The sequence below is a fragment of the Streptomyces aurantiaciflavus genome, assembly GCF_049808595.1.
Taxonomy (GTDB): domain Bacteria; phylum Actinomycetota; class Actinomycetes; order Streptomycetales; family Streptomycetaceae; genus Streptomyces.
In genome coordinates this window covers 1-57,671 of sequence record NZ_JBNCAQ010000041.1, presented here as the reverse complement: position 1 = coordinate 57,671, position 57,671 = coordinate 1, and the positions used below count along the sequence as shown (strand labels likewise).

Below are 57,671 nucleotides of genomic sequence, written 5' to 3'. Positions count from 1 at the left end.
CCGCTACGACCTGGCGCGCTTCGGCATGGAGGTCTTCCGCGGTTCGCCCCGCCAGGCGGACCTGATGATCGTCGCGGGCCGGGTCAGCCAGAAGATGGCGCCCGTGCTGCGGCAGGTCTACGACCAGATGCCGAACCCGAAGTGGGTGATCTCCATGGGCGTCTGCGCGTCCTCGGGCGGCATGTTCAACAACTACGCGATCGTCCAGGGCGTCGACCACATCGTCCCCGTCGACATCTACCTTCCCGGCTGCCCGCCGCGTCCGGAGATGCTGATGGACGCGATCCTCAAGCTCCACCACAAGATCCAGAACTCCAAGCTGGGCGTGAACGCCGAGGAGGCGGCCCGCGAGGCGGAGGAAGCGGCGCTCAAGGCCCTGCCCACGATCGAGATGAAGGGGCTGCTGCGGTGAGCGACGCGAACGGCACCAACGGCGTGAACGGCTCCAGGAACGGGGTGAACCCCGAGAAGGACCTCGCCGCCTCCAACCTCCCCGGCCAGCGCGGCCAGGGCGGCGAGGAGATCCGCGTCCAGCGCGGCATGTTCGGCGCCAACAACGGCGGCGACACCTCCGGCTACGGCGGCCTGGTCCGCTCGGTCCGGCTCCCGGGCCCGGCGAGCCGGCCCTACGGCGGATGGTTCGACGAGGTCGCCGACGAGCTCGAGGGCGCCCTGGAGGAACAAGGTCTCCTCCCCGAGAACGCGATCGAGAAGACGGTCGTCGACCGCGGTGAGCTCACCTTCCACATCGAACGCGAGCACCTGCTGCGCGTCGCCCGCACCCTGCGCGACGACCCGGCCCTGCGCTTCGAGCTGTGCACCGGCGTCAGCGCTGTCCACTATCCGAACGACAAGGGCCGCGAGCTGCACGCCATCTACCACCTGCGCTCGATCACCCACAACCGGTTGATCCGCCTCGAAGTCAGTGCCCCGGACAGCGACCCGCACGTCCCGTCCCTGGTCTCCGTCTATCCGACCAACGACTGGCACGAACGCGAGACCTACGACTTCTTCGGGATCGTCTTCGACGGTCACCCGGCCCTGACGCGGATCATGATGCCGGACGACTGGCAGGGCCATCCTCAGCGCAAGGACTACCCCCTCGGCGGCATCCCCGTCGAGTACAAGGGCGCCCAGATCCCGGCTCCGGACCAGCGGAGGTCGTACTCGTGAGCACGCAGTCAGCATCGGCACGCGAGACCACCGAGGGCACCGTCTACACGGTCACCGGTGGCGACTGGGACGAGGTCGTCCAGTCCGCGGCCCGCGCCGACGACGAGCGCATCGTCGTCAACATGGGCCCCCAGCATCCCTCCACCCACGGAGTGCTCCGCCTGATCCTGGAGATCGAGGGCGAGACGGTCACCGAGGCCCGTTGCGGCATCGGCTACCTCCACACCGGCATCGAGAAGAACCTCGAGTACCGCACGTGGACGCAGGGCACCACGTTCGTGACGCGCATGGACTACCTGACGTCCTTCTTCAACGAGACCGCCTACTGCCTCGCCGTCGAGAAGCTCCTCGGCATCGAGGACCAGATCACCGAGCGAGCCAAGATCATCCGGGTGCTCCTGATGGAGCTGAACCGGATGTCCTCCCACCTGGTGTGCATCGCCACCGGCGGCATGGAGCTCGGCGCCACCACGATCATGATCTACGGATTCCGTGATCGTGAAATGATTCTCGACATCTACGAGCTCATCACGGGCCTGCGGATGAACCACGCGTACATCCGCCCCGGCGGACTCGCCCAGGACCTGCCGCCCGGCGCGGTGGACCAGATCCGCGAGTTCGTGAAGAAGATGAAGAAGAACCTCCCGGAGTACGACAAGCTCGCCACCGGGAACCCCATCTTCAAGGCGCGCATGCAGAACGTCGGCTACCTCGACCTGGCCGGCTGCATGGCCCTCGGCGCCACCGGCCCGATCCTGCGCTCCACCGGCCTGCCGCACGACCTGCGCAAGACGCAGCCGTACTGCGACTACGAGACGTACGACTTCGACGTCCCCACCGCCGACTCCTGCGACTCCTACGGCCGCTTCCTGATCCGCCTCGAGGAGATGCGGCAGTCCCTGCGGATCGTCGAGCAGTGTCTGGACCGGCTGCAGCCCGGCCCGGTCATGGTCGCCGACCGGAAGATCGCCTGGCCCGCCCAGCTCGCCCTGGGCCCGGACGGCCTCGGCAACTCCCTCGACCACATCAAGAAGATCATGGGCACCTCCATGGAGGCCCTGATCCACCACTTCAAGCTGGTCACCGAGGGCTTCCGCGTCCCGCCGGGACAGGTGTACGCGGCGGTCGAGTCACCCAAGGGCGAACTCGGGGTGCACGCCGTTTCCGACGGAGGCACCCGCCCCTACCGGGTCCACTTCCGGGACCCGTCCTTCACCAACCTGCAGGCCATGGCGGCGATGTGCGAGGGCGGCCAGGTCGCCGACGTCATCGTCGCCGTCGCGTCCATCGACCCCGTGATGGGAGGCGTCGACCGGTGACCACCTCTTCTTCGGAGCGGGGCGTCAGCCTGGGCATGCCCGAGCTGCCCGCGCCCGGCTACCCGGACGACGTCCGAACCCGGCTCGAGCGGGACGCGCGCGAGATCATCGCCCGCTACCCCGACTCCCGGTCCGCGCTCCTGCCGCTGCTGCACCTCGTGCAGTCGGAGGAGGGCCACGTCACGCGCACCGGGATGCAGTTCTGCGCGGACGTCCTGGAGCTGACCACCGCCGAGGTCACCGCCGTCGCCACCTTCTACACCATGTACCGGCGCCGGCCGAGCGGTGATTACCAGGTGGGCGTCTGCACCAACACCCTGTGCGCGGTGATGGGCGGTGACGCCATCTTCGAGGCGCTCCAGGAGTACCTCGGCGTCGGCAACGGCGAGACCACCGACGACGGCAAGGTCACCCTGGAGCACATCGAGTGCAACGCGGCCTGCGACTACGCGCCGGTCGTGATGGTGAACTGGGAGTTCTTCGACAACCAGACCGTGCAGAGCGCGAAGCGCCTGGTGGACGACCTGCGTGACGGACGTACGGTCTCGCCCACGCGCGGGGCGCCGCTGTGCACCTTCAAGGAGACCGCCCGGATCCTGGCGGGCTTCCCCGACGAGCGCGAGGGCGCCGTCGAGGCGAGCGGCAGCGCGGGACCGGCGTCGCTGGTGGGCCTTCGCCTGGCAAGGGGAGAGACCGCACCCGCGCGCGTGGTCCACCCGCGCGACGGCGGACCGCACGACGAACCGCAGGACAGGGCCGCGCACCAGCCCCAGGACCGGGCCGTGCACGAACCGTCGCCGACCGAGCACCTCAGTTCGCATGACGCGCCGCAGGACACATCGGCCTCCGACCCGTCCCACCCAGCAGGGCCTACCGCCGAGGAGGGGGAGTGATGACCTTGGCACCCGAGCTGAAAGACACCAGCCCCGAGAAGCTGCTCGCACCCGTGCTGTCGGCCTTCTGGGACGAGGACAAGTCCTGGACGCTGGACGTGTACCGAAGGCACGAGGGATACGAGGGGCTTCGCAAGGCGCTCGCCATGTCGCCGGACGACGTGATCGCGTACGTCAAGGACTCCGGTCTGCGTGGGCGCGGCGGCGCGGGATTCCCGACGGGAATGAAATGGCAGTTCATTCCCCAGGGTGATGGAAAACCGCACTATCTAGTTGTCAACGCCGACGAGTCGGAGCCAGGAACCTGCAAGGACATCCCGCTCCTCTTCGCGAACCCGCACAGCCTCATCGAGGGCATTGTCATCGCGTGCTATGCCATCAGGTCGTCGCATGCCTTCATCTATCTGCGTGGTGAAGTCGTCCCCGTTCTGCGGCGGTTGCACGAGGCCGTGCGCGAGGCCTACGCGGCGGGCTACCTCGGCGAGAACATCCTGGGCAGCGGACTCGACCTCGAACTCACCGTGCACGCGGGCGCGGGCGCGTACATCTGCGGTGAGGAGACCGCGCTGCTGGACTCGCTCGAAGGCCGCCGTGGTCAACCGCGGCTCCGTCCCCCCTTCCCTGCTGTCGCGGGCCTCTACGCGTGCCCGACTGTGGTGAACAACGTCGAATCCATCGCGTCAGTTCCCGCGATTCTGCAGAACGGCAAAGAATGGTTCAGGTCGATGGGCAGCGAGAAGTCCCCGGGCTTCACGCTCTACTCGCTCAGCGGCCATGTCGCCAGTCCCGGCCAGTACGAGGCCCCACTCGGCATCACCCTCCGTCAGCTCCTCGAGATGAGCGGCGGCATGCGACCGGGCCACCGCCTCAAGTTCTGGACGCCGGGCGGCTCCTCGACACCGATGTTCACCGACGAGCACCTCGACGTCCCTCTTGATTACGAAGGAGTGGGGGCCGCGGGTTCCATGCTGGGCACCAAAGCTCTCCAGTGCTTCGACGAGACGACCTGCGTCGTGCGGGCCGTCACCCGCTGGACCGAGTTCTACGCCCACGAGTCCTGCGGCAAGTGCACGCCGTGCCGCGAAGGCACGTACTGGCTCGTGCAGTTGCTGCGCGACATCGAGGCCGGCAAGGGCGCCATGTCCGACCTCGACAAGCTCAACGACATCGCCGACAACATCAACGGCAAGTCCTTCTGCGCCCTCGGCGACGGTGCCGCCTCGCCGATCTTCTCCTCGCTCAAGTACTTCCGCGAGGAGTACGAGCAGCACATCACGGGCCGCGGCTGCCCCTTCGACCCGGCCAAGTCGACGGCCTGGGCCGACCGCACGGAGGTGAACGCATGACCGTGACCACCAGCGCTCCCACGGGTGGGGGGGAGGCGGCGGTCCCGCCGGAGGATCTCGTGACGCTGACCATCGACGGCGTGGAGATCAGCGTGCCCAAGGGCACCCTGGTCATCCGGGCCGCCGAGCAGCTCGGCATCGAGATCCCGCGCTTCTGCGACCACCCCCTCCTCGACCCGGCCGGCGCCTGCCGCCAGTGCATCGTCGAGGTCGAGGGCCAGCGCAAGCCCATGGCGTCCTGCACGATCACATGTACGGACGGCATGGTGGTGAAGACTCACCTCACCTCGCCGGTGGCCGAAAAGGCCCAGCACGGCGTGATGGAGCTGCTCCTCATCAACCACCCGCTGGACTGCCCGGTCTGCGACAAGGGCGGCGAGTGCCCCCTGCAGAACCAGGCCATGTCGCACGGCAACGCCGAGTCCCGCTTCGAGGGCCGCAAGCGCACCTACGAGAAGCCCGTCCCCATCTCCACGCAGGTGCTGCTCGACCGTGAGCGGTGCGTGCTGTGCGCCCGGTGCACCCGGTTCTCCAACCAGATCGCCGGCGACCCGATGATCGAGCTGATCGAGCGGGGCGCGCTGCAGCAGGTCGGCACCGGTGAGGGCGACCCCTTCGAGTCGTACTTCTCCGGCAACACCATCCAGATCTGCCCGGTCGGCGCGCTGACGTCGGCGGCGTACCGATTCCGGTCCCGGCCATTCGACCTGGTCTCCTCGCCCTCGGTGTGCGAGCACTGCTCCGGCGGCTGCGCCACACGCACCGACCACCGGCGCGGCAAGGTCATGCGGCGGCTCGCCGCCGACGACCCCGAGGTCAACGAGGAGTGGATCTGCGACAAGGGGCGGTTCGCGTTCCGGTACGCGCAGCAGCGGGACCGGCTCGAGACGCCGCTCGTCCGGAACGCCGAGGGCGCCCTCGTACCGGCTTCCTGGCCGGAGGCGTTGCAGATCGCGGCGCAGGGGCTGCTCGCCTCGCGCGGCAGGACCGGTGTCCTGACCGGCGGCCGGCTCACGATCGAGGACGCGTACGCGTACAGCAAGTTCGCGCGCGTGGCGCTCGACACCAACGACATCGACTTCCGCGCGCGCGTGCACAGCAGCGAGGAGGCCGACTTCCTGGCGGCGAGTGTGGCCGGACACGGCCGTGACCTCGACGGTACGGGCATCACGTACTCCTCGCTGGAGAAGGCGCCCGCCGTCCTGCTGGTCGGGTTCGAGTCCGAGGAGGAGGCACCCGGCGTCTTCCTGCGGCTGCGCAAGGCCTGGCGCAAGCACGGCCAGCAGGTGTTCTCGCTGGCCACGCACGCCACCCGCGGCCTCGAGAAGGCGGGCGGCACCCTGCTGCCGGCCGCTCCGGGAACCGAGACCGAATGGCTGGACGCGCTGGCCGCCGGCGCCGGCCTCGACGAGGCGGGCAGCAAGGCCGCCGAGGCGCTGCGCACCGAGGGCGCGGTCATCGTCGTGGGTGAGCGGCTGGCCGCCGTGACCGGCGGTCTCACCGCCGCCGTCCGGGCGGCGACCGCGACCAGGGCCGAGCTGGTGTGGATTCCGCGCCGGGCGGGGGAGCGGGGCGCGATCGAGGCCGGTGCGCTGCCGTCGCTGCTGCCGGGCGGGCGTCCGGCCACCGACCCGCGCGCGCGGGAGGAGGTCGCGGCCGCCTGGGGGCTCGCCCACCTCCCGCCCCGCTACGGCCGTGACACCGGGCAGATCATCGAGGCCGCCGTCGGCGGTGAGCTGCAGGCGCTGCTCGTAGCGGGTGTGGAGGTCGCCGACCTGCCCGACCCGGCACGCGCGCGTGAGGCGCTCGACGAGGTCGGCTTCGTGGTGTCGCTGGAGCTGCGGCCCGGCGAGGTCACCGAGCGCGCCGACGTCGTCCTGCCCGTCGCCGCGGTCGCCGAGAAGGCGGGCGCTTTCCTCAACTGGGAGGGCCGGGTGCGCTTCTTCGAGGCCGCGCTCAAGCCCGACCAGATGACCCGCCGCCTGGCGCCGGGCGACGCGCGCGTGCTGCAGATGCTGGCCGACGCCATGGACGTCCACCTGGGTCTGCCGGACCTGCGCACCGCGCGGGCGGAGCTGGACCGGCTCGGCGCCTGGGACGGGCCGCGGGCCACCGCACCGCTGGAGAGTGGGGGCGTTCTGCCGCGGCCCGCCGCCGGTGAGGCCGTGCTCGCCGGGCACCGGCTGCTGCTCGACCAGGGCCTCCTCCAGCAGGGCGACGAGGCGCTCGCCGGGACGCGGCACGCCGCACGCGCGCGCGTGTCGCCCGCGACGGCCGCCGAGGCGGGCGTCGCCGACGGTGACGCGCTCGCGGTGACCGGCCCCGCGGGGACGGTCGAACTCCCGCTGCAGATCACCGACATGCCCGACCGGGTGGTGTGGCTCCCGCTGAACTCCGTGGGCGGGGGCGTCGCCTCCGACACCGGGGCACGGCCCGGCTCCCTCGTCCGCATCGGCCCGGCGACGCTCACCGCCGAAGCTCCCCAGGAGGTGGAGGCATGAGCCCGTACCTCGCCGCTGAAGACCTCTCGATGTTCGGCCGCGACCCCTGGTGGCTGGTCGTCGTCAAGGCGGTGTTCTGCTTCGCCTTCCTGATGGTGACCGTGCTGTTCTCCATCGTGTGGGAGCGCAAGGTCGTCGCCTGGATGCAGCTGCGCATCGGCCCCAACCGGCACGGCCCGTGGGGCATGCTGCAGTCGCTCGCCGACGGCATCAAGCTGATGCTGAAGGAAGACGTCATCGTCAAGCGCGCGGACAAGGTGGTGTACGTCCTCGCACCGATCGTCGCGGCCATCCCGGCCTTCATGGCGATCGCGGTGATCCCCTTCGGCCCGGCCGGCAACGAGATCTCGATCTTCGGTCAGCGCACCACGATGCAGCTCACCGACCTGCCGATCGCGATGCTCTACATCCTCGCGGTCGCCTCGGTCGGCATCTACGGCATCGTCCTGGCGGGCTGGAGTTCCGGATCCACCTATCCGCTGCTGGGCGGTCTGCGCTCGTGCGCGCAGATGATCTCGTACGAGATCGCGATGGGCGCCGCGTTCGCCTCGGTGTTCCTCTACTCCGGATCGATGTCGACGTCGACGATCGTCGAGCAGCAGCAGGACCGCTGGTACATCATCCTGCTGCCGGTCTCCTTCGTCCTCTACATCGTCACGATGGTCGGCGAGACCAACCGCGCCCCCTTCGACATGCCGGAGTCCGAGGGCGACCTGGTCGGCGGCTTCAACACCGAGTACTCGTCGATCAAGTTCGCGATGTTCATGCTCGCCGAGTACGTGAACATGGTGACGGTGTCGGCCGTGTCGGTGACGCTGTTCCTCGGCGGCTGGCGGGCCCCGTGGCCGATCAGCGGCTTCTGGGAGGGCGCGAACCACGGCTGGTGGCCGATGCTCTGGTTCACCGTCAAGGTCCAGTTGCTGCTGTTCTTCTTCATCTGGCTGCGCGGCACGCTCCCCCGCGTCCGCTACGACCAGCTGATGAAGCTCGGCTGGAAGGTCCTCATCCCGGTCTCCGTGACATGGCTGATGCTCGTCGCGACCGTGCGGACCCTGCGCAACGAGAACTACGACTTCGCCGACATCGCCCTCTACGTCGGCGGCGCCGTCCTGGTCCTGCTGCTGCTCTCCTTCGTCGCGGACATGTTCCGCGACCGCGGCAAGCAGGCCGAGGCCCCCGCCGAGCCCGCCGGCTTCGACCCGATGGCGGGCGGGTTCCCCGTGCCGCCGCTGCCCGGGCAGGAGCTGCCGCCGGTGCCCAGGCGCCGTCAGCGCCGGGACCGGGAGCTGATTGTCAGTGGTGGGCCCGATACTCAGAGTGACGGATCTCTGGATGGAAAGGAGGCGTCCGATGGCTGAGGAGCCCAAGGAGACCAAGCCCGGTTTCCAGAACCCCGTGGCCGGCTTCGGCGTGACCTTCAAGGCCATGTTCAAGAAGCGGCTGACCGAGCAGTACCCGGAGCAGAAGAAGACCACGGCTCCGCGGTTCCACGGACGGCACCAGCTCAACCGCCATCCGGACGGCCTGGAGAAGTGCGTCGGCTGTGAGCTGTGCGCCTGGGCCTGCCCCGCCGACGCCATCTACGTCGAGGGCGCGGACAACACCGACGAGGAGCGCTACTCGCCGGGCGAGCGGTACGGCCGCGTGTACCAGATCAACTACGCCCGCTGCATCCTGTGCGGCCTGTGCATCGAGGCGTGCCCCACGCGCGCGTTGACGATGACCAACGAGTTCGAGCTCGCCGACTCCAGCCGCGCCAACCTGATCTACACCAAGGAGCAGCTGCTGGCCGGCCTGGAAGAGGGCATGGTCGACACGCCGCACGCCATCTACCCCGGCACGGACGAGCAGGACTACTACCGGGGGCTGGTGACGGAGGCCGCGCCCGGGACCGAGCAGCAGGTCGCCGTCTCCAAGGGCGAGGTCCCGCAGGAGGCCGCCTCCACCTTCGGTGAGGGCGAGCCCGCCTCCGAGGAGGTGATCGGCCGATGAGCGCGCAGCTCGCCGCTTACTCCACCTCGCAGCTCGCCGCCTACTCGACGTCCACCGGCGAGGCCTTCCAGTTCTGGGTCCTCGGCACCGTCGCGGTGATCGGCGCCCTGTGCACCGTCTTCATGAAGAAGGCCGTGCACAGCGCGCTCTGCCTCGCCGGCACCATGATCATCCTGGCGGTGTTCTACCTCGCCAACGGCGCCTACTTCCTGGGCATCGTGCAGATCGTCGTCTACACCGGCGCGATCATGATGCTGTTCCTGTTCGTGGTGATGCTCGTCGGCGTCACCGCGGCGGACTCCCTGAAGGAGACCATCAAGGGCCAGCGCTGGCTGGCCCTCCTGTGCGGCCTCGGCTTCGGCATCCTCCTGGTCGCGGGCATCGGCAACGCGTCCCTGACGGAGTTCACCGGCCTCGGCGAGGCCAACGCCGGCGGCAACGTGGAGGGTCTCGCGGCCCTCATCTTCACCAAGTACGTCTTCGCCTTCGAGATCACCGGCGCCCTGCTCATCACGGCCGCCGTCGGCGCCATGGTCCTCACCCACCGGGAGCGCACGGAGCGGGCCAAGACCCAGCGCGAGCTGGCCGAACAGCGCGTCCGCGAGGGCAGGCACGTACCGCCGCTGCCGGCGCCCGGTGTGTACGCGCGGCACAACGCCGTCGACATCGCGGGCCTGCTGCCCGACGGCACCCCGTCGGAGCTCACGGTCAGCAAGACGCTGCGCGAGCGCGGTCAGATCCGGGACGTGTCCACCGAGGCGCTCAACGACCTCAAGGCGCTGGAGCAGCGCGCGGAGGAGCGCCTGGAGCGGACCGCGATCGAGCCGCCGACGTTCAAGCGGACCGAGGAGGCGTCGAAGTGAACCCCGTCAACTACCTCTACCTCGCCGCCCTGTTGTTCACGATCGGCGCGACGGGCGTGCTGATCCGGCGCAACGCGATCGTCGTGTTCATGTGCATCGAGCTGATGCTCAACGCGTGCAACCTCGCGTTCGTCGCCTTCTCCCGGATGCACGGCAATCTCGACGGCCAGATCATCGCCTTCTTCACGATGGTCGTCGCCGCCGCGGAGGTCGTGGTCGGACTGGCGATCATCGTGTCGCTGTTCCGTTCCCGCCACTCGGCCTCGGTCGACGACGCCAGCCTGATGAAGCTGTAAGGGGTCGGAAGAATCGTGGAGAACCTGATTGCGCTGCTGATCGCGGCGCCCCTGCTCGGAGCGGCCGTCCTGCTGGTCGGCGGTCGCCGGCTCGACGCCGTCGGCCACTGGATCGGCACGGTCCTCGCGGCCGTCTCCTTCGTGCTCGGCCTCGTCCTCTTCGCCGACCTGCTCGGCAAGGACGCCGACGACCGGACACTGACGCAGCACCTGTTCAGCTGGATCCCCGTCGAGGGCTTCCAGGCGGACGTCGCCTTCCGCGTCGACCAGCTGTCGATGACGTTCGTGCTGCTGATCACGGGCGTCGGCTCGCTGATCCACCTGTACTCGGTCGGGTACATGGAGCACGACGAGCGGCGCCGCCGCTTCTTCGGCTACCTGAACCTGTTCCTCGCGGCGATGCTGCTGCTCGTCCTCGCCGACAACTACCTGCTGCTGTACGTCGGCTGGGAGGGCGTCGGTCTCGCCTCCTACCTGCTCATCGGCTTCTGGCAGCACAAGCCCAGCGCCGCGACCGCCGCGAAGAAGGCCTTCCTGGTCAACCGCGTCGGCGACATGGGCCTGTCGATCGCCATCATGCTGATGTTCACCACCTTCGGCACCTTCGCCTTCGGCCCGCTGCTCGGCACGCAGGAGAAGGCGGGGCTCGCCGGTGACGCGACCGAGGGCCAGCTCACCGCGATCGCCCTGATGCTGCTGCTCGCGGCCTGCGGCAAGTCCGCCCAGGTCCCGCTGCAGTCCTGGCTCGGGGACGCGATGGAGGGCCCGACCCCGGTCTCGGCCCTCATCCACGCGGCGACGATGGTGACCGCCGGCGTCTACCTCATCGTCCGCTCGGGCGCGATCTTCAACGCGGCGCCCGACGCCCAGCTCGTCGTCACCATCGTCGGTGCCGTCACGCTCCTGTTCGGTGCGATCGTCGGTTGCGCGAAGGACGACATCAAGAAGGCGCTGGCAGGCTCGACCATGTCGCAGATCGGCTACATGGTGCTGGCCGCGGGCCTCGGCCCCATCGGCTACGCCTTCGCGATCATGCACCTGGTGACGCACGGCTTCTTCAAGGCCGGCCTGTTCCTCGGCGCCGGCTCGGTCATGCACGGCATGAACGACGAGGTCGACATGCGCAAGTACGGCGGCCTGCGCAAGTACATGCCGATCACCTTCGTCACCTTCGGCCTCGGCTACCTCGCCATCATCGGCTTCCCGGGTCTGTCCGGCTTCTTCTCCAAGGACAAGATCATCGAGGCGGCCTTCGCCAAGGGCGGCACCGAGGGCTGGATCCTGGGCGGCTGCGCGCTGCTGGGCGCGGCCATCACCGCGTACTACATGACGCGCGTGATGCTGATGACGTTCTTCGGCGAGGAGCGCTGGAGGAACCAGCCCACCCGCTCCCCGCAGGCGCCGAGCGCCGAGCCCGCCGCCGAGCACCGGGGCGAGCACGCCGAACCGCACCCACACGAGTCGCCCAAGGTCATGACGATCCCGATGATCGTCCTGGCGGTCGGGTCGGTCTTCGCCGGAGCCTTCTTCAGCATCGGCGAGCGCTTCGTGCACTGGCTGGAGCCCGTCACCGGGTTCCAACACGGGCACCCGCCGGTCAGCGCCCTCACGGTCACGCTGTCCACGGTGGCCGTCATGATCCTGGGCGTGGCGCTCGCCTATGCCCAGTACGGCCGCCGCCCCGTCCCCGTCGTCGCCCCGCGCGGGTCCCTGCTCACCCGGGCCGCCCGGCGCGACCTGCTTCAGGACGACTTCAACCACGTCGTCCTGGTCCGCGGCGGCGAGCACCTCACGCGGTCCCTGGTCTACGTCGACCACACCCTGGTCGACGGCGTCGTCAACGGCACGGCGGCCTCGGTCGGCGGCCTCTCCGGACGCATGCGCAAGCTCCAGAACGGCTTCGCGCGGTCGTACGCGGTCTCGATGTTCGGCGGTGCGGCGGTCCTCATCGCCGCGACCCTGCTGATGAGGGCGGTCTGATACCGATGTCCTTTCCTCTGCTGACAGCGACGGCGGCGCTCCCGGCGATCGGGGCGGTCGCCACGGCCGCCGTCCCGGCCGCGCGGCGCAACGCCGCCAAATCCCTGGCGTTGCTCTTCTCGCTCGCCACGCTCGTCCTGGCGATCGTCGTCCTGGTCCGCTTCGACCCGGACGGCGCCCGCTACCAGCTCACCGAGTCCCAGCCCTGGATCGCGGACTTCGGGGTCAGATACGAGCTGGGCGTGGACGGGATCGCGGTGGCTCTCATCGCGCTCACGGCGCTGCTGATCCCGTTCATCATCCTGGCGGGCTGGCACGACGCCGACCCGCTGGAGACCGGCAGCAAGCGCTGGCGGCCCACGCAGGGCTTCTTCGCCCTGATCCTGGCCGTCGAGGCGATGGTGATCCTCTCCTTCGAGGCCACCGACGTCTTCCTCTTCTACATCTTCTTCGAAGCCATGCTGATCCCGATGTACTTCCTGATCGGCGGCTTCGGGGACCGGGCGCACGCTCAGGGCGAGGAGGCGGCGTCGACGCAACGGTCGTACGCGGCCGTGAAGTTCCTGCTCTACAACCTGGTCGGCGGGCTGATCATGCTGGCCGCGGTGATCGGGCTGTACGTGGTCGCCGGGAACTTCTCGCTCACGGAGATCGCCGAAGCGCGGGCCAACGGCTCGCTCGACATGGCGACGAACACCGAACGCTGGCTGTTCCTCGGCTTCTTCTTCGCCTTCGCGGTGAAGGCGCCCCTGTGGCCGCTGCACACCTGGCTGCCCAACGCCATGCAGGAGTCCACCGCCCCGGTCGCCGTCCTCATCACGGCGGTCGTCGACAAGGTCGGCACCTTCGCGATGCTCCGCTTCTGCCTCCAGCTCTTCCCGGAGGCGTCGAAGTGGGCGACGCCCGCCATCCTCGTCCTCGCTCTGATCAGCATCATCTACGGGGCGCTGCTCGCCGTCGGCCAGCGGGACATCAAACGGCTGGTGGCGTACGCGTCGATCTCGCACTTCGGGTTCATCATCATGGGCATCTTCGCGATGACCAGCCAGGGCCAGTCGGGCGCGACGCTCTACATGGTCAACCACGGGATCTCGACGGCCGCGCTCATGCTGGTCGCCGGCTTCCTGATCTCGCGGCGCGGCTCGCGGCTCATCGCCGACTACGGCGGTGTGCAGAAGGTCGCCCCGGTGCTCGCCGGCACCTTCCTGATCGGCGGCCTGGCGACGCTGTCGCTGCCCGGACTCGCCCCCTTCGTCAGCGAGTTCCTCGTCCTGGTCGGCACGTTCGCGCGGTACCCGGCGATCGGCATCATCGCCACCTTCGGCATCGTCCTCGCCGCGCTCTACACCCTCGTCCTCTACCAGAGGACGATGACGGGCCCGGTGAAGCCCGAGGTCTCCGCGATGCCGGACCTGCGCGCGCGTGAGCTCGTGGTGGTCGCCCCGCTGATCGTGCTGCTGATCTTCCTGGGCGTCTACCCCAAGCCCGTCACGGACATCGTCAACCCGGCGGTCAAGCAGACGCTGTCCGACGTACACAAGAAGGACCCCCAGCCCGAGGTGGAGGCGGCCAAGTGAGCACAGCAGCCGTCCACAGCCTGTGGACAACCGCGGCCGACCCGATCTCGAAGATCGACGCGCCGAAGATCGAATACGCGCAATTGTCGCCGACCCTGATCGTCGTGGGTGCGGCGGTCGTCGGGGTGTTGGTCGAGGCACTAGTCCCGCGCAAGCACCGCTACTACACCCAACTGTTCGTGTCCGTCGTCGCGTTGGCCGCCGCGTTCGCCGCGGTCGTGGCGCTGGCGGCGGACGGATACGGCACCACCAAGGCACACATCGCGGCGATGGGCGCGATCGCCGTCGACGGACCGGCCCTGTTCCTGCAGGGCACGATCCTGCTGGCCGCCCTGGTCGGCCTGTTCACCTTCGCCGAACGGCGGCTCGACCCGGAGGCCCACGGCAACCGCGTCGACTCCTTCGCCGCGCAGGCCGCCTCCGTGCCCGGCAGCGACAGCGAGAAGGCCGCGGTCAAGGCCGGGTTCACGACCACCGAGGTCTTCCCGCTGCTGCTGTTCGCCGTCGCGGGCATGCTGGTGTTCCCGTCCGCCAACGACCTGCTGACCCTCTTCATCGCCCTGGAAGTCTTCTCGCTGCCGCTGTACCTGCTGTGCGCGCTGGCCCGCCGCAAGCGGCTCATGTCGCAGGAGGCCGCGGTCAAGTACTTCCTGCTCGGCGCCTTCGCCTCCGCGTTCACCCTGTTCGGCATCGCCCTGCTCTACGGCTACGCGGGCTCGGTGTCGTACGCGAGGATCGCGCAGGTCGTCGACGGCACGGTCACCAACGTGAGCCCGGCGCTCGCCGACACCATGGGCAACGACGCGCTGCTGCTCGTCGGCGCCGCGATGATCGTCATGGGGCTGCTGTTCAAGGTGGGCGCGGTGCCGTTCCACATGTGGACGCCGGACGTCTACCAGGGCGCGCCGACCCCGGTCACCGGCTTCATGGCCGCGGCGACCAAGGTGGCCGCCTTCGGCGCCCTGCTGCGGATCCTGTACGTCGTCCTGCCCGGCCTGCGCTGGGACTGGCGGCCGGTCATGTGGGGCGTCGCAATCGTCACCATGCTGGGCGGTGCGATCGTCGCGATCACGCAGACCGACATCAAGCGACTGCTGGCGTACTCGTCCATCGCGCACGCCGGATTCATCCTCGCGGGTGTCATCGCGACCACCCCTGACGGTGTCTCCTCCGTGCTCTTCTACCTGGGCGCGTACTCGTTCGTGACGATCGGCGCGTTCGCGGTGGTGACGCTGGTGCGGGACGCCGGCGGCGAGGCGACCCACCTGTCCAAGTGGGCGGGGCTGGGCCGGCGGTCACCGCTGGTGGCGGCCGTGTTCGCGGTGTTCCTGCTGGCCTTCGCCGGCATCCCGCTGACCTCCGGGTTCGCCGGGAAGTTCGCCGTGTTCAAGGCGGCGGCGGAGGGCGGAGCGGCGCCGCTGGTCGTGGTCGGTGTGATCTCGTCGGCGATCGCGGCGTTCTTCTACATCCGCGTCATCGTGCTGATGTTCTTCAGCGAGCCCAAGCCCGAGGGCCCGACCGTCGCGGTGCCGTCGCCGCTGACGACGACGGCGATCGGGGTCGGCGTGGCGGTGACGCTGGTGCTGGGTGTGGCGCCGCAGTACTTCCTGGACCTGGCGAGCCAGGCAGGGGTCTTCGTGCGCTGACCGCGGCGCTCGCCCGACCGACCTGCGGTGCCCCGTGTGGGCCCCGGTTCCTCCAGAGGAGCCGGGGCCCTCGTCGTCATGCGACCGGTCACCGTAAGTCACCGGAACGAGCCTGTGGATAACTCCGGCGCTGTCAGTCCCGGCCCCTATCGTGGAGGCAGTGGTCGAGGGACGACGTACGGGGGACGGGACGATGGGCGCGACGGGCGGGACCAGGGAGATGCCAGTGATCACCGAGATGCCGGGCACGGAGAGCGAGGCGCTGGCCACGCTGCACCGGGTCTTCGGATACGAGGCCTTCCGCGGCGAGCAGGAAGCGGTCATCGAGCACGTGGTGGCCGGTGGGGACGCGGTCGTCCTCATGCCGACCGGCGGCGGCAAGTCGCTGTGCTACCAGATCCCGGCCCTGGTCAGGCCCGGTACGGGCATCGTCGTCTCCCCGCTGATCGCACTGATGCAGGACCAGGTGGACGCGCTGCGGGCGCTGGGCGTGCGCGCCGGGTTCATGAACTCCACGCAGGACTTCGACGAGCGGCGTGTGGTCGAGGCCGAGTTCCTGGCAGGCGAGCTGGACCTGCTGTACCTGGCGCCGGAGCGGCTGCGCCTGGACTCCACACTGGACCTGCTCTCACGCGGCAAGATCGCGGTCTTCGCGATCGACGAGGCCCACTGCGTGTCCCAGTGGGGCCACGACTTCCGCCCCGACTACCTCACCTTGTCCCTCCTGGGCGAGCGCTGGCCCGACGTCCCGCGGATCGCGCTCACCGCGACAGCCACGCATGCGACGCACCAGGAGATCACCCAGCGGCTGAACATGCCGACGGCCCGCCACTTCGTGGCGAGCTTCGACCGGCCCAACATCCAGTACCGGATCGTGCCGAAGGCCGACCCCAAGAAGCAGCTGCTGAGTTTCCTGCGGGAGGAGCACCCGGGCGACGCGGGCATCGTGTACTGCCTCTCGCGCAACTCCGTGGAGAAGACGGCCGAGTTCCTCTCCCGCAACGGCATCGAGGCGGTGCCGTACCACGCGGGCCTGGACGCGGGGACACGCGCGGCGCACCAGGCGCGGTTCCTGCGGGAGGAGGGCCTGGTCGTGGTGGCGACCATCGCCTTCGGCATGGGCATCGACAAGCCGGACGTGCGGTTCGTCGCCCACCTCGATCTGCCCAAATCGATCGAGGGCTACTACCAGGAGACCGGCCGTGCCGGGCGTGACGGGCTGCCGTCGACGGCCTGGATGGCGTACGGCCTCAACGACGTCATACAGCAGCGCAAGCTGATCCAGTCGGGGGAGGGCGACGAGGCGTTCCGGAGGCGGGCCGCCGCGCACCTGGACTCCATGCTGGCGCTGTGCGAGACGGCCCGGTGCCGCCGCGGACAGCTCCTCGCCTACTTCGGCCAGGAACCCGATCCGGCGGGCTGCGGCAACTGCGACACCTGCCTCGCGCCACCGGAGACCTGGGACGGCACGGTCGCGGCGCAGAAGGTGCTGTCGACGGTGGTGCGGTTGCAGCGCGAGCGCGGGCAGAAGTTCGGCGCGGTGCAGATCGTCGACATCCTGCTGGGCAAGCGCACGGCCAAGGTGATCCAGTTCGATCACGACCAGCTGTCCGTGTTCGGCATCGGCGAAGAGCTCGCCGAGGGTGAATGGCGCGGTGTCGTACGGCAGTTGCTGGCGCAGGGGCTGCTCGCGGTGGAAGGCGACTACGGCACGCTGGTGCTGACGGAGGCCAGCGGGGCGGTGCTGCGGCGCGAGCGGGAGGTGCCGCTGCGCAAGGAGCCGAAGAGGTCGGTGACCGCCAAGGCGGGCTCGTCGTCCTCGTCCGGCCGTGGTGACCGCAAGGCGAAGCCCGCAGCTGCGGAGCTGCCCGAGGAACTGCTCCCCGCCTTCGAGGCCCTGCGGGCCTGGCGCGCCGAACAGGCCCGCGAGCAGGGCGTCCCGGCGTACGTCATCTTCCACGACGCGACGCTGCGGGAGATCGCCACGGTGTGGCCGACGTCGGTGCAGCAACTCGGCGGGGTCAGCGGGGTCGGCGAGAAGAAGCTGGCGACGTACGGGGAGGGTGTCATCGGGGTGCTGGCCGGACTGGGCGGGGCACCCGGCTCGGCTCCGGCGGCCGACGGGGAGCCGGGCACCGGAGGAGCCGGACCGGGCGCGGCCGACGACCACTGGCCCGAGATGGACGCGGAGCCGGAGCCGGACGACTGGATATAGCGGCCGATCGGGGCGAAGGGGTGCTCCCCGGCACCTGGGGGCGTTCCGCCCAGGCTCCGGGTGGTCCCCGGCGCCCAGAGGTGTCCTGCCCGGGCGCAGAGGGGCACCCCGGTACCCAGAGGCGCCCTGCCGGGCGGGTGCGGCGTCCTCACAAGGCTCGGGCCGCGTATGCCCTGACGTCCGCGTCGGAGTCCGAGGTGGCCGTGGCGAGGGCCGCTCGGGCGTCCTCGCTGTGGCGGTGTCGGGTCAGCGCCAGGACCGCGGCCTTGCGCACGTCGGCGTTCGGGTCCGCGAGGGCCTTGGCGAGTGCGGGCACGGCGACCTCGGGATCGGCGGCGGCCAGCGCGGTCGCGGCTCCCGACCGCACCTGCCAGGCCGCGTCGGACAGAGCGGCCACGGCGCGGTCGGCGAGCGGGGCCGGGCAGCCGCTGGTGCCCAGCGCCGCGTAGGCGGCGCCGCGGACCAAGGCGTCCGCGTCCTCGGTGAGCCGGACGAGGGTGCCGGTGAGCAGGTCGTGGGCCTCCAGCGGGAGGGACGCCGCGCTCACACCGGCCAGCGCCTTGGCCACCGTGACGCGGACCTCCCGGGAAGGGTCGTCGGCGGCACGCGCCAGCGGTTCGACCGCGTCCACCGAGACGAGCGCGCGCACGGCCTCGATGCGCACGGCGATGTCCGCATCGTCCAGCGAGCCGGCGAACAGCCCGGCGTCGCCCAGGCGCAGGGCGCGCAGTACGTCGAGGGCGGCAGCGCGGACCACGGCGTCGGCCTCGGCGAGCGCACCGGTGAGGGCGTCGCGCAGGGCGGGCTCGGCGGGGAGCGTCTCGACCAGCTCGCGCAGTGAGGCGGCCGCGGCGGCGCGTACCTCGCTGTCGGGGTCGCCGAGGACACCGGCCAGCGCCTGCCCGGTGCCGGGAGGCACCGTCTCGGTGAGGACGGAGACGGCCGTGCGGCGCACCGCGGGGTCGAGGTCGGTCAAGTAGGGCTCGAGCGCCGCGAGTTCGGGCTCCTCCTCGGCCAGCGCCAGCAGTTCGAGGAGCCGGGGCGAGGCCGCCCCCTGCGGGCCGCCGCGGTCCACGGACTCGGCGCCCCGGGCGGACGTCGGGCCCGCGGCCACCGGCGCCACGTCCCGCGAGCCGGCCGTGGCCACGTCCTCGGCGTGGACCTCGCCGAGATGCCGGGACGGGCCGCCGACCGGGGTGAACTCGTCGACCGGAACCAGATAGGGAGCCACGGGACGGGCCGTGAACTCCATCGCACCAGAGGGGGACTTGTGGAGATCGAGATGGTGGAACCAGGACGCGTCGTCGCGGTGCGGGTGGTCGAGGCGGTCGTGATAGAGACCCCAGCGGGACTCCGTGCGGGCCAGGGAGGCACGCGCGGCCATCTCCGCGCAGTCGCGGATGAAGGTGACCTCGGCGCAGCGCATCAGCTCGTGCGGGGTGCGGGCACCCATCGCGGCGATGTCCTCGTGCATCCGCTCGAACGCCTCCAGGGCGAGCGAGAGACGCGCGCCCGACTTCGGCGGCGCCACGTAGTCGTTGACGAAGCGGCGCAACTTGTACTCCACCTGGGTCTGCGGCGGGCCGTCCGGGTTGCGCAGCGGCCGGTAGACCAGCTCGTGCGCTTCGCGCAGCTGCTCGGCCGGCAGCTCCCCGTCGTAGGGCGCGTACTGGGCCGCGTCCGCGCCGGCCAGCTCACCGAAGACGAACGCGCCGATCATGTAGTTGTGCGGGACGCAGGCGAGGTCGCCGGCCGCGTACAGGCGGGGGACGGTCGTACGGGCGTGGTCGTCGACCCGTACCCCCGAGGCGGAGTGGCCGCCGCACAGGCCGATCTCGGAGATGTGCATCTCGACGTCATGGGTGCGGTAGTCGTGGCCGCGGCCGGAGTGGAAGGTGCCACGGGTGGGGCGCTCGGTGGAGTGCAGGATCGACTCCAGCGCCGAGATCGACTCCTCCGGGAGATGGCTCAGCTTCAGGTAGACCGGGCCGCGGTCGCTGGCCACCTCCGCGGCGAACTCGGCCATCATCTGGCCGGACCAGTAGTCGGAGTCGACGAAGCGTTCGCCGTGCCGGTTGACCTGGTAGCCGCCGAAGGGGTTGGCGACGTAGGCGCAGGCCGGGCCGTTGTAGTCTTTGATCAGCGGGTTGATCTGGAAGCACTCGATGCCGGTGAGCTCGGCGCCCGCGTGGTAGGCCATGGCGTAGCCGTCGCCCGCGTTCGTCGGGTTCTCGTACGTGCCGTAGAGGTAGCCGGAGGCGGGCAGGCCCAGGCGGCCGCAGGCGCCCGTCGCCAGGATCACCGCGCCCGCGCGGACGGTGACGAACCGCCCGGTGCGGGTGTTGAAGCCCGCCGCTCCCACGGCCCGCCGGTCCGCGCCCTCGCCGGCCGTCAGCACGCGTACCGGCATCACACGGTTCTCGATGCGGATCTTCTCCCGCATCTCGCGCCGCCGCAGCTGCCGGTAGAGGACCTTCTTGACGTCCTTGCCCTCCGGCATCGGCAGCACATAGGAGCCGGAGCGGTGCACCTGGCGGACCGCGTACTCGCCGTGCTCGTCCTTCTCGAACTTCACGCCGTAGGACTCCAGCCGCTGCACCATGGCGAAGCCGCGGGTCGCGGTCTGGCGGACGGTGGACTGGTCGACGATGCCGTCGTTGGCGCGGGTGATCTCGGCGACGTAGTCGTCGGGCTCGGCGCGGCCGGGGATGACCGCGTTGTTGACGCCGTCCATGCCCATCGCGAGGGCGCCGGAGTGGCGGACGTGGGCCTTCTCCAGGAGCAGGACGTTCGCGCCGTGCTCGGCGGCGGTCAGGGCGGCCATGGTGCCGGCGGTGCCGCCGCCGATGACCAGGACGTCGCAGGTCAGTTCCTCGGCGTCGGCGAGCGCGGGGATCTGCTGGATCTCCAGGGGGGTGTGCACGGGGGTGGTCACCGGGGGGCCTTTCAGGTACCGAGCGAGGTCAGGACGTCGCGGCGCAGGGCCACGCGGGCCGGGTCGTCGTGGGCGGCGCGGTCGCGCGGGCGGGGGACGTCCCGGACGGCGACGAGTCCGCCCGCGCCGAGCAGGGCCACACGGTCGCCGAGGAAGAGGGCCTCGTCGACGTCATGGGTGACGAAGACGACGGTCGCGCCCGTGCCCCGCAGGACCTCCACGAGCAGGTCCTGCATGCCGGCACGGGTCTGCGCGTCCAGCGCGCCGAACGGCTCGTCCATGAGGACGGCCCGCGGACGGCCGGCCAGGGCACGGGCCAGTTGGGCGCGCTGGCGCTGCCCGCCGGAGACGCGGTGCGGCAACTGCCGGGCCCGGTCGGCGAGGCCGACGCGGTCGAGCCAGGACTCGGCCTGCTTCCTGCGCTCCGCGCGCGCCACCCCCTGGATGGCGAGGGGCAGTTCGACGTTGGCGCGCAGGGTGCGCCAGGGCAGGAGTGCGTCGTCCTGGAAGACCAGCGCGCGGTCCGCCGCCGGGCCGGTGATCCGGTGGCCGTCCTGCTCCACGGCTCCGGCGAGGGCGGGCAGCAGACCGGCCAGCGTGCGCAGCAGTGTCGACTTGCCGCAGCCCGACGGGCCCACGACGGTGAGGATCTCGCCGGGGGCGATGTCGAGGCCGACGTCGGCCAGGGCCGGGGCGTTCGGGCGGCCGAGCGTGGCGGCACGGAAGGTGAGCCGGGTACCGCGGGCAGGCGTGGGCGTGTCCGCCTCCGACGCCGGCCGCGTGTCCGTGTCGACGAGGGTTCCGCGTGCCGTGCGGTGCTCGGACGTCTCAGACGAGGTGCTCATCGCGTGCCTCCTCGGCCTCGGATGCGGGTCCCTTGCGTACGGGGGCGGGCGCGGACGGCACCGGCGCGGTGGCCCGAGGAGCCCTCGGCCGGGCTCCGGGGACGTACGACGTCCGGGGGAGCCAGCGGGTCAGCCGGCGGCCGAGCAGTTCGACGGCGGTGGAGGTGAGCCAGCCGAGCACGCCGATGGTGACCATGCCGACGAACACGCCCGGGTAGTTGACGATCGTGTAGTCCTGCCAGGTGCGGTAGCCGACGCCGTACTGGCCGGAGATCATCTCGGCGGAGATCACGCAGATCCAGGACACGCCGATGCCGACCGACAGGCCGCCGAAGATGCCGGGCAGGGCTCCCGGCAGGACGACCGCGCCGAGGATCCGCCACCGGCCGGCGCCCATCGTGAGCACCGCCTCCTCCCAGACGGGGGAGAGGGCGCGGACCGCGTGCCGGGTGGAGACCAGGACAGGGAAGAAGGCAGCGGTGAAGGTGATGAAGACGATGCCCTGTTCGTTGGAGGGGAACAGGAGGATCGCCACGGGGACCAGGGCGATCGCAGGGATGGGGCGCAGCACCTCCAGCACCGGACCGAGCAGGTCCTCGGCGAGCCGCGAGCGTGCCACGAGTACGCCCGTGGCCACGCCCAGGACGGCGGCGAGCAGGAAGCCGGTCACGATGCGGGTGAGGCTGTCGGTGAGGTCGGTCCAGTAGTCGGGGCCGGAGAGCCGGTCGGCGAAGGCCCGGGCCACGTCGGTCACCGTCGGGAACTGCGAGAAGCGCAGCCACAGGTTCACGTCGAGGGCGGTCAGCAGCTGCCACAGGCCGAGGGCGGCGGCCAGCGAGCCGGCCCGCAGCGCGAGCCGGCCCACCCGCCGGGGGGAGCGGCTCACGAGGCCCGTCCCAGGGCGTCCGTGTACGTGATCACCTGGGCGCCGCCGTGACCGGCCACGTAGGACTGGGCGGTGGCGGGGGTGACGAAGGGCAGCAGCTGCGTGCCGTCGGCGACCCAGACGGCCTTGTCGGCGAACCAGAGGGTGCCGGTGGTGGCGTCGGGGACGTAGGCGGCGCGGATGCCGTCCTTGTGCCGGGCGACGTAGGTGAGGAGCTCGGCGGGGGAGGCGAAGCTCTTGGTCTCGGTCGCGCCCTTGGGCCACACCTCGCTCGCGGCGGCGGGCGGGGCGGCGGCGAGCTGCTTGGCGTAGGCGGCGCCGAGGGCCTTCTTGACGTACTGGTCGTCGACGAAGGAGTCCACGTCGATGTCGCCGGTGAGCTCGGCCGCCTTCAGGACCGACACGTCCTGCTCGAGGGCGGAGACGAGTTGCGGCTTGACGGCCGGGTCGAAGGTGGAGATGCCGTGGGCGCCGTTGTAGAGGTAGACGACCTCGGCGGGCAGGCCGGTGGCCTTCGCGACCTTCTCGGCGGCGTCCACCGGATGGGCGTTCAGGTAGTTCGTCGCCTCCGCCTGCGCCTTGAGGAACGCCTTGAGCACGGCAGGGCGCTGCTTGGCGAAGTCCTCGCGGGCGGTGACGCCGTGGAACGTCGGCAGGTCCAGCTGGGCGCCGTCGTACAGCGCCTTCGCCTTGCCCTGGTAGGCGAGCAGGCCGGGCCAGGCGACGAACTGGGAGAGCGCGTCCGCGCTGCCCGCCGTGAGGGCCGAGGCGCCCACCGCGGGCTGCTGGTTCAGCTTCTCGATGCCCTTCTCCGGGTCGATGCCGGCCCGCTGCAGGGCCCGCACCAGCGTGCCGTCGGCGGCGGAGCCCACGCTCGTGGAGACCTTCTTGCCCGTGAGGTCCTTCAGCGAGGCGAGCTTGGAGTCCGGCGCGACCACGACGGTGTTCAGGCCGCCCTTGAGGTTGTAGCCGGTGATGGAGACCAGGTGGGTGGGGCGGCCGAGCTGCTTGCCGCGGGCCGCGTTGATGAGCAGTGGGAAGTCACCCATCGAGCCGATGTCGATCTTCCCGGCGGTCATCTGCGCGGTGATCGGGGCGCCGGTGGCGAAGTCCTGCCAGTCGACCTTGTAGGTGTGGCCGTCGCCCAGGGCGTTGAGCTGCTTCTCGAAAGAGCCGAGGGAGCGCAGCAGGGTTCCGGCCGTGACCGTGTTGATCGTCTTGGACTGGTAGCCCACGGTGACGGTGACCGTGGAACCGCTGCCCGCCTCGGCGCTGCCGCCGCAGGCGGACAGGGGGAGCAGCAGAGTGGATGCGGCGAGTGCGACTGCCGTGCGTTTCATGGGAGTTCGGGCCTCTCAGCGGAGCAGATAGGGCATGTTGACCGTGACGGCTCCGGTGGGACAGCGGGCAGCGCACGGGCCGCAGTACCAGCACTCGTCGACGTGCATGTAGGCCTTGCCGTTGCTCTCGTCGATGGCGAGGGAGTCCAGCGGGCACATGTCCACACAGAGCGTGCAGCCGTCGATGCACTTCGACTCGTCGATGGTCACGGGCACATCGGCCCGCTGGGGCGCCAAGGGCATGGCTGTCTCCAGAGATTTCCTGCGCAGCAGTGAACCGAAGAGGGTCTGCCGAACGATGAAGAGGTGAGAGGAGGTGGTCAGACGGAGCGGTGCAGCAGGCCGCTCATGGAGATGCGGTCGCCGCGGAAGCGGATGAACTCCAGGTCGACCGGGCGGCCGTCGGCGAGGTGGGTGAGCCGTTCCAGCATCAGTACGGCGGCACCGCGCGGGGCCTCCAGTACGGCCGCGGAGTTGGCGTCCGCGTTCACCGCCTCCAGCGTGATCTCGGCGTGGCCGAGACGCTGGCGGGTGGTGGCCTCCAGGAGACGGAAGACATCGGTGTTCTCCAGGTCGGCGCCGAGCAGGGCGGTGCCGATGTCGAGCGGGATGTAGGTCAGGTCGAGGGAGAGGGGGAGGCCGTTGAGGCGGCGCAGACGTTCGATGTAGAGGACATCGGCGCCGGAGGCGACCTGGAGCCGGTCGGCGACCGGGGCGGGTGCGGGGACGGGGCCCATCGTGCGGACCTCGTTGGTGACGCGGCCGTGCTCGCGCAGAGTTTCCGCGAGGCCCATCAGACGGTCGAGACCGTGCGGGTACTTCTCGGCGACGACGACCGTGCCGACGCCGGGGAGGCGTTCGACGAGGCCTTCGGCGCGCAGCAGGTCGAGGGCCTGCCGCACGGTGTTGCGGGAGGCCGCGTACTCGGTGGCGAGGGTCGACTCGTGAGGGAGCGTGCCGGCCGGGAAACCGCCGCTCAGCAGCTGGCGGCGGAGCAGGTCGGCGAGCTGCCGCGCCTGGTCGGCACGCAGCCGGCGCCGCGCGCGGTGGGCGGCGACGGTGGTCGCGCCTTGGCCGGCGTGCTCTCGGATGCGGTCGTTGGGCGGCATGGCCGGAACCATACTCATCCGGTAGGGATAGTGGTGTTGCGGAAGTGTTGCGCCATTCTTCGCAGCGTCAGGTAACGCGTTGACCTGGTGTTTCCGTCGAGGCGCGGCAAGATCTGCCACCACCGCGCCACTGGTCACGCCAGCGCGGTGAGGCCCGGGGCGAAGGTGATCAGCAGAGGGAGCAGCGGTACCAGCGCCGCCACCGTGGTGGTCAGTGCGCGGTGTCTGCGGCCGAGTCGGGGAGGTGGGGCGAGGAGGCGGTCGACGCGTTCGCCGAGGAGGCGTCGGCTGGACGCGCAGGACAGGACGCCCCGGTGCTGGTTCAGCTCGATCAGGGCCAGCGCCGTCGTCAGGTGACCGCAGCGGCGGGACGCCGTGTCGTCGGCGGCGAGTTCGACCAGGCGGTGGGTCTGGTCGCAGAAGTGGGCGAACAGCGGGACGCGCGGGAAGCCGGCCGCCAGGGCCGTCGACAGGTGCAGCAGCCAGTCGTGGTGGGCGCGGGCGTGGTCGCGTTCATGGGTGAGGACGGCGTCGAGTTGATGGGAGGTGAGGCGGTGCAGGGCACCGGTGGTGACGATCAGTTGGGGCGGGTTGCCGGGCATCCACCAGGCGTCCGGGTACTCGTCCTCCAGGACGAGCAGCGGGCCCCGGGCGGAGGGCAGACCCTCGGGAAGGTCGGGGGCGCGTTCCCGCAGGTGCGCGCGGGCCGTGCTGCGGCGCCGACGCGCCTCGACCAGCTCGCGGGCCAGCATCGCGGTGGTCCAGGCCGCCCCGCAGGCCAGCAGCAGGGTGAGAGCGGTCGCCCACACGGGGGCCGTGGAGAGGTCGTACGCCTCGGTCACGGCCGGCGGGGCGGGGGCGAAGACCTGGGCGCGGACGGTGTGGAAGACGGCGGCGGCGCCGAGGACCAGGGCGGTGAGACAGCACAGCAGGACCGTGGCGACCAGGCACTGCCACACCCACAGCGCGACCACCGGCTCCCGCTCGGGCCACTCGGCCCGGGTCAGCGCACGCGGGACCGGCAGGGCGGCGGTCAGTGCGACGACGCTCAGCAGGAGCAGGCAGAGGGTCATGCCGAGGGCTCCGGATCCTGGTCGAAGAGGACGGGGGCGGAGAACGGGCCGGAGCGGACTGGCCGGCCGGGACGAGAGGTCGTGCTCCGGACGCGTGCGTACGGCGGGCCCGGCGCGAGGACCGTTCCCGCCGCCAGTATGACGGCGGGAACCGCCGGAGTCAGCCCGCGAGAACCCGCCCGCTCACCTCTCCCAGCCCCACGCGCAGCCCGTCCGGTCCCGGCGCCCAGGCCGACAGGGTCACCACGTCTCCGTCCTCCAGGTACGTGCGCTTGCCGTCGGGGAGTTCCAGGGGGTCGCGGCCGTTCCAGGTCAGTTCCAGCAGGGAGCCGCGCTGGCGTTCGGCCGGGCCGCTCACCGTGCCCGAGCCGTACAGGTCGCCGGTGCGCAGGGAGGCGCCGTTGACGGTCATGTGGGCGAGTTGCTGGGCGGCCGTCCAGTACATGGTGGAGAAGGGGGGTTCGGAGATGACGTGACCGTTGAGGGCGACGGAGATGCGCAGGTCGTAGCCGGTGGGGTCGGCGGTGGTGTCGTCCAGGTAGGGCAGCAGCGGGTGGGTGCGCTCCGGGGGTGAGACGCGTGCCGCCTCCAGCGCCTCGAGCGGGGTGACCCACGCCGAGACCGACGTGGCGAAGGACTTGGCGAGGAACGGGCCGAGGGGGACGTACTCCCAGGCCTGGATGTCGCGGGCCGACCAGTCGTTGAGGAGGCACAGGCCGAAGACGTGGTCACGGAAGCCGGCCAGCGGGACCGGGCGGCCCTGCTGCGACGGCACCCCGACGACGAAGCCGACCTCTGCCTCGATGTCCAGCCGTGCGGAGGGGCCGAAGACGGGGGCGGGATCGGCGGGCGCCTTGCGCTGGCCCGACGGGCGGACCACGTCCGTGCCGGAGACCACGACCGTGCCGGCGCGGCCGTGGTAACCGATCGGCAGGTGCTTCCAGTTGGGCAGCAGGGTGTCCGTGGCGTCCGGGCGGAAGATCGCGCCCGCGTTCCGGGCGTGGTGCTCGGAGGCGTAGAAGTCGACGTAGTCGGCGACCTCGAAGGGGAGGTGCAGGGTCACCGAGGAGAGGGGGTGCAGCAGCGGGGCGAGGGTCTCGTGGTGGGACGGGTCCGTGACCCACTCCGTCAGGGAGCTTCGTACCTCGGACCAGATCGTGCGGCCCGCCGCCAGCAGGGGGTTGAGGGTCGTGCGGGTGAGCAGGGCGGCGTGCGGTGAACCGAGCGCCCGGGCCGCCGCGCCCGCGTCCAGGACGTGGTCGCCGAGCCGGACGCCGACGGTCCGCTGCTCCGAGCCGGGAAGGGAGAAGACGCCGTACGGAAGGTTGTGCGGGCCGAAGGGGTCACCCTCGGGGAGGTCGAAGGGGGCCAAGGGGGGCATCGGGTGCTGCCTCTCTTTCGTGCTCGCCGTGCATACGCCGCCTGTGCGCCGCGCATGCGCCATATATGCACATTCGTTCGCCACGGCCGAGTGCTCGCCATGGGCGGGGGCTCCGCGGGTGCTCCGCCTGTGTGCCGAGCCGCCGCACACGTTACGGCTGACCTCGTACGAGAGACACCGCGGCGACACGGAAGGGACACGGGAGGTGACCGATGGAGTGGCCGACTCGCAGCGCTCCGCTTCCGCCTGTGTACGGGCAGTCGTCCACAGGAGGGACCGCAATCTTGACGGAGCGGTGCGAACAGGGAGACTCTGGGCAGGTGCTGGAAGGCCTCGGGGAGGGGGCGTTCCCACAGCACACCTGGGGGGCGGATGGCCAAAGGGGAGGCCGGCCTCGGGTCGGCGCGGCATGGTTCACGGCCGAAGCGGCTGGAAGAGACCATGCGCGGCAGACTCGGCCGGGAATGCGTGTACGTGCCGTCGTGCCGGTTCGGGCTTTTCGTGGCCTTGCGCCACTGGTGCCCGCCGGGCGGACGGGTGTTGATGTCGCCGGTCAACGACGACGTGATCTTCTTCGTGCTGCTGGCGGCCGGACTGCGGCCCGTACAGGCGCCGCTCAACCCGCTGGACGCGTCGATCGACGTCGACGCCGTGCCCGACGAGGTCTGGGGCTCGCTGTCGGCGGTGCTCACGACGAATCTCTACGGCAATCCGGATGACGCGCCGCGGCTGCGGGCGAAGTGCGACGCGCTGGGGATCCCGCTGTTCGAGGACGGGGCTCACGCCATCGGCAGCGAGGTGGGCGGACGACCGGTCGGCGCCTGGGGGGACGCCTCCGTGTTCAGCCTGTCCAAGCACGTCGGGGCCAAGGCCGGGGGCTTCCTGTCCTGTGCCGACCCGGGCCTGCGCGAGGCCCTGGAGAAGACCTGCGAGGACCTGCTGCTGCCCGGACGGCTCACGGCCGAACTCGCCTTCACGCTGCGGCCGTACGCGGAGGCGGCCGTGCGGGGACTGCGCCTGCGGCGTGCCGCGTGGGCCACGCTGCGGCTGCTCGGGCAGATGGAGCGCGAGGAGATCCGGATGCCCCTGCGGGCACAGGAGCTGACGCGGGCGGTCGATGAGGCACCGGACCTCACCGCGCACGACTCGTGGGTCCGCGTCGACATGCACGACTACCGGCTGCGTTCCGGACGGCTGCGTCTGGGCCGTATCGAGCGCAAACTCGACCGTCTCGACGAGGTGCTGGACGTCTGCCGGGCGGGCACGGAGCTGCTGCTGTCCACGCCGTGGGCGAGACCGGGCGCGCACGGTGCGCGGGGTGCGGCGCCGGACGGGGAACGGTCGCGACCCGGCTCCTCGCCCGGCTCGCCGGACGTCGCCCAGCCCCTCTTCCGCGTCCCCCTGTTCGTCGACGACCGGGATGCCGCGAGCGCGGCGCTCGCGCGGCGGGGGATCGTCGTCGGGTACCTCTACGACCCGCCGCTGGACGACTACGCGGGCGCGGCCTTCACGGACCCCTCGCCCGATCCCGCCGGGGCCCGCTGGTTCGCGCGGCATGCGCTGCCCGTGGATCCGCTGCGGGCGCGGCAGGTCGCCGAGGTGCTCCAGGAGTCCGGCGTGCGGCCGGCGCAGGCGCCGGGAGGTCTGGAGCCGACGCGTGGCTGAGACAGGGATCGGGACGCAGTCGGGGACACACACCGAGGCGCAGGCCGGGAGAGAGACCAAGGCGCACGCCGGGAGAGAGAACGAGGCGCAGGCCGGGAGAGAGACCAAGGCGCAGGCCGGGAGAGAGAACGAGGCGCACGCCGGGGGAGAGACCAAAGCGCAGGCCGGGGGAGAGAACGAGGCGCGGGTCGGCAGACGGACGGGGATTCAGGTGCACAAGCCCGCCGCCCCGCCCGCCGGCTCGGCCGGCCCCGTCGGAAAGGGCGCGGCCGAGCCGAAGCCGGACGGCGACGGCCACGGCTCCGACTCCCTGTTCAAGAACGCCTATTTCCTCATGCTCAGCACCGGCGTCTCCGCCGTGCTCGGCCTCGGTTTCTGGCTCGTGGCCGCCCGCTACTACGCGGAGGAGGCCGTCGGACAGGGCTCCGCCGCCATCGCCGCCATGCGGCTGCTCGCCAGCATCACGGCGACGACGATGATCGGCGCCGTCGTGCGCTTCGTCCCGCGCGCGGGACGGGCCACGGGCTCCCTGGTGTGGCGGGCGTACGCGGCGAGCTCGGTGGTCGTGGCCATCGCCGCGTTCGTCTTCCTGCTCACCCTCGACCTGTGGGGAGCGTCGTACGCGCCGCTCGGTACGCCGGCCGCCGGGGCGGCGTTCGTCGTCGCGTGCGTGGCGTGGGCGCTGCTCACGCTCCAGGACGGGGTACTCACCGGGCTGCGCAGATCGGGCTGGGTGCCGGTCGGCAACGCGGTGTTCTCGGTCGGCAAGCTGATCCTGCTGGTCGTCTTCGCCACCGCGCTGCCGGTGCTCGGCATCTTCGTGTCCTGGGCCGTCGCCATCGCCTTCTCGACGCTGCCGCTCGGCTGGCTGATCTTCCGCCGTCTCATCCCGCGCCAGGCCGCCGCCGACCGCGACCTGGAGCCGCCCAGGCTGCGCGAGATGGGCCGCTTCCTGGCCGGCGACTCGCTGGGGGCGCTGTTCAGCCTGGCGATGATCAACCTGCTGCCGGTGATGGTCGCGGTCCGCTTCAGCGCCGCCGAGAACGGCTACTTCTACGTGGCGTACACCGTCGGCGGCACGATGGAGTTCATGGCCATCAACATGGCCTCCTCGCTCACCGCGCACGCCTCGCACGACCCGCGCCGGCTCACCGACGGCGTCCGCGGGGCGCTGCGGCGCATGATCGTGCTGCTGGTGCCGGTGGTGCTGGTGCTGGTGGTGTTCGCGCCGCAGATCCTGCTGCCGTTCAGTCCGGACTACGCCGAGCACGGCACCACCGTGCTGCGCCTGCTGGCCGCCGGCGCGCTGCCCCGGGTCGTGGTGGAGCTGTACATCGGGGTGCTGCGCGTGCAGGGCCGCACCGGTGTGCTCGCCGCCCTCCAGGGCGCCATGTGCACGCTCGTCCTGGGCAGTGCCGCCCTGCTGTTCGGCCCGCTCGGCATCGCGGGCGCCGGCTGGGCGGTGCTGCTCAGCATGACGCTGATCGCCGCCGTCTCCGTCGTCGGCCTGCGCTCCGCGCTGCGCAGGAACGACGGCATGCCCGCCGACCGTTCCTCCACCGCCCCGGCCTACGGCACCCGCTGGGCGCGGCTGAACGCCACCGCCGGATACGGCACGAGCTGGGCGCGCCGGGGAGCGTACGAGCGCGAGGGCGTCGACGAGGACACGGTCACCCTGTTCATAGGGCGTCCCGGCTACGAACGCGAGGCGCTGCAGGCGGACACGCTCGCGCTGATAGCGCGGCCGCACCAGCCCGGCGCGGGCAAGGAGGCCGAGGGCCGGGACGGACCGGCCCGGCCTGCGACGATCGACCGGTCCGAGGCGACCGAGACCCGGGAGCGGTGGATCACGGGTGTCCTGTGGGGCCTGCTCGGCACGGCCACCGTGGCCTTCTGGACGGCGCTGCGCGATCTGCCGTGGCTCGACGGCCCGTCCGGCGCGCTGACCGGACGTCGGATGCTGGAAGCGCTGCCGCTCACGGCGCTCGTCGCGGGGGGCCTGCTGCTCGTGGTCTTCGTCGGCTCCGTCACGCTGCGTGCAGCGCGCGACGTGTGGCTGCCGGGGGCGGCGCTGGGTTCCGCGCTGCTCGCCCTGTACGCCGTACCGGTGGCCCTCGGCGGGGAACCACGGCCGGTCGGTGGGACGTTGTACGTGAGGACGGCCGGTGTCCTCGCGGAAGGGGTGGGGCTCGACGGGCCCGAGCCGTTGCTGCGGTGGGCACCGCCGGTGGTGCAGTTGCTGTGTCTCCTACCGCTGTGGCTGCTGCTCGCGCGCGCGGGTGGGCGGTTGACGTGGCCAGGGCGCTGGGGGGTGCTGTATCTCGTCGCGCTGGGCGGCTGGGTGTGGCGGCAGGAACTCGCGCCGCTGGCCCTGCCGCTGTTCGTCGTCCTCGTCCTCGTCGCCCTGTACCTGTCGTCCACCCGCGAAGCCCGCGATGGCCGCGACCGCCGCGACACCCGCGACGGTCGGGACATCCGCGACGGTCGGGACATCCGCGACGGTCGGGACATCCGCGACGGTCGGGACATCCGCGACGGTCGGGACATCCGCGACGGTCGGGACATCCGCGAGCGCCGGGACACCCGCGACGGTCGGGCGACCGAGCACCGCACACCGCGCGATACCAGGCCGCAGGACAGCCCCAGGGGCTGAGTCAAGCACCGGAGCGGGCTCCTGGCTCTCCGCCCTCCGGGCCCTTCGGCGAAGGGCTGTCCGTAATGCTGCCGCGCCCGTGCGCCGATCCGGCCGTCGCGACGCTGCTCAAGGCAGCGTGCTCGGCGGGTCCTGGCCAAGTCTGGGCGCCGGTCCGGGACGTGGCCATCCTTCGTCCGGAGACGTGGCGCTGAATCGGGGCTGCGGCATCCTCCGACCGGAGACGCCTGCCGAGGCCCTGGACGCCTGCCAGGGCCCGGAAGCCGCCCCGCCCAGCCGTCGGCTAGGCCCCGGAAGCCGCCCCGCCCAGCCGTCGGCTAGGCCCCGGAAGCCGCCCCGCCCAGCCGTCGGCTAGGCCCCGGAAGCCGCCCCGCCCAGCCGTCGGCCAAGCCTCGGACGCCGGCCAACCCCAGCCGTCAGCCTGACCTCGGACGCCGACCAGCCCCGGAAGCCGACCAGCCCCAGATCACGGCCACGCCCCAGCCGTCGGCCGCGGTAGCCGCCTCGCGGCTCGCGTCCCTCGCGGCTCGCGTCCCTCGCGGCTCGCGTCCCGCGTGGCTCGCGCCTCCCGCGCCCTCTCACCCCCTCGGCCCCCGCGCCCTCGCGCCCCACGCCCCGCGCGGCTCGCGCCCCCCGCGCCCTCGCACCCCCTCGCCCCCCGCGCCCTCGCGCCCCACGCCCCCACGCACCCCGCCCCCCATCACCGGGTCGGCACCGGCTGCTGGAAGTAGCCGTTCTTCCCCGCCTCTCGGTAGCCCTGGAGCCCCGGGCCGTCGTTGACGGTGAGATCGCACGCGGCCTTCGCGGAGGTCGGGCGGTTCCAGTGCACCAGCGCCTTCACCTCCGGGAGTTTCTTCACGGCGGCGGGGATCTGGGTGTACCAGTCGCGCTGGCGCAGCGGGTCGTCGGCGTCGGGCGCGGTGGCGAACTCCGCGAGCATCACCGGCTTGTCGTCGGTGACGTTCGCCCGCAGCCACTCGTAGCTGGGCCGTTGGCTGCGCAGGAAGTCCTTCCAGTCGGAAGTGTCGTGGCACTCGTAGTAGTTGTACTGGTCCATGGCGATCCAGTCGACGTACTCGTCCCCGGGGTAGAGCGCCTTCATGTCCTTCGCGCTGCCGAGGTAGCCGGAGACGGTCCACACCCACACGACGTTGTCGGCACCCAGTTCACGGAACCGGTCGTGAAGGTGGCGCCAGGCCGCGACGAACTCCTCCGGGGTGCCGGCGCCTTCCTTGATGCGGGCGTCGGTCTCCTGGTCGAAGGAGACGAAGACGCGTTTGCCGTAGGCCTTGATGCGGCGGATCTGCGGATCGAGGATCTCCTTGTCGAGCTTTCCCGAGGCGACGTTCTTCCAGCCGAGCTGGGTCTCCGTCCAGTTCTCGTGGTGCGGCTCGGTCCAGACGGTGGACTCCCAGGCCAGCATGAGCAGCCGGTCCTTGCCGAGCTCCTGCTCGTCGGGGGTGAGCAGTTGCCCGTCGAGCTCGGTGCCCGACATGTCGTGGTAGTTGTAGACGAGGTCGAGCTTGCGGCCGATCCGCTTCTCGAAGCCGAGCACGGCGTCCTTGAGCGAGCCGTTCTCCGCGTACGGCACATGGGCGCCCCACCAGGCGCCGCAGCGCGGAACCAGCGTGGCGGTGGGAGCGCAGGGGCCGGTGGGCAGCGAGCCTGACGCGGCGTTGCCGGGCAGGGCGTTCCCGGAGGACTCCGCGTCCTCGGAGCGTCCCGCCCAGATGCCGAGTCCGGCGATGAGCGCGGCCACCGCCACCAGCACGACGGCCGTGTAGGTGCGCCTCGCGCTCCCCATGTCCATCACTCCGCTGTCCATCACTCCGCGCGACTCGGACGGCTTGCGCGGACCGCGCAGCCGGTGCTGTCCCGTCATGTGCCGCTACCGCCGGAGGGCGCGCGCTCGGCGCGTTCGACCGCGCCACGCCGCGCGGCGGGCAGCGGCAGCCCCGGCAGGAACGCGGTGACCGTGCTGAAGCCGGCGAGCCAGAAGAGGAAGGCGGTCAGCGAGAAGCTCTCCACCAGGAACAGCGCGGTGGCGGTGAGCACGCCGAGGGAGAGGCTGACGGGAGCGGCGAGCGCGGCGGCCTCCAGCCTGGCGCCGGAGGCCAGTCCGCCCGGCTGTGGATACAGCGCCGCGCAGCCCGGGCCGAACAGGACGAAGAGCAGCACCGGGACCCAGCGCAGCGGAGAGGGAACGGGTACGGCGGTGGCGGCCAGCGCGAGCCAGCCCGAGACCGCGACGAGGACTCTCAGGTGCGTCGAGGTCAGCCCGGTGCCCCTGGCCTTCTCGGTGCCGTCGACGTCGCCGATGCCCTTGCCGTCCATGTCCTTGTGACCCATGTCCTCGGAGTGTGTGGTGTTCATGGCCCGACCTGACTGATCCGGTCGCCCTGACGGATCCGGCTGATCCGACTCACCTGGCTGGCCTTCGTCGTCACTTCGATCACCTTGTGGTCATGCGTCGCGGTTCATTCATCGGGTGGCCGGGCGGTACTCCAGGACAACGCCGTACGGATGGCTTTCGACGGTCCGGAAGAGCGGCGAAGCGGACAGCTTGGAACGCAGGGTCTCGAAGCCGCCGGCCGGCAACAGGCCCTCTCCGGCGGTGTAGATGTCCTGGGTGCGGGTGAGGACGACGTACGCCCTGGTGCCCGGCGGGATCCCGCCGGCGAGGTAGCCGGCCGGGTCCTTCAGCATCTTCTCGTTCTCGGGCAGCGCCTGCTCGGCGAAGAACCAGTGCTCGAGGCGGTCGTAGTGGTGCAGCGCCTGCGGGAAGGAACCGCTGGTGGCGAGGATCAGCGAGCCGTCGGGAGCCTTGTCGAGGGCCCGGGTGACCAGCGCGGTCTCCTCGGGCGGCGTGTAGTACATCTTCTCCTTGGCGTAGTACGACGGCAGGAAGCCGGCCAGCAGCGCCAGCAGGGCGACGGGCAGCACGAAGGCAGCGGTCCTGCGCCACAGCGCCCTCGCCCTGCTGCGGTGGGTCCCGGCGACGGCCGGCACGAGCGCGGCGGCGGCGAAGAAGGCCGCGCCGGGCAGTGCGAACAGGTAGACCCGGAAGAGCATCTCGCCGCCGTAGTCGTTGACGGCGAACAGCGGTACCGGGGCGGCCGACACCAGCAGCAGCGGCAGCGCGCTGCGGGTCAGCCGGCGCCGCAGCACGACGGCGGCCCCGGCGAGGGCGGCGATCGTCAGCACCATCAGGATGTTGGCGGTGCCCGCGAGTTCCGGGCCGGGCCCGGTGAGTTGGCCCGCGTAGCCCGCGCGGGAGTTCTGCGTCAGCTCGCCGATCGACTCCTTGAGGGTGGAGAGCGTCTCGGCGAACAGCGGGCGCCCCATGGTCAGGTCCCAGGTGAGCATCAGCAGCCCGGCGACGATCAGCAGCCCGTAGTTGCGGTAACGGCGGGTGAGGTTGAGCGCGAGCAGACAGACGCAGAGCATCACCGGGGTGAGCTGGTGCGTGGCGTTGATGGCGGCGATCAGCGGGGCGAGGATCACCACGCACACCGCGCGCTGCTTGTTCGTCGTGGGCGGCGGCACGGTGGCGGCCGCGTGGTCGAGGAAGGTGCGGTCGCGCAGCCGTCCGGCCGAGCCGGGCCGCACGAAGTGCCGCAGCACCACCGCGAGGACCGTCAGATGCAGCAGGTACGCGAGCGCCTGCGGGGCGAAGTAGTCCTGGCCCACCCAGTTGGCGAGCTGGAAGATCCAGACGGCGGTCCACACCACGCGCCAGTCGTCGCAGAAGGTGCGGTAGATCAGGACGAGCACCGGCATCACGAGCAGGCCGAAGACGATCGGCGCCCAGTTGGCGTACGCGGCGGCGCTCTCCACGCCGAAGGCGCGCACCAGGCCCGCGTTGAGCGTGAAGAAGCCCGGCCACTGGTCGTACGCGGACATGTTGCCCGACAGGGCCGCGCCCGGTCGCAGCTCACCGTTGGCGAGCAGTGTGTTGACGACGGCGTCGTGCTTGGAGGCCCAGGGGTAGCGCACCGCGTCGTACAGCACCGCCGGTGGCGCCTTGAGCGCGAACAGCAGCGCGGCGCAGTGCGCGGCAGGCCACCAGGGCGCGGTGCCCGCGCGCCGCAGACTGAGGACGAAGCCCGCGGTGAGGACCAGTAACGAGAGGTAGTAGGCGACCGGGAGGCGGTCCAGCAGGCCGTAGTCGCCCATCTCCCGGAAGCCGATGCGGGGCAGTGCGTACACCCACAGTCCGGCGGCGAGCAGCAGCGTCAGCAGGCCGGCGTCGGGTGGACGGCGTGCGATCCGCCAGGATCTGCGGTCACCGCCGGCGGTCCGGCCCGGGCGCCCCGGGCCGGCGTCGAGGCCGGGGGCGGGCGGCACGCTGCTCTCAGTGGCCGGTACGGGCACATGTGACTGCACGCTGAGGCTCCCTCCCCCAGGCCAAGTATAGGAATTACAGCTGCTTTTCACACCAAAACAGCCGGACTCGCCTCCGCGGTGACGGGCTGCCCGCGCACCCCGGCTCAGCCGGCGAAGACGGGGCCCCGCACGACGGCGCGGGCGCGGCGGTACCACCGCCAGCCGACCGTCCTCGCGCCGTCGCGGTACGGCGCGATCCGCGCACCCCGTCCCGCCAGCCAGTCCTCGACGTCGGCGACGGTGTGGCTCTGCCGCACGATGAGCCGGGCGATGCGGTACCGCTCGTCCCGGTCCGAGCTGAGGGCGTGCCGTACGGCGGTGGCCGTCTCGTAGCCGACGGCGGCCGCCATACGCCGTACCCGGCCGCTGTTGTAGCCGTGCGGGTAGGCGAGATGGCGGATGCCGTGCCCGAGCGCGTCCTCCAACACGGCCCGCGAGTCGCGCAGTTCGCGCTCCAGGAGCCGGGGCGGCAGGGTGTCGAGCTGGGCGTGGGTGACGGTGTGGCTGCCGACCTCCATGCCGTACTGCTCCAGCCCGGCCGCCTGATCCAGGGTCATCATCGGGGCGGGCGGCAGCAGGCTGCGCCCGCCCGGGGTGACGGCCCCGGTGGTGAGGTAGGCGGTGGCGGCCAGCCCCCGCCGGGCCAGCGCCTCGGCGGTCGGCCCCGGCAGGTCGGCGAAGCCGTCGTCGAAGGTCAGCAGCACCGGCCGGGCGGGCAGCGGCGCCCGCCCGGCGAGGTGATCGGCGAGCGCGCTGACCGTGACGGGCGTACGGCCGCTGTCGACGACGGCGTCGAGATGCGCGGCGAACACCTTCGGGGTGACGGTGAACTCCGCGATCCAGTCGGGCGGGTCCGCCATCACGGCGTGGTAGAGGAAGACGGGGATGCTCGCCCCGGCCATCGGATCTCCCGCCCCGCCTGTACCGCCTCTGCCGCCCTTCGCCCCCTTCATCGTGACCCCCCGGAGGCCAGGGCCGACCGCAGTGCTCGTCGGGCCCGCAGGTAGCCGAGCGGTCCGTATGCCATTCCCCTGCGCTGGAGCCGGGAGAGCCGGCGTGGCCAGGGATGGGCGCGGTCGTCGTGGTCGCCCGGTGCGGTGCCCGCGTCCGTTGCCCGGGTCGCGGTCAGGGCGCGGGCGTGGGCCAGGCCGCGGGGCAGGCGGGCGAGGAACGCGGGCAGAAGGGCGGGGCGGTTGACCAGGACGGCGGTCAGATAGGCGGTGAGGCCGGCGCCGTAGCCGTAGGCCTGGGTCTCCAGGTCGCGCCAGGTCTCCCGGTGGTGGTGCCAGACCAGGGCCCGCGGGGTGTAGTGCAGGCGGTGGCCCTGGGCGAGGACGCGGACGAACCCGTAGAGGTCGTCGCCGCCGCGTGCGAGCGTGCCCGCACCCGTCGCCGGGTCGAAGCCGCCGACCGCGCGCAGCACGCCGGTGCGGAAGGCCATGTTGGCGCCGGAGCCGAACCGGCCCGCCGTGAACGGGAACAGCGGCTCGTCGGCGGGCGGGTCGGCGGGGTCGTACGTGCGGGGCGCGAATCCCTTCGCGAAGCCGCCGTGACTCTCCAGCAGCACCTGGGCCGGTGTGCGCAGCCGGGCGGGCAGGATCAGGCCGGTGGCGCAGCCGAGGCCTGGGTCGGCGGCGAAGGGCGCGGTGAGTTCCGTCAGCCAGCGCGGGTCGGCGACCACGTCGTCGTCGGTGAAGGCGATCACCTCGCCGCGCGCGGCCTCGACGCCCTTGTTGTGGGCGACGGCGAGACCGGGCACCGGCTCGGTCACATAGCGCACGCGCTCGGCGTACTTGCGTTCGATCAACTCCCGGGTCGTGTCCGTCACCGGGGCGTTGTCGACGACGACGATCTCGAAGTCCGGATGGTCCTGGGCGAGCATCGAGTCGAGCGCGTGCGAGAGCCGGTCGGCCCGCTCCCGTGTCGCGATGACGACGCTGGCCCGGGGCACGGGGGGTGCCTCGACGGCCTCCGTCGGCTCCTCGGGGAACCGCTCCCGGGCCAGGGCGGCCAGCACCGTCTTCGGGTCGGCGCCCTCCGGGACCCGCCCGAGCAGCGTGCCGACCGGTCGGCCACCCCTCCTGACCAGGAGGAACACATCACCGTGGGTGACGGGCGGGCTGCCGGGGCCAGGTCTGAGGCTCGCCTCGCCGGCCCCCGCCCGGACGCCCTCCGTCCGGCCGCCCCCCGACCCCGAGCCCTCCGTCTCGGCGCCCCCCAGCTCCAGCTCGGCGACCTGAACCGGTCTGATGGCGAGGAACCGCCGGATCTCCTGCTCCGCACGTGGTGCGCGGGACATGAACCCTCCCCCTGTCATGAACCCTCCCCAGCCATGAGCCCTCCCCCGGGCATGACCCGTCGCGAGCCCGCGCGGTCTGTGGCTGCTCCTCGCGAGCTCTCACGACCTCTTACGACCGGCGCAGCCGGCCCGCGCTCTTCAGCATCCGTGCGGCCGCCGCCGCGAGCCTCGGCCGCCCGCGCACGAAGTGGTGCGCACGGCGCGCGGGCTCACGACTGAGCCAGTAGAGCGCGGCGCCCGCCCCCGGACGCGTCCACGCTCCCTCGTAGACGGCCAGTTCGCCCGTCTTCAGCGAGTCCTTGTACTCCGCCGCGCCCCGCCCCAGGTCGAGCAGGCCGATGCCCTCGGCGGCCGCCGCCTCGGCCATCCGCAGATGCAGCACCAGACCGGGCGAGTACTTCGAGAACTCCGTGTCGTACGCCGGGAACCAGCAGGCCAGGACGGTCGCCGAGCGCAGCCCGAAGTGCGCGGCGATCGGCCGCTCCCCGGCGTACAGGACGGACAGCGTGCCGGAGCACTCCGGGGCGCGCGTCTTTGCGAGCGTGTCCACGAGCCGGGTGATCCACTCCTGCGCGAACCGGTCGCGGCGGCCGGTCCTGCGGTACTGCGCCGACTTCCACGCCATGAGGGCGCGCAGCGCGGCCGGGTCGCGTTCGTCGAACACGAACCGCAGCTCGCCCACCTGGCGGCCGAGCCTGCGCTCCTTGGCGAGCGTCGTCTTCAGGAACTTCGGCGACTGCGCCCGCAGCACGGACTCGTAGGTCTCGTAGCCCTTCTCCACGTCGATGACGTAGGCCGCGTACTCGGCGGCCGCATGCGCGGTGAACAGCCCTTGTTCCGCCTCCAGGTTGTCGAAGGCGAAGCTCGACAGAGAACATGCCCGCATCAGTTCGCCCGCGTCGAGTCCGATACCCGGGCTCAGCACGGCTCCCTGGGCGTCCGAGACGCCGTACGCGAGGGCCTGGCCCTGGCCGAACCGGCCGCGCTCATGGGGCAGGAAGCCGACCGGCTCGCGCCCCTCGTACACCACCGCCACCCGCGCGCGGGGCCGTACGCGCCCCACGGCGTCGGCGAACTCCGGTTCCATGAACGGGTTGCGCGGGACTGTCGAGGCGGCGCGCAGCGCACGCCACCGCTCCCGTTCCCCCTCGCCGAGATCCTCCGGCCTCAGCACACGAATACGTCCACTGCTCAACCTGACCCCCCGATCAAGTCCCCCCTGGACCCTTGGACGGTACCGCTCCAGACAGTTCGGGCGGTAGGTAGCGGAGCATGTTGTTGCCAACTGGTGCAGAGGCCTTTAACCGGCCGGTACCCGGCGTTGCGCCAGAAAGCCGTTTCTCGCCCCCCGGTTTCTTTGCCCGCGGTTTTCCTTTCCGCGCGGGCCCCCGCTCCGTGCGGCGGTGTCGGGCGGGGGTGGCGAGGAGCCGGCGGGCACCGCCCGGGGCTGAACGGTCGGTGAGTTGGAAGCGGCCCGGATCCGTATTCTCTGATCATGGCCGCACCCCTCGCACCTGCCGCGCGCTGCGCGTACCCCCTCATCGCCACCGACCTGGACGGAACGCTGCTCCGCGGCGACGACACCTTCTCCGACCGGTCGCTCGACGCGCTCGCGCGGGTGGCGGCCGCCGGCGCCCGCCATCTGGTGGTGACGGGCCGCCCGGCACCCCGGGTACGGCCGCTGCTGGCGAACCTGCGCAGCAGGGGGCTCGCGGTGTGCGGACAGGGCGCGCAGTTGTACGACGCCGGCGCGAACCGTCTGCTGTGGTCGGTCACCCTGGACCGGGAACTGGCCGGGACCGCGCTCGAGAAGATCGAGGCGGAGGTCGGGCAGGTGTACGCGGCCGTCGACCAGGACGGCGTCGACGGGCTCACGCTCATCGAGCCGGGCTACCGGATGCCGCACCCGACCCTGCCGGCCCTGCGCGTCGGCGCGCGCGAGGACCTGTGGTGCGAGCCGATCAGCAAGGTGCTGCTGCGCCATCCCACGCTGTCCGACGACGAGTTGGCGGCGACGGCCCGCTCGGTGGTCGGCTCGCTCGCGACCGTGACCATGTCGGGGCCGGGCACGGTGGAGCTCCAGCCGTGCGGCATCACCAAGGCGACGGGGCTGGCCCTGGCCGCCGAACACCTCGGGCTGAGGCCGCAGGACACGATCGCCTTCGGTGACATGCCCAACGACATCCCGATGTTCGACTGGGCGGCGCACGGCGTCGCGATGGCCAACGCCCATCCCGAACTCAAGGCCGTGGCCGACGAGGTGACGACATCGAACGAGGACGACGGCGTGGCCGTCGTCCTCGAACGCCTCTTCCCCTGAGGGCCGCGGCCGCGCAGGAGTCGCACGCCGGTCACACGCCGGTCGTGCGCCAGTTGTGCGCCGGTCGTGCGGGAGTCCTGACGGAGTGGGGAGTGGTGGGAGCGGGGAGTGCGGGGGAGGGGATCAGTACGCGCCGAACACGTTGTCGATCGAGCCGTACCGCGCGGCCGCGTAGTTGCAGGCGGCGGTGATGTTGGCGACCGGGTCGTACGGGTCGTACGAGGTGCCGGGCACGTGGTACGCGGCGAAGGTCGGGTCGATGACCTGGAGCAGGCCCTTGGACGGGATGCCCTTGGCCGCGTTGGAGTCCCACAGGTTGATGGCGTTCGGGTTGCCCGAGGACTCGCGCATGATGTTGCGGTAGATGCCGTTGTAGGTGCCCGGAATGCCCCTCTCCGCCATGATCGCGAGCGACTCGCGGATCCAGCCGTCGAGGTTGTTGGGGTACCCGGCGAGTGTGGTCGCCGAGGTCTCGGTGGGGGCCGCGGAGGCGCTGGTCGCGCCGATGAACGGGAGGGCGAGCACGGCGGCGCCGGTGCAGGCGACGGAGATGGCGCGGGTGAAGCGGCGGCGGGGCTGAGCGGCAGCGGGCATGGGGAAGTTCCTCTCCGGCGCCTGCGAGGTGAGCTGTCGGGTTCGGGCGGGGAGGTGCCCGGCCGGCCGCCGTACGGATACGGCGACGCGGCTTCACCCCGAGCCGGTCCGGTACGTGTCTGACGTACCGTCCGGCGGCCTACCTGGGTCCCCCGCTCCTGCCGTGCGCGAGTGGTTCGTCGATGGGGTGCCGGGCGGCGGCAGGATGAGGCGTCTGCCCGACTGGGCGGGAACGTATGCGAGAGCACATGTCCGGAACAAGTGCCGGATTCACAGAAAGCCCCTATTGACCTTGATCTGCGGCGTATGGGGTGCTTGATCCTTTGCGTTCGCCAACCTTCAACTCGCTTGCCGGAAAAGCGGAATGACTTATTCCGGTGAAGGGTGCGGTTCTTTTGTGAAGTGAGCCAACTCACCCGCATTCACAAGAGGTGCGAATCGGACGTAAATCCCAAGTCCCTTTTAAAGGGGCGCGCGTGGAATGTGCCGTACGGAGGGGTGCGGGCGGGGCGTGCGGCAGCTCAGCGGACGGGGTGCATCGTGCGGCGCAGCCAGGGGGCGGCGGACAGGACGGCCAGGCCCGCGGCGAGCGCGATCGCGCCGTTGACGCCGAAGTAGGCCCGCGGGGAGACGTCGTCGTAGAGCTTCACCGTCTGCGCCTGGATGCCACCCGCGAGGGCCGGGGAGAGGAACCACAGGGACATGGTCTGGCTGGAGAAGGCCGCCGGGGCGAGCTTGGTGGTGGCCGACATGCCGGAGGTCTCCAGGAGGACGTGGCCGAGGCCGAGCAGCAGGTACGCGCCGACGATCCACCAGACGGACATGGGGTGGGCGCCGGAGGACTGCGCGGACGTCGGCAGGACCATGAGCAGGAACGACAGGCCGCCCAGGACGACGCCCAGGGCGATCTTGTTCGAGGCGTGCGGCTGGGCGCGGCCCATGCGCACCCACAGGGCCGCGACGAAGGGGGCGAGGCCGATCTCGAAGGCGGCCAGGGCGGAGGCGTACCAGCTCGCCGGGAAGGCGAAGCCGAGGATCGTCGTCTCGGCGTTCGCCGACGCCAGCAGCACCATCGTGGAGTACGCCTGGAACAGGACGAAGTTGAAGACCGTCGAGGCCAGGAAGAGCACGGCGTACGGGCGCAGCCGGCCGCGCTCCTCCTGGGTCACCCCGGGACTCGCGAACATCACCGCGAAGCAGGCGACCGGGGCGAGCACCGAGGCGAGGGTGAGCAGATCGACGAAGCGGGCCAGGGTCAGCCAGCCGGCCGCCGCGAGCAGCACGCCGACGGCGGTGGCGACGACGAGGCCGGTGACGATCCTGTGGAGCGCGAGGCGCATCGCGGCGGGCGCGAGGGCGCATTCCGCCGTGTGCTTTCGCCCGGACAGGTGACGGCGGCCGGTCGCATACTGGGCCAGGCCGAACGTCATACCGATCGCGGCCACCGAGAAACCCCAGTGCCAGCCCTGGTGGTCGCCGAGCCGGCCGGTGATCAGCGGGCCCGTGAAGGCGCCGATGTTGATCGCCGTGCAGGCGAGCGCGAAGCCGGCGTCTCGGCGGTCGTCGTCGGTGCGGTACAGCTTGCCGGCCATGGTGGCCGCGTTCGGCTTGAGCAGGCCGGTGCCCGCGCCGGCCAGGCCGAGGCCCACCCAGGTCGTGCCGGCCGTGGGCACCGCCATGGCGTAGTGGCCGCAGGCGATCAGGATGCCGCCCCACAGCACCGCGCGGTACGAGCCCAGGACGCGGTCGGCGAGCCAGCCGCCGGCGACGCAGAGCAGATGGACGAGGGCGCCGTAGGCCGCCGCGAGGGAGGCGGCGGTCCCCGCCGGCAGGCCCAGACCGCCGTGCGCCACCGTGTCGGCGAAGCAGAGCACCAGGACGGCCTGCGTGCCGAGGAACGAGAAACGCTCCCAGGCCTCCAGACCGCAGAGGGTGAGCAGGCCCCGGGGCTGGCCGAAGAAGGCGTGGTCCTCGCGGGGAGGGGGTCGGTCGTCGGGTTCGACGTCTACCTCTGCGCGGGACATGAATCACTACTTCCCGGTGAGTCGATAAATGTCCGTTCATCTCGGCTGGTCAGAAACATACCGGTCGTGATCCGAAGCCGCCCGGGCTGATCCGGGCAGCTCCCGGTCGAGCGATGTGAGGGCCGGGGGACGTGGGGGCTTATCGGTGATCGAAACGTGACCGGATACGCTGACGAGAGTGATGGCAGCGACCTATCGACAAACCGTGTAAAGCGCCAGTAGACACCAGCAGACAGGAGACTCCTCGTGACCGTCGTCGGGCCGTTCGGGCTGAGCGTGCGGGACCAGGCTCTGGAAGCCGATGTCCAGGCCGGATTGGCGGCTGTCGAGGAAGGCTTGCTCGAGGCCACCAAGAGTGAGGTTCCGTTCATCACGGGGGCCGCGCAGCATCTGGTGCGGGCCGGCGGGAAGCGGTTCCGGCCGCTGCTCGTGATGCTCGCGGCGCAGTTCGGTGATCCGTACGCGCCGGGCGTGGTGCCGTCGGCCGTGGTGGTGGAGCTCACCCACCTCGCCACGCTGTACCACGACGACGTGATGGACGAGGCGACGGTACGGCGGGGGGTGCCCAGCGCGAACACCCGCTGGGGGAACTCGGTCGCCGTCCTGACCGGCGACTTCCTGTTCGCCCGGGCCTCGCACATCCTCGCCGACCTCGGGCCCGAGGCGGTGCGGGTGCAGGCGGAGGCGTTCGAGCGGCTGGTCACCGGACAGATCCTGGAGACGGCCGGGCCGCAGGACGGGCGGGATCCGGTCGAGCACTACCTCGACGTGCTGGGCGGGAAGACCGGGTCGCTGGTGGCGGTGTCCTGCCGCTTCGGGGCGATGATGTCGGGCGCCGACGACACGGTCGTGGACGTGCTGACCCAGTACGGGGAGCGGCTCGGGGTCGCCTTCCAGCTCGCGGACGACGTGCTGGACATCGCGTCGGACTCGCACGAGTCGGGGAAGACGCCGGGGACGGATCTGCGCGAGGGCATTCCCACGCTGCCGGTGCTGCGGCTGCGGGAGCGGGCGGCACGGCTGGCCCTGCCGGAGGACGTCGCGCTGTGCGAGCTGCTGGACTCCGACCTGAGCGACGACGCTCGGCACGCGGAGGCGCTGGCCGCGCTGCGGGCGCACCCGGCGCTGGAGCAGGCTCGGGCGGACACCGTGCGGTATGCGAAGGAGGCGCGGGCTGCGTTGGCTCCCTTGCGGGAGTGTGATGCGAAGGTTGCGCTGATGGAGTTGTGCGATGCGGTGGTTCATCGGGCGGGGTGAGTTCGCCCACCCGCCCGCCCGACTCGGTTTCTCGAGGGGTGGCCCTCGAACAGCCCCGGGGGCTGCGCCCCGGACCCCGCCGGGGGGTTTGCCCACCCGCCCGCCCGACTCGGTTTCTCGAGGGGTGGCCCTCGAACAGCCCCGGGGCTCCGCCCCGGACCCCGCGGGGACTTCGTCCCCTGCACCCCTGCGGGGACTTCGTCCCCTGCACCCCTGTCGGACCCTGCGGGGGCTTCGGCCCGGACCCTGTGGGGGCTTCGCCCCGGTCCCTGTGGAGACTTCGTCCCCCGCACCCCGCCGACGCTCCGCCCCCTGCGACGCGGGACCGATCAGCGTGCGCGCAGGCGTCGGCCCGTCGTCCCCGTCTTCGGCCCCGCACGATGTGACAGTCCCGTGCCACCCGCCGGCAGGCGCACAGCCTCAACCCCCCAGCTGAGCCCTCTCCCTCCCCGGTCAGTCGCGCCCTGCGGGAACCTCGGCCAGTCCAACCAGCCCGACCAGTCCAACCAGCCCGACCCACCCCAACCAGCCGCGCCGGCCCGGCTCCCTACCCCACCCCCTACGGGTCACCCCCAGCCACCGCCACCCCGTGTCATACCGCAGGCGTACACGGAGTTGGGTCCCGGGGCTGACGAATGGGGTCGGTTGATTTGGTCAGATGGAAACCACGGAAAACACCACTCCTCACCGATTCGGGTGAGAATGGCGGCTTGAAGTAGGGACGTTCGCGAGATGACAGCCGCCGCCGACGACGGAGGTAAGGCACACATGGCACCGTACGCATCCGACGACAGCACGCACGCCGGGGAGGCCGACGACCTGCGCGTCGGGCGCCGCAAGGCCATGCGGTACGTCGTTCCGGTCACCGTTGCGGGAGTCGCGGCGGCGACGATCGGGCTCGTCCCGGCGATCGCCGACTCGGGCGACCCCGACCTGCCGAAGATCAGCGCACAGCAGCTCATCGAGAAGATAGCCGCGTCGGACGTACAGCAGCTCTCCGGCACCGTGAAGATCACCACCGACCTGGGCCTGCCCGACCTGGGCGGGCTGGAGAGCGGGCTGCTCTCCGGGGCCACGGGGGGTGAGGGCGACGGCTCTTCCGCCGACCCCTCCGCCAAGCTCACCGAACTCGCCTCCGGCACGCACACCCTGCGCGTGGCCGCCGACGGCCCGGACAAGCAGAAGCTGTCCCTGCTGGAGAACGCCGCCGAGTACAGCGTCATCCACAACGGCAAGGACGTATGGGGCTACGACAGCGCCTCCAACGAGGTGTACCACTCCACCGCCCCCGCGGGTGAGGACGCGAAGGGCTCCGAGACGCCCGTCCCCGCCACGCCCAAGGAGCTCACCGAAGAAGCCCTGAAGGCCGTGGACGACACCACCTCCGTCACCGTCGACGGCACCGTCCAGGTCGCCGGCCGGGACGCCTACAAGCTGCTGGTCGAGCCCAAGCAGTCGGGGTCGACCGTCGGTGCGATCAGCGTGGCCGTCGACGCCGAGACCGGGCTGCCGCTGAAGTTCACGCTGACCCCGGCGAGCGGCGGCGCCGCCGTCGTCGACGCCGGTTTCACCCAGGTCGGCTTCGCCAAGCCGGCCGCCTCCACCTTCGACTTCACCCCGCCCAAGGGCGCGAAGGTCACCGAGGGGGACGCCGGTGACGCGGCCGAGGCGCCCGAGCACTCCGGCAAGCTCCCCGAGGAGGACTTCGACCGGGACCTCGCCGGCCTCAAGGTCCTCGGTGAGGGCTGGACCTCCATCGCCACCTTCGACACCGGCGGCGAAGGCGTCCCCTCCTCCTCCGACATCCCCGACGCGGGCGCTCTCGGCGGCTTCCTGGACTCCTTCGGCGACAAGGTCAGCGGCAAGTTCGGCTCCGGCACCGTCTTCTCCACCCGCCTGATCAACGCCCTGGTCACGGACGACGGCAAGGTCTACGCCGGCGCCGTCACCAAGGACGCCCTGGTGAAGGCGGCGAACTCGGGGCAGTAAGTACCCTGACGTGAACCGACGATCGGGGGAGCCGATGGACGACGACGCGGCGGAGGCGGCGCCCGGGGCGGCGGGTGCGGGTGACGCGACCGACACCGTCATCCACACCCGCGCCCTCACCAAGCGCTACCGCGGCGGACAGCTCGCCGTCGACGGCCTCGACCTGGCCGTCCCGGCGGGCAGCGTCTTCGGCTTCCTCGGTCCGAACGGCTCCGGCAAGACCACCACGATCCGCATGCTGATGGGCCTCATCGAGCCCACCTCCGGCACGGCGCGGGTGCTGGGGCGGCCCATGCCGCACGCCTCCCGCGCCGTCCTGCCGCACGTCGGCGCCCTCATCGAGGGCCCCGCCCTCTACGGCTTCCTCTCCGGCCGCGACAACCTCCTGCGCTACGACGCCGCCGACCCGACCGCCGACCCGCGCACCCGGCGTGCCCGCGTCGCGGAGGCGCTGGAGCGGGTCGGGCTGACGGCCGCGGCCGGGAAGAAGGCGAAGGCGTACTCGCTAGGCATGAAGCAGCGCCTCGGCCTCGCCGCCGCCCTTCTCCAGCCCCGCCGCCTGCTCGTCCTCGACGAGCCGACCAACGGACTCGACCCGCAGGGCATGCGCGAAATCCGTGTCCTCGTGCGGGAACTGGCCGCCGACGGCACCACCGTCTTCCTCTCCTCCCACCTCCTCGACGAGATCGAGCAGGTGTGCACGCACGCGGCCGTGATGGCACGCGGCCGCCTCCTCACCCAGGGCCCGGTGGCCGACCTGGCCGCCCGGGCACGCGGCCGGCTCGTCGTGACCACGCCGGACCCGGCGGACGCGGCCCGTGTGCTGAAGGAGCAGGGCGTCGGCGACGTCGTCCTCTCCGAGGACCGGGTCACCGGCGAGCCCGGCGACCGCGAACTGGCCGACCTCAACGCCGCGTTGGTGACGGCAGGCGTCCGCGTACGCGGCTTCGGCATGGCACGGGCCTCCCTGGAGGACGCGTTCGTGGCACTCACGGGGGAGGGGTTCGATGTCGCAGGCTGACCTCGGGAAAGCGGAGAGCACCGCCGTCGCCAAGCCCTCTCCCCTGTGGACCCTCGGCCTCTTCCGCAGCGAGTTCGTCACCACCCTCCGGCGCTGGCGCACCCTCGCCCTGCTGGGTGTGCTGGCCGCCGTGCCGATCCTCGTCGGGATCGCCGTGAAGATCGAGACCGGCGACGGCTCCACGGCCGGTCCGAGGGGTGGCGGCGGCGAGGGGCCGGCGTTCATGGCGCAGATCACCAACAACGGCCTGTTCCTCGTGTTCACGGCGTTGGCGGCGACGCTCCCGTTCTTCCTGCCGATGGCCGTCGGCGTCATCGCGGGCGACGCGGTCGCCGGTGAGGCCAACGCCGGCACCCTGCGCTACCTCCTGGTCGCCCCCGCCGGCCGCACCCGCCTCCTGCTCGCCAAGTACGCGACGACCGTGGCCTTCTGCCTGCTCGCCACCCTCGTCGTCGCGGTCTCGGCGCTGGCGGTCGGCGCGCTGCTGTTCCCGCTCGGCGACCTCACCACCATTTCCGGCACCCGGATCAGCTTCGCCGACGGCCTGGTCAGAGCCCTGCTGATCGCCCTGGTCGTCGCCGCGTCCCTGCTCGGCGTGGCCGCGCTCGGGCTGTTCGTCTCCACGCTCACCAACAGCGGCATCGCGGCGATGGCGACGACCGTCGGCCTGCTCACCACCGTGCAGATCCTCGACCAGATCCCGCAACTGCACGCGATCCAGCCGTACCTGTTCTCCCACTACTGGCTGTCCTTCGCCGACCTGATGCGCGACCCGGTCTACTGGGAGGAACTGCGGAAGAACCTCGGCCTGCAGGCCCTCTACGTGGCCGTCTTCGGCTCTGCGGCCTGGGCGCGGTTCACGGCGAAGGACATCACCGCGTAGCCGGCAGGAGCAGGGGCAGGGGAAAGGGGCCGGGTCAATCGGTCTCGTAGGGGAAGCGCGCGAGGGGCGCCTCCTGGGCGAAGAACGTCTTCGCGCGCGCCAGCGCCTCCGTGTCCCTCAGCACGTCACCCGGCTTGCTGCCATTGCCGAGCAGCACCCCGCCGAACCGCATCCCCATGTACGCGGCCGAGTTGTGCAGCGCGCCGACCAGCGGGTCGGCGACCACCTCCTCGTCGTGCGCGAGCGCGGCCACGCCCCACAGGGTGCGCCCGGCGAGCGTCGCCTTGAAGTCGAGGCCGGGCGTGCGCAGCCACCCCGACCAGTGGTCCAGGTAGCGCTTGGTGTGGGCGGAGAGCGTGTACCAGTACAGCGGCGAGGCGATCACGATGTCCGTCGCCTCGAGCGTGGCGTCGAGCAACAGGGCCGCGTTGCCCTCGGTGGGGCGGACGTGGTCGCTGTCGTGGCGCAGGTCCTCGAAGTCGGGCAGTGGGTGATCGGCGAGGCTGATCCACTCCTGCTCGACGTGGGCGGGCAGTTGCTCGGCGGCCTCGCGGGCCAGCAGCTCGGTGTTGCCCTCACTGCGGCTGCTGCCCAGCACGAACAGGAAACGTCGGATGGTCATGGCTCGATCCCCCAGGAATATCGGCGTACGACGATAGAACGCACGTGCATTATATGTGTGTGCAACTACTCGCGCCAGGGGTCCGCCCAGAGGTTCGCCCAGGGGCCCGGGTCAGTGGTCCGCGTCAGAGGGCCGCGCCAGGGGGCACGAGGACCCCGGTCTCCGCCTCCGCGGCCGCCGCGACGGCCGGCAGAAGTGCTTCCCTTCCGTGCGCCGCCACCACCTGAAGTCCCGCCGGGCAGCCGTCCGCGCCGACCCCCGCCGGGATGCTGATCGCCGGGTGCCCGCTGAGGTTGAACGCCCAGGTGAGCGCCGTCGAGTAGCGCTCGCCGGGCCCTTCGTGGCCGTGCGGGGGATGAGGGGTCGTAGGCGTCAGCAGCAGGTCGGCCCGCGCGAAGAGATGAGCCAGCCGCCGGTCGTTGACACCCCGCAGGCGCGCATCGGGCGCGGCCCCCGGCGCGCGAAGCGCGAGCCAGGCGGGTGCGGGATCCTCCAGCCGCAACGGCGCCTCGTCCCGCAGCAGCCGTACGGCACCGGCGTCCACGAGACGCCCGACGGCGGCCCGGGCGAGCGCCAGGGGCTCCGGGTCGGGGTCGGCGAAGCCGAGGTCGGGGGAGAAGACGGCGGTGAGGGGACGGGGCGCATCGGCGAGTGATCCGGTCATGTCGGCGGCGACCGTCCCCGCCATCACCCGCCAGTACGCCTCCGCGTCCGCCGCGTACCGCGTGAGTACGCCCGGCGCCGCCAGTCCCGTACGGTCGGCCGACGGAAACCGGCCCCCCGTCACCTTCAGGCCGACGATCCCGCACCAGGCCGCCGGGATCCGCACCGAGCCCGCCCCGTCGCTGCCGGTCGCGAGCGGGACCAGGCCGGCCGCGACCGCCACCGCGGAACCGGCCGAGGAACCGCCCGGAGTGCGGTCGGCGCGCCAGGGGTTGACGGTGCGGCCATGGGCGCCGAGTCCCCAGGTCTGCCAGGGAGTTCCGCGGCCGGGCACGGCGGTCCTGCCCACCGGCACGCACCCGGCGTCGATCAACGGTCCCGCCGCCCGCAGCCCGCGCCGTCCCTTCACCCCGATCGGCACCCCGGCCAGCGGCAAGCACTCACCCGCGGCGACCCGCCCGTCGACCTCCGCCGCCCACGCCATGGCCTCCTCCTCCCACACCTCGACGAACGCGCACAACTCCCGGTCGGCCCGCCGAATCCGCTCCAGCGCCCCGCCGACGACCTCACCGGCCCGCAACCGCCCCTCCCGCACCGCGGCGGCGATCTCGACGGCAGCCGCCGGCGGCGACCCCGCCGACGCCGCCCCGGCCCACGCCCGACTCCGCGCGATGCCACTTCCCGGGGCCGACACTTCTGGCTCGGCTCCGGCCGGCCCACGACCGCGTGGAGCGGCTCCGCCGGTCCGCCCGGCACGGGCCCCGTCGGTGCCGTCGGCCGATCCCTCCCACTCCCGCGGGCTCAGCGCGCCCGCCGGGTCGGCGTATCCGTCAGGCGGGACAGGGGGCCCGTTTCACGGGGTGGGGTGCCGGAGAGGTCGCCGAGGCGCCAGGAGGGGACCCAGGGGACGCGGTACACGTCGATGACTGACTCGATCAGGTGAATGCGATGGGCGAGGGGGCGGGGCAGCCGCCCCGGGGCGTCCGCGACCAGGACGACCGCCTCCAGGTCGAGGCCGGGCGGGGCCTCGCCGCGGCGGAAGAGTTCCAGGGTCCGCAGGACGGACTCCAGGCCGGTCGCGTGGGTCCGGGCGACGAGCAGGACGGACGAGGGGGCGTCAGGGCCGGGCCAGTCGCGTCCGCAGTCGTGGCCGCCGTAGACGGCGGCGAGCGTGGAGGCGCCTGCGCCGCCGTGCGTGGCGAGCCAGGAGAAACGCCGGGGAGTGGCGGCGGAGACGGCGACGGACTCGTACGGTCCTGCCCCCGCGCCTGGTCCCGGTACCGGCTCCTGGGTGGCCACCGGTCCGCGGATCCAGATCTCCGGCCCGCGCTGCCCGCCCGTCGTCCGCATGATCCGTACCTCTCCTCGACCTCGGCGCCCCCGCGCCCACCGGCCGTGACGGCCGCTCCTTGGAACGAGGCTGTGACGTCGTGGTGACGTGAGGACCGGGAGCGAGCGGAGAGACTCAACAGTACGTGTACGTGTGCGTGCACGGGTGATGAGCGTTCGAGTGAGGAAACCGATGTCGCGACTGAGCCGCGAGAAGAAGCGGGAACCGCAGCAGTCCGGGCGGCCGGCCGCCGTGATGGCGCCGCTCGACGTGCACGTCCCCGGAGGCGGGACGGCGACGATCGGCGGAGTGCCCGTCGTCCCGGCCGACGGCCAGGAGATCCAGCACGCCGTCCTGGGCCACCTGCACCGCATCGCCCTCGCCACGGGTCACCCGATCGTCGCCACCGTCCACGACGAGCGCATCGGGTACGTCGTTCCGCTGCGCGTCGACCCGGACGGCTCCAGCCACTTCACGGGGGAGCCGCTGCGGGTGGCTCCCCCGAGGGAGGCCGGTCCCGCCGCCTCTGCTGTCGCGCCGGCTCCTTCCGGCCCGGCCCCTTCGGCCGCTCCCGTTCAGGAACCGTCCCCGCAGCCGCAGCCGCAGCCGCAGCCGCAGCCGCAGCGGGACAAGGGCACGCACCTCCTGCGCACCGTGCCGGAATCGGCGTCGACACCGACGCCGGAGGCGGCACCGGCGTCGACTCCGGCGCCGGAACCGGTGAGGGAACCGGCTCCCACCTTCCCGTTGCGCGTGGTGCCGGAGCCACAGGACGGCGTCCCGGCCGCCGACATCCAGGCCGCCGACATCCCGGTCTCCGACATCCAGGCCGCCGACGTCCGGGTCTCCGACATCCCGGCTCTCGGCACGGTCAGCGCTCCGACGGGTGTCTTCGGTCCGCCTCCCACGATGGACGCGCCGCCTGCCCCGGACTCCCGCCGCACCCCGCACCCCGAGCCGATCCCCGTCCCCGCCCCCGAGCCGATCCCCGCCCCCGCCCCCGAGCCGGCCCCCCTCCTCGCTCCGGAGGCCGACCCCGGACTCGGCCTCGATCCCGATCCCAAGCCCACCCCCGCCCGTGGCTTCGACGCCGTCGCGGAGGCCGTGCTCGGGGACGACCCCCGCGGTCTCCCCGGTGAGGACGGCGGCCCCGCGCTCCTCGGGGAACCGATGGCGCGGATCAACGAGGCCGTGCGCGCGGGCCGGATAGAGACGGCGGCGGCGCTCGCGGAGCGGACCGTGACGGAGGCCTCGGGAACGCTGGGGCCGGAGCACTCGGAGGTGCTCCGGCTGCGCGAACTCACCGCGTACATCGCCTACTTGGCCGGTGACCCGCTCCGCTCCTTCCATGTCTCCCTCGGCCTGGCCCGCATCCACCGCCGCGCCCGCGACGCGGAGGCCGCGTACGGCAATGTCCAGAGCGCGGCGGCGGCCTGGCGTGCCGTGCGCGACCCCTTCCAGGGACTCAACCTCGGGACCGAACTCCTCGGCCTGTGGACGGAGTTGGCTGCCGAGGACGGGCCGGCGGCCGACGACGTCGAGCAGCTGGAGTCGGCGCGCGCCCGGATGACCCGACTGGCCGAGCGGGCCCGCAAAGCCGGTGCGGGGCAGCGGGGTTGAGGCCCGGACGCCCGCCGGCGGCTACTGCGACAGTGTCCACACCGCGTGCGCGAGCGCGTCCGCGTTGCGGTTCAGGGCCGTGTCGTTGACGTTGGCGGTGGTGTCGCAGGACGAGTGGTAGCAGCGGTCGAAGGCCTGCCCGGACGTACCGCCCCACTTGGCCGCCTGCGCCGCCGTCTTGGCGCGGCTGGCCCCGGTGAACAGACCGCCGACCGGGACGCCCGCGCTCTTGAAGGGCGCGTGGTCGGAGCGCCCGTCGCCCTCGGTCTCGATCTCCGTCGGGACGCCGAGGCCGGCGAAGTAGTCCTTGAAGGTCTTCTCGATGGCCGGGTCGTCGTCGTAGACGAAGTAGCCGGGGTTCGGTGAGCCGATCATGTCGAAGTTGAGGTAGCCGCTGATGCGGGCGCGGTTCGCGGCGGACAGGTTGTTGACGTAGTACCGCGAGCCGACCAGGCCCAGTTCCTCCGCGCCCCACCAGGCGAACCGCAGGTGCTTGGTGGGCTGGTAGTTGGTGCGGGCCACGGTGAGCGCGGCCTCCAGGACGGCTGCCGAGCCGGTGCCGTTGTCGTTGATGCCGGCGCCGGAGCTGACGCTGTCGAGGTGCGAGCCGGCCATGACGACCCGGTTGGTGTCGCCGCCGGGCCAGTCGGCTATCAGGTTGTAGCCGACCCGGCCGGACGCGGTGAACTGCTGGATCGTGGTGGTGAATCCGGCGGCGTCCAGCTTGGCCTTCACATAGTCGAGGGAGGCCTTGTAGCCGGCGCGGCCATGGGCGCGGTTGCCGCCGTTGGCGGTGGCGATGGACTGCAGCTCGGTCAGGTGCGCCTTGACGTTGGCGACCGGGATGTCGGGCGCGGCGGCGATCGCGACGGGGTCGGGGGCGGGCGCCGCACCGGCTGTGGACCCGGTGGCGAGCAGCGTGACGGCCGCGACGGCGGCGGCCGCCGACGCCCGCCCGGAAACGGAGAGCTTCATGGTGGGGGGCTCCGAGTTCCAGAGGGGCTCCCCGTGGGTTGGCCACAGGGAACCCACAGTGAATGGGGTGTCTGGATGGTGAAGCTGTGGCCAACACCCCGTCAAGAGCGCCATCCGGACAGGGAGTTGGGGCATCCGGACAGCGCAGCCCGCCCTCTGCTCAGTGCACGCAGAACTCGTTCCCCTCCGGGTCCGCCATCACCACCCACGTCCCGGAGGGCTCCTTCACCTCCCGCAGCACGCTCGCCCCCAGCCCGGTCAGCCGCTCCACCTCGCCCGCGCGCCGCTCGTCACCGGGATGCAGATCGAGATGGAGCCGGTTCTTGACCGTCTTCGCCTCGGGCACCCGCTGGAACAGCAGCCGCCTCCCCAGCCCGGTGCCGCTGTCCGCGTCGAACGGATCCTCGGGATGCCGTACGGCGATCAGGTCCCGGAAGGCCGGGCGGCCGTGGAACTCCACCGTCGCCGCGCCCGGCAGCGCGCCGAGTCCCAGCAGCCGCTCGATGAGGGCGCTGTTGTCCTCCACCTCGTAGTGCAGCGCGGCGGCCCAGAAGTCGGCCTGCGCGTGCGGGTCGGCGCAGTCGAGGACGAGCTTCCAGTGCACGGGTGCGGGTGTCTGTGTCATGCCGACCACTCTTAGCGGCTGCGCACACCCGTGGCCGAGGGAATCGCCGGAAGCGAACGCCGGAGCGTCAGGCGTCCACGGGAGCCGAGTCGGGTTTCGCCGCGGCGGGCACCCTCACCCGTTCCCTCGGCCTCCGCGCGAAGCGCCACGCGTCGGCGGTCAGCATGATCAGCGCCAGCCAGACGAGGGCGAAGCCGGCCCAGCGCTCGGGGGGCATGGCCTCGTGGAAGTAGAGGACGCCGAGCAGGAACTGGAAGACCGGCGCCAGGTACTGCAGGAGGCCCAGCGTGGACAACGGGACGCGGATCGCCGCCGCGCCGAAACAGACGAGGGGGAGTGCGGTGACGATGCCGGTGGAGGCGAGGAGGGTGGTGTGTCCGGCACCCTCGCTCGTGAAGGTGGAGCCGCCGTCGGCGGACAGCCACAGCAGGTAGCCGAGGGCGGGCAGGAACTGGATCGCGGTCTCGGCGGCCAGCGACTCGACCCCGCCCAGGTTGACCTTCTTCTTCACCAGCCCGTAGGTGGCGAAGGAGAAGGCGAGACAGAGGGAGATCCACGGCGGGCGGCCGTATCCGATGGTGAGGACCAGCACGGCGGCGAAGCCGATGCCGACCGCCGCCCACTGCACGGGCCGCAGCCGCTCCTTCAGGATCAGCACGCCCATGGCGATGGTGACCAGCGGGTTGATGAAGTACCCGAGGGACGCCTCGACGACGTGCCCGCTGTTCACGGCCCAGATGTAGACGCCCCAGTTGACCGTGATGACGGCCGCGGCGACGGCGACGAGCCCCAGCCGGCGTGGCTGCCGCAGCAGCTCACCCGCCCATGCCCAGCGCCGGACGACGATCAGCGCGGCGGCGACGAAGGCGAGGGACCACACCATGCGGTGGGCGAGGATCTCCGCCGCCCCGGCGGGCTTGAGCAGGGGCCAGAAGAGCGGGACCAGGCCCCACATCCCGTACGCCGCGAAGCCGTTCAGCAGGCCTATCCGGCCCTCACTCCTCGACGTCCCGGCCACGGGCTCCTCCTTCTCACCGTTCGCCCACGTTGCGGGCATGCGTGGTCGAAGGTAACGCCGGGCACCCCCGCCTGTCATGCCCGTATCGCTATACGGTCATGACGGACGGGGGTCGGGTCGCTCAAGGGCCCTCGGGGGGAGTCCGGCCCTTGAACGCGGCTCCTCGATGCCGGAGCCGGCCGCGGGGGGCGGCTGTGGTTCTCAGCCCTTGAGCGCGGCCGTGATCGCCTCGGAGAGCGGGGTCGTCGGGCGTCCGGCCAGGCGGGAGAGGTCGCCGCTGCTGACGACCAGCTCGCCCTTCTCGATGGAGGCGTCGACGCCCGCCAGGGTCGCGGCGAGCGGCCCCGGCAGCCCGGCGCCGGTAAGGATCTCGGTGTAGGCCTCGACGGAGACGGAGTTGTAGGCGATCTCCTTGCCGGTCTGCTTGCTGAGCTCCGCGGCGTACTCGGCGAAGCTCCACGCCTCGTCGCCGCCGAGCTCGTACGTCTTGTTCTCGTGGTCCTCGCCGGTCAGCACGGCGACGGCGGCGGCCGCGTAGTCGGCGCGGGAGGCGGAGGAGACGCGGCCCTCACCGGCGGCCTGGACGACGGCGTTGTACTCGAGCACCGGGCCGAGGTTCTCGGTGTAGTTCTCGTGGTACCAGCCGTTGCGCAGCAGCGTGTACGGCAGACCGGAGGCGCGCAGGGCCTCCTCGGTGGCGCGGTGGTCGTCGGCCAGCGCGGCGGTCAGGCTGCCCGGGGCACTGGTGTACGCCAGCAGCGCCACCCCGGCCGCCTTGGCGGCGTCGATGACGACCTGGTGCTGCTGCGGGCGGCCCTTGTCGAACTCGTTGCCCGAGATCAGCAGCACCTTGTCCCCGGCGGCGAAGAGGCCGTCGAAGGTCTCGGGGGCGTTGTAGTCGGCGATCGCGAGCTTCACGCCGCGGGCCGCGAAGTCGGCGGCCTTGGCCTCGTCGCGCACGACGGCGGTGATCTGGTCCGCCGGAATCTTCTCCAGCAGCTGCTCGACCACGTGGCGGCCGAGGTGTCCGGTGGCTCCGGTGACGACGATGCTCATGGTTCAGAACTCCCTAGGGGGGTGTGGGACTGGCACTAACCCTAGGAGGTGCGCTAACCAAGCGAAAGTACCCACTTTGAGGTAAGGCACTAACGTTGAGGTAAGTGAGGCGGCATGGCCGCCGAGCGAGAAGGCCGCCGGACATGCGGCGAGGCCCGGGAACGCCGGTCCCGGGCCTCGCCGGTTCGTGCCTGCCGGTCGGTACGTGTCTCTCGGTGTCTGCCGGTCGGTACGTGTCGCTCGGTCTGTCCGTGTCTGTCGGTCGGTCCGTCTCAGCCGACGACCGTCCAGGTGTCTCCGCCGGCGAGGAGGGCGGCGAGGTCGCCCTTGCCGTGTTGTTCGGTCGCGGTGTCCAGTTGGTCGGCCATCTGTGTGTCGTAGACCGGTCGCTGGACGGCTCGGAAGACGCCGATGGGGGTGTTGTGCAGGGTGTCGGGGTCGGCGAGGCGGGAGAGGGCGAAGGCGGTGGTGGGGGAGGCGCAGTGCGCGTCGTGGACCAGGATGTCGGCTTCGTTGTCGGGGGTGACGGTGACGGCCTTGAGGTCGCCGGTCGTGCGGTCGCGTACCACGCCCTTGGTGAGGTCGCTGCCGAAGCGGATCGGTTGTCCGTGTTCCAGGCGGATCACGGCTTCCTGGGCGGACTGCTTGTCCTTGAGGGCGTCGAAGGCGCCGTCGTTGAAGATGTTGCAGTTCTGGTAGATCTCGATGAGTGCCGTGCCGGGGTGGGCGGCGGCCTGGCGCAGTACCTCGGTGAGGTGTTTGCGGTCGGAGTCGATGGTGCGGGCGACGAAGGAGGCTTCGGCGCCGAGGGCCAGTGACACCGGGTTGAAGGGGGCGTCCAGGGAGCCCATCGGTGTGGACTTGGTGATCTTGCCGACTTCGGAGGTGGGGGAGTACTGGCCCTTGGTGAGGCCGTAGATGCGGTTGTTGAAGAGCAGGATCTTGAGGTTGACGTTGCGGCGCAGGGCGTGGATCAGGTGGTTGCCGCCGATGGAGAGGGCGTCGCCGTCGCCGGTGACGACCCACACGCTCAGGTCGCGCCGGGAGGCGGCCAGGCCGGTGGCGATGGCGGGGGCGCGGCCGTGGATGGAGTGCATGCCGTAGGTGTTCATGTAGTACGGGAAGCGGGAGGAGCAGCCGATGCCGGAGACGAAGACGATGTTCTCCCTGGCCAGTCCGAGCTCGGGCATGAAGCCCTGGACGGCCGCCAGGATCGCGTAGTCGCCGCAGCCGGGGCACCAGCGCACTTCCTGGTCGGACTTGAAGTCCTTCATGGACTGCCTGGCCTCGGCCTTGGGGAC

General features: G+C 71.6%; 46 protein-coding genes and 1 riboswitch (1 of these 47 running past the window's edge). Of the genes, 22 read left to right on the top strand and 24 right to left on the bottom strand.

The features are described 5' to 3' along the window. The 14 genes from ACPT94_RS35675 to recQ all read left to right on the top strand — a co-directional run. A protein-coding gene (locus ACPT94_RS35675) for a NuoB/complex I 20 kDa subunit family protein (protein ID WP_055635348.1) crosses the window boundary here: on the top strand, nucleotides 1-412 show its 3' portion. The gene continues 143 nt to the left of window position 1, outside the view; 412 of the gene's 555 nt are visible here — the last part of the coding sequence; the start codon falls outside the window, past its left edge; the stop codon is at nucleotides 410-412. Continuing rightward, a complete protein-coding gene (locus ACPT94_RS35670) occupies nucleotides 409-1,173 on the top strand; it encodes an NADH-quinone oxidoreductase subunit C (protein ID WP_360338537.1) in 765 nt (254 codons plus the stop codon). Before ACPT94_RS35675 ends, ACPT94_RS35670 begins: the two co-directional genes overlap by 4 nt. Then, the gene (locus ACPT94_RS35665; RefSeq protein WP_360338540.1) at nucleotides 1,170-2,492 is read left to right on the top strand and encodes an NADH-quinone oxidoreductase subunit D; all 1,323 of its coding nucleotides are present in this window, start codon (nucleotides 1,170-1,172) and stop codon (nucleotides 2,490-2,492) included. Before ACPT94_RS35670 ends, ACPT94_RS35665 begins: the two co-directional genes overlap by 4 nt. After that, nucleotides 2,489-3,385 (top strand): NADH-quinone oxidoreductase subunit NuoE, encoded by an 897-nt coding sequence (gene nuoE, locus ACPT94_RS35660; RefSeq protein ID WP_360338543.1) that lies wholly within the window; start codon nucleotides 2,489-2,491, stop codon nucleotides 3,383-3,385. Before ACPT94_RS35665 ends, nuoE begins: the two co-directional genes overlap by 4 nt. Continuing rightward, nucleotides 3,385-4,731, top strand: a complete 1,347-nt coding sequence (gene nuoF / locus ACPT94_RS35655) for an NADH-quinone oxidoreductase subunit NuoF (protein WP_425247758.1) — start codon at nucleotides 3,385-3,387, stop codon at nucleotides 4,729-4,731. The genes nuoE and nuoF overlap by 1 nt, the downstream gene beginning before the upstream one ends. Further along, nucleotides 4,728-7,232: an NADH-quinone oxidoreductase subunit G gene (locus ACPT94_RS35650; RefSeq protein ID WP_360338549.1), complete on the top strand. Its 2,505-nt coding sequence runs from the start codon at nucleotides 4,728-4,730 to the stop codon at nucleotides 7,230-7,232. The genes nuoF and ACPT94_RS35650 overlap by 4 nt, the downstream gene beginning before the upstream one ends. Next, on the top strand, nucleotides 7,229-8,590 hold the full coding sequence (gene nuoH / locus ACPT94_RS35645) for an NADH-quinone oxidoreductase subunit NuoH (RefSeq protein WP_360338552.1): 1,362 nt from the start codon (nucleotides 7,229-7,231) through the stop codon (nucleotides 8,588-8,590). The genes ACPT94_RS35650 and nuoH overlap by 4 nt, the downstream gene beginning before the upstream one ends. Next, the gene (nuoI, locus tag ACPT94_RS35640; RefSeq protein ID WP_360338555.1) at nucleotides 8,583-9,224 is read left to right on the top strand and encodes an NADH-quinone oxidoreductase subunit NuoI; all 642 of its coding nucleotides are present in this window, start codon (nucleotides 8,583-8,585) and stop codon (nucleotides 9,222-9,224) included. The genes nuoH and nuoI overlap by 8 nt, the downstream gene beginning before the upstream one ends. After that, nucleotides 9,221-10,087 (top strand): NADH-quinone oxidoreductase subunit J, encoded by an 867-nt coding sequence (locus tag ACPT94_RS35635; RefSeq protein WP_425247757.1) that lies wholly within the window; start codon nucleotides 9,221-9,223, stop codon nucleotides 10,085-10,087. The genes nuoI and ACPT94_RS35635 overlap by 4 nt, the downstream gene beginning before the upstream one ends. After that, the gene (gene nuoK / locus ACPT94_RS35630; protein ID WP_003974374.1) at nucleotides 10,084-10,383 is read left to right on the top strand and encodes an NADH-quinone oxidoreductase subunit NuoK; all 300 of its coding nucleotides are present in this window, start codon (nucleotides 10,084-10,086) and stop codon (nucleotides 10,381-10,383) included. Before ACPT94_RS35635 ends, nuoK begins: the two co-directional genes overlap by 4 nt. Nucleotides 10,384-10,398: 15 nt before the next feature. Beyond that, nucleotides 10,399-12,363: an NADH-quinone oxidoreductase subunit L gene (gene nuoL, locus ACPT94_RS35625; RefSeq protein WP_425247756.1), complete on the top strand. Its 1,965-nt coding sequence runs from the start codon at nucleotides 10,399-10,401 to the stop codon at nucleotides 12,361-12,363. 5 nt (nucleotides 12,364-12,368) lie between these two features. Continuing rightward, nucleotides 12,369-13,940 carry an NADH-quinone oxidoreductase subunit M gene (locus ACPT94_RS35620; protein WP_360338565.1) on the top strand — a complete coding sequence of 524 codons (1,572 nt, stop codon included), beginning with the start codon at nucleotides 12,369-12,371 and terminating at the stop codon, nucleotides 13,938-13,940. Beyond that, entirely contained in the window at nucleotides 13,937-15,586 is a 1,650-nt protein-coding gene (gene nuoN, locus ACPT94_RS35615) for an NADH-quinone oxidoreductase subunit NuoN (RefSeq protein ID WP_360338568.1), read from the top strand. Before ACPT94_RS35620 ends, nuoN begins: the two co-directional genes overlap by 4 nt. A gap of 193 nt (nucleotides 15,587-15,779) precedes the next feature. Next, nucleotides 15,780-17,801 carry a DNA helicase RecQ gene (recQ, locus tag ACPT94_RS35610; RefSeq protein ID WP_425247772.1) on the top strand — a complete coding sequence of 674 codons (2,022 nt, stop codon included), beginning with the start codon at nucleotides 15,780-15,782 and terminating at the stop codon, nucleotides 17,799-17,801. A 148-nt stretch (nucleotides 17,802-17,949) separates the two neighbouring features. On the opposite strand, the gene ACPT94_RS35605 is transcribed toward recQ, so the two are convergent. From ACPT94_RS35605 to fahA, 8 genes are all read right to left on the bottom strand, one after another. Then, nucleotides 17,950-20,736, bottom strand: coding sequence for a fumarate reductase/succinate dehydrogenase flavoprotein subunit (locus tag ACPT94_RS35605; RefSeq protein ID WP_425247755.1), 2,787 nt, complete (start codon nucleotides 20,734-20,736; stop codon nucleotides 17,950-17,952). Between the two features lie 11 nt (nucleotides 20,737-20,747). Continuing rightward, nucleotides 20,748-21,581 carry an ABC transporter ATP-binding protein gene (locus ACPT94_RS35600; protein ID WP_425247753.1) on the bottom strand — a complete coding sequence of 278 codons (834 nt, stop codon included), beginning with the start codon at nucleotides 21,579-21,581 and terminating at the stop codon, nucleotides 20,748-20,750. Further along, a complete protein-coding gene (locus tag ACPT94_RS35595) occupies nucleotides 21,565-22,446 on the bottom strand; it encodes an ABC transporter permease (protein ID WP_425247771.1) in 882 nt (293 codons plus the stop codon). The genes ACPT94_RS35600 and ACPT94_RS35595 overlap by 17 nt, the downstream gene beginning before the upstream one ends. A 17-nt stretch (nucleotides 22,447-22,463) precedes the next feature. Further along, on the bottom strand, nucleotides 22,464-23,807 hold the full coding sequence (locus tag ACPT94_RS35590; RefSeq protein ID WP_425247752.1) for an ABC transporter substrate-binding protein: 1,344 nt from the start codon (nucleotides 23,805-23,807) through the stop codon (nucleotides 22,464-22,466). 15 nt (nucleotides 23,808-23,822) lie between these two features. Further along, nucleotides 23,823-24,050, bottom strand: coding sequence for a 4Fe-4S dicluster domain-containing protein (locus ACPT94_RS35585; protein ID WP_010986276.1), 228 nt, complete (start codon nucleotides 24,048-24,050; stop codon nucleotides 23,823-23,825). Between the two features lie 77 nt (nucleotides 24,051-24,127). Continuing rightward, nucleotides 24,128-24,916 (bottom strand): GntR family transcriptional regulator, encoded by a 789-nt coding sequence (locus ACPT94_RS35580; protein WP_425247751.1) that lies wholly within the window; start codon nucleotides 24,914-24,916, stop codon nucleotides 24,128-24,130. Nucleotides 24,917-25,050: 134 nt separating this feature from the next. Then, a complete protein-coding gene (locus tag ACPT94_RS35575; RefSeq protein ID WP_360338589.1) occupies nucleotides 25,051-25,989 on the bottom strand; it encodes a M56 family metallopeptidase in 939 nt (312 codons plus the stop codon). Between the two features lie 160 nt (nucleotides 25,990-26,149). Then, nucleotides 26,150-27,361, bottom strand: coding sequence for a fumarylacetoacetase (gene fahA / locus ACPT94_RS35570; RefSeq protein ID WP_360338655.1), 1,212 nt, complete (start codon nucleotides 27,359-27,361; stop codon nucleotides 26,150-26,152). Between the two features lie 450 nt (nucleotides 27,362-27,811). Here fahA and ACPT94_RS35565 point away from each other — a divergent pair, with 450 nt between their 5' ends. Together ACPT94_RS35565 and ACPT94_RS35560 are read left to right on the top strand one after the other, a co-directional pair. Continuing rightward, nucleotides 27,812-29,035 (top strand): DegT/DnrJ/EryC1/StrS family aminotransferase, encoded by a 1,224-nt coding sequence (locus ACPT94_RS35565; protein ID WP_425247750.1) that lies wholly within the window; start codon nucleotides 27,812-27,814, stop codon nucleotides 29,033-29,035. 211 nt (nucleotides 29,036-29,246) lie between these two features. Next, nucleotides 29,247-31,688 (top strand): lipopolysaccharide biosynthesis protein, encoded by a 2,442-nt coding sequence (locus ACPT94_RS35560; protein ID WP_425247770.1) that lies wholly within the window; start codon nucleotides 29,247-29,249, stop codon nucleotides 31,686-31,688. Nucleotides 31,689-32,388: 700 nt separating this feature from the next. Here the strand turns inward: ACPT94_RS35560 and ACPT94_RS35555 are convergent. The 6 genes from ACPT94_RS35555 to ACPT94_RS35530 all read right to left on the bottom strand — a co-directional run bounded on the left by ACPT94_RS35555 (nucleotide 32,389) and on the right by ACPT94_RS35530 (nucleotide 39,547). Continuing rightward, nucleotides 32,389-33,570: a glycoside hydrolase family 26 protein gene (locus ACPT94_RS35555; protein WP_425247749.1), complete on the bottom strand. Its 1,182-nt coding sequence runs from the start codon at nucleotides 33,568-33,570 to the stop codon at nucleotides 32,389-32,391. Continuing rightward, complete coding sequence (locus tag ACPT94_RS35550) at nucleotides 33,567-34,061, bottom strand: hypothetical protein (protein WP_425247748.1); 495 nt, start codon at nucleotides 34,059-34,061, stop codon at nucleotides 33,567-33,569. The genes ACPT94_RS35555 and ACPT94_RS35550 overlap by 4 nt, the downstream gene beginning before the upstream one ends. Nucleotides 34,062-34,169: 108 nt before the next feature. Continuing rightward, entirely contained in the window at nucleotides 34,170-36,074 is a 1,905-nt protein-coding gene (locus ACPT94_RS35545) for a hypothetical protein (protein ID WP_425247747.1), read from the bottom strand. Nucleotides 36,075-36,178: 104 nt separating this feature from the next. Continuing rightward, nucleotides 36,179-36,976, bottom strand: a complete 798-nt coding sequence (locus tag ACPT94_RS35540; RefSeq protein ID WP_425247746.1) for a polysaccharide deacetylase family protein — start codon at nucleotides 36,974-36,976, stop codon at nucleotides 36,179-36,181. 47 nt (nucleotides 36,977-37,023) lie between these two features. After that, on the bottom strand, nucleotides 37,024-38,373 hold the full coding sequence (locus ACPT94_RS35535) for a glycosyltransferase family 2 protein (RefSeq protein WP_425247745.1): 1,350 nt from the start codon (nucleotides 38,371-38,373) through the stop codon (nucleotides 37,024-37,026). Between the two features lie 109 nt (nucleotides 38,374-38,482). Beyond that, on the bottom strand, nucleotides 38,483-39,547 hold the full coding sequence (locus ACPT94_RS35530) for a GNAT family N-acetyltransferase (RefSeq protein ID WP_425247744.1): 1,065 nt from the start codon (nucleotides 39,545-39,547) through the stop codon (nucleotides 38,483-38,485). Nucleotides 39,548-39,868: 321 nt separating this feature from the next. Between ACPT94_RS35530 and ACPT94_RS35525 the strand changes: the two genes are divergently transcribed. Then, the gene (locus tag ACPT94_RS35525; RefSeq protein WP_425247743.1) at nucleotides 39,869-40,693 is read left to right on the top strand and encodes an HAD family hydrolase; all 825 of its coding nucleotides are present in this window, start codon (nucleotides 39,869-39,871) and stop codon (nucleotides 40,691-40,693) included. A gap of 123 nt (nucleotides 40,694-40,816) precedes the next feature. On the opposite strand, the gene ACPT94_RS35520 is transcribed toward ACPT94_RS35525, so the two are convergent. Next, nucleotides 40,817-41,287, bottom strand: a complete 471-nt coding sequence (locus ACPT94_RS35520; protein ID WP_425247742.1) for a transglycosylase SLT domain-containing protein — start codon at nucleotides 41,285-41,287, stop codon at nucleotides 40,817-40,819. Between the two features lie 3 nt (nucleotides 41,288-41,290). Further along, nucleotides 41,291-41,471: riboswitch (cyclic di-AMP (ydaO/yuaA leader) on the bottom strand. Nucleotides 41,472-41,808: 337 nt separating this feature from the next. Further along, nucleotides 41,809-43,311, bottom strand: a complete 1,503-nt coding sequence (locus ACPT94_RS35515) for a peptide MFS transporter (RefSeq protein ID WP_425247741.1) — start codon at nucleotides 43,309-43,311, stop codon at nucleotides 41,809-41,811. A 246-nt stretch (nucleotides 43,312-43,557) separates the two neighbouring features. Here ACPT94_RS35515 and ACPT94_RS35510 point away from each other — a divergent pair, with 246 nt between their 5' ends. From ACPT94_RS35510 to ACPT94_RS35495, 4 genes are all read left to right on the top strand, one after another. Next, entirely contained in the window at nucleotides 43,558-44,568 is a 1,011-nt protein-coding gene (locus ACPT94_RS35510; protein WP_360338622.1) for a polyprenyl synthetase family protein, read from the top strand. Between the two features lie 768 nt (nucleotides 44,569-45,336). Beyond that, complete coding sequence (locus tag ACPT94_RS35505) at nucleotides 45,337-46,557, top strand: LolA family protein (RefSeq protein ID WP_360338625.1); 1,221 nt, start codon at nucleotides 45,337-45,339, stop codon at nucleotides 46,555-46,557. 34 nt (nucleotides 46,558-46,591) lie between these two features. Then, a complete protein-coding gene (locus ACPT94_RS35500; protein ID WP_360338661.1) occupies nucleotides 46,592-47,578 on the top strand; it encodes an ABC transporter ATP-binding protein in 987 nt (328 codons plus the stop codon). Beyond that, nucleotides 47,565-48,461 carry an ABC transporter permease gene (locus tag ACPT94_RS35495; RefSeq protein WP_360338628.1) on the top strand — a complete coding sequence of 299 codons (897 nt, stop codon included), beginning with the start codon at nucleotides 47,565-47,567 and terminating at the stop codon, nucleotides 48,459-48,461. The genes ACPT94_RS35500 and ACPT94_RS35495 overlap by 14 nt, the downstream gene beginning before the upstream one ends. Before the next feature lie 34 nt (nucleotides 48,462-48,495). Here ACPT94_RS35495 and ACPT94_RS35490 read toward each other — a convergent pair whose 3' ends face one another. The 3 genes from ACPT94_RS35490 to ACPT94_RS35480 form a co-directional block, all read right to left on the bottom strand. Then, nucleotides 48,496-49,083 (bottom strand): flavodoxin family protein, encoded by a 588-nt coding sequence (locus tag ACPT94_RS35490; protein WP_425247740.1) that lies wholly within the window; start codon nucleotides 49,081-49,083, stop codon nucleotides 48,496-48,498. A 124-nt stretch (nucleotides 49,084-49,207) separates the two neighbouring features. Continuing rightward, nucleotides 49,208-50,419, bottom strand: coding sequence for an amidase family protein (locus ACPT94_RS35485; RefSeq protein ID WP_425247769.1), 1,212 nt, complete (start codon nucleotides 50,417-50,419; stop codon nucleotides 49,208-49,210). 128 nt (nucleotides 50,420-50,547) lie between these two features. Continuing rightward, nucleotides 50,548-51,096 (bottom strand): DUF6668 family protein, encoded by a 549-nt coding sequence (locus tag ACPT94_RS35480; protein ID WP_425247739.1) that lies wholly within the window; start codon nucleotides 51,094-51,096, stop codon nucleotides 50,548-50,550. A gap of 172 nt (nucleotides 51,097-51,268) precedes the next feature. Here ACPT94_RS35480 and ACPT94_RS35475 point away from each other — a divergent pair, with 172 nt between their 5' ends. Next, on the top strand, nucleotides 51,269-52,696 hold the full coding sequence (locus ACPT94_RS35475) for a tetratricopeptide repeat protein (protein WP_425247738.1): 1,428 nt from the start codon (nucleotides 51,269-51,271) through the stop codon (nucleotides 52,694-52,696). Nucleotides 52,697-52,717: 21 nt separating this feature from the next. Here ACPT94_RS35475 and ACPT94_RS35470 read toward each other — a convergent pair whose 3' ends face one another. The 5 genes from ACPT94_RS35470 to ACPT94_RS35450 form a co-directional block, all read right to left on the bottom strand. Then, nucleotides 52,718-53,671: a M28 family metallopeptidase gene (locus ACPT94_RS35470; protein ID WP_425247737.1), complete on the bottom strand. Its 954-nt coding sequence runs from the start codon at nucleotides 53,669-53,671 to the stop codon at nucleotides 52,718-52,720. Between the two features lie 160 nt (nucleotides 53,672-53,831). After that, nucleotides 53,832-54,296: a VOC family protein gene (locus ACPT94_RS35465; protein WP_360338643.1), complete on the bottom strand. Its 465-nt coding sequence runs from the start codon at nucleotides 54,294-54,296 to the stop codon at nucleotides 53,832-53,834. Between the two features lie 67 nt (nucleotides 54,297-54,363). After that, nucleotides 54,364-55,314, bottom strand: coding sequence for an EamA family transporter RarD (gene rarD, locus ACPT94_RS35460; protein WP_360338667.1), 951 nt, complete (start codon nucleotides 55,312-55,314; stop codon nucleotides 54,364-54,366). A gap of 201 nt (nucleotides 55,315-55,515) precedes the next feature. Continuing rightward, a complete protein-coding gene (locus ACPT94_RS35455; RefSeq protein ID WP_360338646.1) occupies nucleotides 55,516-56,370 on the bottom strand; it encodes an SDR family oxidoreductase in 855 nt (284 codons plus the stop codon). A gap of 272 nt (nucleotides 56,371-56,642) precedes the next feature. After that, nucleotides 56,643-57,671 (bottom strand): 2-oxoacid:ferredoxin oxidoreductase subunit beta (locus ACPT94_RS35450; protein ID WP_425247736.1); only part of this gene is annotated, 1,029 nt, incomplete at its 5' end.

What these genes read in the sequence shown, in the direction of transcription:
- nuoF (WP_425247758.1), top strand. Translation starts at nt 3,385, where the DNA reads ATGACCTTGGCACCCGAGCTGAAAGACACCAGCCCCGAGAAGCTGCTC.
- ACPT94_RS35650 (WP_360338549.1), top strand. Translation starts at nt 4,728, where the DNA reads ATGACCGTGACCACCAGCGCTCCCACGGGTGGGGGGGAGGCGGCGGTC.
- nuoH (WP_360338552.1), top strand. Translation starts at nt 7,229, where the DNA reads ATGAGCCCGTACCTCGCCGCTGAAGACCTCTCGATGTTCGGCCGCGAC.
- nuoI (WP_360338555.1), top strand. Translation starts at nt 8,583, where the DNA reads ATGGCTGAGGAGCCCAAGGAGACCAAGCCCGGTTTCCAGAACCCCGTG.
- ACPT94_RS35635 (WP_425247757.1), top strand. Translation starts at nt 9,221, where the DNA reads ATGAGCGCGCAGCTCGCCGCTTACTCCACCTCGCAGCTCGCCGCCTAC.
- ACPT94_RS35620 (WP_360338565.1), top strand. Translation starts at nt 12,369, where the DNA reads ATGTCCTTTCCTCTGCTGACAGCGACGGCGGCGCTCCCGGCGATCGGG.
- recQ (WP_425247772.1), top strand. Translation starts at nt 15,780, where the DNA reads ATGGGCGCGACGGGCGGGACCAGGGAGATGCCAGTGATCACCGAGATG.
- ACPT94_RS35600 (WP_425247753.1), bottom strand. Translation starts at nt 21,581, where the DNA reads ATGAGCACCTCGTCTGAGACGTCCGAGCACCGCACGGCACGCGGAACC.
- ACPT94_RS35590 (WP_425247752.1), bottom strand. Translation starts at nt 23,807, where the DNA reads ATGAAACGCACGGCAGTCGCACTCGCCGCATCCACTCTGCTGCTCCCC.
- ACPT94_RS35585 (WP_010986276.1), bottom strand. Translation starts at nt 24,050, where the DNA reads ATGCCCTTGGCGCCCCAGCGGGCCGATGTGCCCGTGACCATCGACGAG.
- ACPT94_RS35580 (WP_425247751.1), bottom strand. Translation starts at nt 24,916, where the DNA reads ATGCCGCCCAACGACCGCATCCGAGAGCACGCCGGCCAAGGCGCGACC.
- ACPT94_RS35575 (WP_360338589.1), bottom strand. Translation starts at nt 25,989, where the DNA reads ATGACCCTCTGCCTGCTCCTGCTGAGCGTCGTCGCACTGACCGCCGCC.
- ACPT94_RS35565 (WP_425247750.1), top strand. Translation starts at nt 27,812, where the DNA reads ATGCGCGGCAGACTCGGCCGGGAATGCGTGTACGTGCCGTCGTGCCGG.
- ACPT94_RS35555 (WP_425247749.1), bottom strand. Translation starts at nt 33,570, where the DNA reads ATGACGGGACAGCACCGGCTGCGCGGTCCGCGCAAGCCGTCCGAGTCG.
- ACPT94_RS35550 (WP_425247748.1), bottom strand. Translation starts at nt 34,061, where the DNA reads ATGAACACCACACACTCCGAGGACATGGGTCACAAGGACATGGACGGC.
- ACPT94_RS35540 (WP_425247746.1), bottom strand. Translation starts at nt 36,976, where the DNA reads ATGGCCGGGGCGAGCATCCCCGTCTTCCTCTACCACGCCGTGATGGCG.
- ACPT94_RS35535 (WP_425247745.1), bottom strand. Translation starts at nt 38,373, where the DNA reads ATGTCCCGCGCACCACGTGCGGAGCAGGAGATCCGGCGGTTCCTCGCC.
- ACPT94_RS35525 (WP_425247743.1), top strand. Translation starts at nt 39,869, where the DNA reads ATGGCCGCACCCCTCGCACCTGCCGCGCGCTGCGCGTACCCCCTCATC.
- ACPT94_RS35520 (WP_425247742.1), bottom strand. Translation starts at nt 41,287, where the DNA reads ATGCCCGCTGCCGCTCAGCCCCGCCGCCGCTTCACCCGCGCCATCTCC.
- ACPT94_RS35515 (WP_425247741.1), bottom strand. Translation starts at nt 43,311, where the DNA reads ATGTCCCGCGCAGAGGTAGACGTCGAACCCGACGACCGACCCCCTCCC.
- ACPT94_RS35505 (WP_360338625.1), top strand. Translation starts at nt 45,337, where the DNA reads ATGGCACCGTACGCATCCGACGACAGCACGCACGCCGGGGAGGCCGAC.
- ACPT94_RS35500 (WP_360338661.1), top strand. Translation starts at nt 46,592, where the DNA reads ATGGACGACGACGCGGCGGAGGCGGCGCCCGGGGCGGCGGGTGCGGGT.
- ACPT94_RS35495 (WP_360338628.1), top strand. Translation starts at nt 47,565, where the DNA reads ATGTCGCAGGCTGACCTCGGGAAAGCGGAGAGCACCGCCGTCGCCAAG.
- ACPT94_RS35490 (WP_425247740.1), bottom strand. Translation starts at nt 49,083, where the DNA reads ATGACCATCCGACGTTTCCTGTTCGTGCTGGGCAGCAGCCGCAGTGAG.
- ACPT94_RS35480 (WP_425247739.1), bottom strand. Translation starts at nt 51,096, where the DNA reads ATGCGGACGACGGGCGGGCAGCGCGGGCCGGAGATCTGGATCCGCGGA.
- ACPT94_RS35475 (WP_425247738.1), top strand. Translation starts at nt 51,269, where the DNA reads ATGTCGCGACTGAGCCGCGAGAAGAAGCGGGAACCGCAGCAGTCCGGG.
- ACPT94_RS35470 (WP_425247737.1), bottom strand. Translation starts at nt 53,671, where the DNA reads ATGAAGCTCTCCGTTTCCGGGCGGGCGTCGGCGGCCGCCGCCGTCGCG.
- ACPT94_RS35465 (WP_360338643.1), bottom strand. Translation starts at nt 54,296, where the DNA reads ATGACACAGACACCCGCACCCGTGCACTGGAAGCTCGTCCTCGACTGC.
- ACPT94_RS35455 (WP_360338646.1), bottom strand. Translation starts at nt 56,370, where the DNA reads ATGAGCATCGTCGTCACCGGAGCCACCGGACACCTCGGCCGCCACGTG.